Origin of the sequence: Pseudomonas sp. QC2 (genome assembly GCF_002859085.1) — a bacterium.
Taxonomy (GTDB): Bacteria; Pseudomonadota; Gammaproteobacteria; order Pseudomonadales; family Pseudomonadaceae; genus Aquipseudomonas; species Aquipseudomonas petroselini.
On record NZ_PKKS01000028.1, the window covers coordinates 1 to 55,492 of the forward strand.

The window sequence follows — 55,492 nt, forward strand, 5'->3', positions numbered from 1 at the left end:
ACGACCATAGAGCATTGGAACCACCTGATCCCATCCCGAACTCAGAAGTGAAACGATGCATCGCCGATGGTAGTGTGGGGTTTCCCCATGTGAGAGTAGGTCATCGTCAAGATTAAATTCCGAAACCCCATTTGCGAAAGCAGATGGGGTTTTGTTTTGGGCGGTCGAAAATGTCTAACACATGCCAATTCCGCCAATAACTGCCCACAGTGCTAAAGTCGCACCTTCGATTTTTGCTTTTCCCAAGGAAGCCGTTATGCCGGACGCGACGTCCCTCAGTGCTGGATTCATGGTGGTTCACGGCAACCGCCTGGACGAACTGCGCAGCCTGGTGGTCAGTTGGATGCGCCGCTACCCACTGGCTCCCCTGGAAAACGAAATCGCCTTGGTGCAAAGCAACGGCATCGCCCAGTGGCTCAAGCTGGCTTTGGCTGAAGATCCTGAAGATGATGATATGGGCGGTTGTGGAATCGCCGCAGCAATCGACGTGCAACTGCCCGGCAGCTTCATGTGGCAGCTGTACCGCATGGTCCTGGGCCGTGACGAAATCCCCCCCAAGTCCCTGCTCGATAAAGCCCCACTGACCTGGCGCCTGATGCGCCTGCTCCCGGAGCTTATCGATCAGCCGCACTTCGAACCGCTACAGCGTTTCCTCACCCACGACACTGATTTGCGAAAACGCTATCAACTCGCCGAGCGCCTGGCTGATTTGTTCGACCAATACCAAGTTTACCGTGCCGATTGGCTGGAAGACTGGGCTGCTGGCCGTCACCAACTGCGCAATGGCCGAGGCGAGTCCAAACCCCTCAACCTCGCTAACTGCTGGCAAGCCGAGCTGTGGCGTGCGCTGCTGTTGGATGTAGGTGAAGAAGGCATGGCCGAAAGTCGTGCAGGCGTTCACCAGCGCTTTATTGAGCGCATAAACACGCTCAAGCACGCGCCCCCAGGCCTTCCATCCCGAGTCATCGTTTTTGGCATCTCCTCGTTACCTGCGCAGGCACTCGAAGCCCTCGCCGGTCTCGCACGATTCAGCCAAGTTTTACTCTGCGTGCACAACCCCTGTCGCCACCATTGGTCAGACATCGTCGCCGACAAAGACCTGCTGCGTAACGAATACAAACGCCAAGCGCGTAAGAGTGGCATGCCGGTCACCATCGACCCACAAACCCTGCACCAGCATGCCCACCCGCTGCTGGCTGCCTGGGGCAAACAGGGCCGCGACTACATCAGCCTGCTGGACAGCTACGACGACCCCAACAGCTACCGCGCTGCCTTCCGCGATGGTCGTATCGACCTGTTCAGCGACAGCGAGCCCACCACACTGCTCAACCAGCTCCAGGACGACATCCTCGAACTGCGCCCACTCAACGAAACCCGCGAGCTTTGGCCTGCCGTCGACCTGGACCGCGACACCTCAATCCGCTTCCACATCGCCCACAGCGCCCAACGCGAAGTGGAAATCCTCCACGATCAACTGCTCCAACGCTTCAGTGCGGACCCCGCGCTGCGCCCCCGGGACATCATCGTCATGGTTCCCGACGTCGATAGTTACGCGCCGCACATCCGCGCCGTGTTCGGCCAGCTCGAGCGCAATGACCCGCGCTTCATCCCGTTCACCCTGACCGACCAGGGCCAACGTGGCCGCGACCCACTGCTCATCGCCGTCGAACACCTGCTGAAACTCCCCGACAGCCGCTTCCCCGTCAGCGAGATTCTCGACCTGCTTGATGTTCCGGCCCTACGCGAACGCTTTGCCATCAAGGAACGCGACCTGCCCACATTGCACCGCTGGATAGAAGGTGCCGGCATCCGCTGGGGGCTTAACGCCGAACAACGTGCCGGCCTAGGCCTGCCAACGGAGCTGGAGCAAAACAGCTGGCGTTTCGGCCTGCGCCGTATGCTGCTCGGTTACGCCGTAGGCACCGGCGCCGCGTGTGACGGCATCGAGCCCTACGACGAAATAGGTGGTCTGGACGCCGCGCTGATCGGCCCATTGGTCGCCTTGCTCGACGCACTCAACGACGCCCACCAAGCCCTGTCCCAACCCGCACCTCCGAGGGTGTGGGGTGAGCGTCTGCAACGCCTGATGCAACTGTTCTTCCTGCCCAGCAGCGAACACGACGATTACCTGCTGGGCCAACTCGAACAACTCAGAGAAACCTGGCTGGAAACCTGCGAGTCCGTAGGTCTGCAGGACGAGTTACCCCTCACTGTAGTCCGTGAAGCCTGGCTGGCCGGCCTCGACCAAGGCCGCCTGTCCCAGCGCTTCCTCGCCGGAGCTGTCAATTTCTGTACCCTGATGCCCATGCGTGCGATCCCCTTCAAGCTCGTCTGCCTGCTCGGCATGAACGACGGTGATTACCCACGTGCGCAACCACCGCTGGACTTCGACCTGATGGGCAGTGACTACCGCCCCGGCGACCGCTCACGCCGTGAAGACGACCGCTACCTGCTGCTCGAAGCCCTGCTTTCAGCCCGGGACCAGCTGTACATCAGTTGGGTCGGCCGTAGCATCCGTGACAACAGTGATCGCCCTGCCTCGGTACTGATCGGTCAACTGCGTGACCATCTCGCCAGTGGCTGGCACCACGCAAACAGCGACGAGCCACTGATCGATGCCATGACACAAGAGCATCCGCTGCAACCGTTCAGCGCCCGCTATTTCCATGAGGGCGATGCGCTGTTCAGCTACGCGCGCGAATGGCAGTTGCTCCACGAAACGTCCGATGCCCTCCCAACCGAACACGACCTGGCTCCTCACCAACAGGAAGAGCCCCTGAGCCTCGGCCAGCTCCAAGACTTCCTGCGTAACCCGGTCAAACACTTCTTCAGCCAACGCCTGAAAGTATTCTTCGAGGCCGCCGAAGTCCCGCTGGCCGACGAAGAGCCCTTCGTTCTCGACGCACTGCAACGCTACAGCCTGAGCGACAGCCTGCTCAGCGCTGCACTCACCCAACCCGATCACCTCGACCAGGCGCTGAATGCCCAAGCCCTGCGTCTGCAAGGCAGTGGCCTGTTGCCGATGGTCGGTTTTGGCGAATGCCTGCGTAACGAACTGATCGAGCCCTTGCCCGACCTGCTGCGCCGCTACCAGCAATTACTGGCCCTTTGGCCCACCCCGCACCCCGGCGCCGAACCCGTCAGTTTTGAGCATCATGGCGTTCAGTTGGAAGGCTGGATCAGCGGATTGCATCGCCGCAGTGATGGCGGGCTGCTCAGCGTCACCACCATTCCCAACAGCATCGGCTCGATCAAGACCCGCAAGTGGCATCGCCTGATTCGCCCCTGGGTCAATCACGTGGTTGCCTGCGCCTGCGGCTTGCCGTTAAGCACTGGCTTGGTGGCCAGCGACGACACCCTGCTCCTGCCACCACTGGATACATCCAATGCCCGGGAAATCCTCTGCAACCTGCTGCTGGCCGGGCATACCGGAATGAGCAAACCGCTACCCGTTGCCGTGAAAACCGCCTTCGCGTGGCTCAGCCAAACCGACCCAGTCAAGGCCGAAGCCGCCGCCAGTAAAACCTACGAAGGCGATGGCCTGACCAACGATGGCGAGCGTCGCGAAACCCCGGCGCTCACCCGGCAATTCCCCGACTACGCCACACTGATCGCCAGCGAAGAGTTCGAAGGTTGGTGCGAAACCCTGTATCGCCCCTTGCTCAACGCACCATGGCGATCACTCTCCGGCGAGGACGGCGCATGACCCGTAAACCCTTGGCCCTGGCCTTCCCGCTCAAAGGCAGCCAGCTGATCGAAGCCAGCGCGGGTACCGGCAAGACGTTCACTATCTCCGCCCTCTACCTGCGCCTGGTCCTCGGCCACGGTGGCGACGAAGCAGGCTTCGGCCGTGAATTGCTGCCGCCGCAAATCCTAGTGGTGACCTTCACCGACGCCGCCACCAAGGAGCTGCGCGAACGCATCCGCATTCGCCTGGCCGAAGCCGCACGCTTTTTTCGCGAAGAAATCGAACAGCCCGATGCCCTGATCGCCGATCTGCGCGCCGAGTACCCACCCGAACAATGGCCTGCCTGCGCCAACCGACTGGACATTGCCGCCCAGTGGATGGATGAAGCCGCCGTCTCGACGATCCACAGTTGGTGCCAGCGCATGCTGCGCGAACATGCCTTCGACAGCGGCAGCCTGTTCACCCAGACCCTGGAAACCGACCACAGCGACCTGCTCGGCGAAGTGTTGCGCGATTACTGGCGGCTGTTCTGCTACCCGATGCACGACGACGCTCTCAACTGGGTGCGCAGCAACTGGGGCGGCCCCGCCGCGTTAATGCCGCGAGTACGTGCGCTATTTGGCAGCGAACGGCCGACGGGTGAAACCCGCGAGCCCGCCGAGCTGATCAACGCGTGCCTGCAGGAACGCCGCGAAGCACTGCAAACGCTCAAGGCCCCCTGGCAACAATGGGCCGCCGAACTGCGCGATATCTGCCTGCAAGCCGTGGCCGCAAAAACCGTCGACGGCCGCAAGATGCAAGCCCGTTACTTCGAGCCCTGGTTCGAAAAGATCAGCGCCTGGGCCGCTGACGAAACCCTTGAGCAACTGGACATCGGTACCGGTTTCACCCGCCTCACGCCCGACGGTATGGCCGAAGCCTGGAAGGGCGAGCCGCCGCAGCATCCCGGTATCGACGCCATGGCCGGCCTCAAGGCCGCCCTTGATGCGCTGCCGACCCCCGACGCCGCCGTGTTGCAACACGCCGCCGGCTGGGTGGGCAAACGCTTCGAGGACGAAAAACGTCGCCGCGCCGAGATGGGTTTCGACGACATGCTCATCCGCCTCAACGCCGCCCTGCAAGCCGACGGCGGTGAACGCTTGGCCAGTGTGATCCGCGAGCAGTTTCCGGTGGCCTTGATCGATGAATTCCAGGACACCGACCCGGTGCAATACAGCATCTTCGACAGCATCTACCGCATCGAAGAAAACCACCTCGACAGCGGGCTGTTCCTGATCGGCGATCCCAAGCAAGCGATCTACGCCTTCCGTGGCGCCGACATCTACACCTACCTGCGCGCCCGACAATCCACTACCGGTCGCCACCACACATTGGGCACCAACTTCCGCTCCAGCCATGCGATGGTCGAGGCGGTAAATCACGTATTCCAGCGTGCAGAGACAGGTCGCGGTGCGTTCCTGTTCCGCGAGCCCAACGGTGAAAACCCGGTGCCTTTCCACTCGGTGCTGTCCCAGGGTCGCAAGGAACAATTGCAGGTTAATGGGCAAACGCTGCCGGCCATGAACCTCTGGCACTTACCTACCGACCAGCCAGTGTCCAATGCGGTTTATCGTCAGCAATTGGCGGCCGCCTGTGCCACGCACATTGTTGAATTGCTCAACGGCGGGCAGCAAGGTACCGCCGGTTTCCTACGGCCGGACGTGAGCTTCACCGGTGTGCTTCCGTCAGACATCGCCATTCTCGTTCGCGACGGTAAGGAAGCCCAAGCCGTGCGCACCGAACTGGCAGCCCGTGGCGTACGCAGCGTCTACCTCTCCGATAAGGACTCAGTCTTCGCCGCCCAGGAAGCCCACGACCTGCTCGCCTGGCTCAAGGCCTGCGCCGAGCCGGATGTCGAGCGCCCGCTGCGCGCCGCCTTGGCCTGCGTCACGCTGAACCTGTCGTTGCCGGAACTGGAGCGTCTGAACCAGGATGAGCTTGCGTGGGAAAGCCGTGTCATGCAGTTCCGTGGCTACCGCGCGATCTGGCGGACCCAAGGCGTGCTGCCGATGCTGCGCCGCCTGCTGCACGACTTCAAACTGCCGCAAACCCTGATTGCACGCAGTGATGGCGAACGGGTGCTGACCAACCTGCTGCACCTCAGCGAATTGCTGCAACAGGCAGCCTCGGAACTGGACGGCGAACAGGCACTGATCCGACACCTGGCGGAACACCTGGCACTCTCCGGCCAGGCGGGTGAAGAACAAATCCTGCGCCTGGAAAGTGATGAGCAACTGGTCAAGGTGGTGACGATCCACAAGTCGAAAGGCCTGGAGTACGACCTGGTTTTCCTGCCTTTCATCTGCTCGGCCAAACCGGTCGACGGCAGCCGCTTGCCGCTGCACTACCACGATGAACACGGCAAATCCCACGTCAGCCTGCGCCCTACGCCCGAGTTGATCGCCCAGGCCGACAATGAGCGCCTGGCCGAAGACCTGCGCTTGTTGTATGTCGCCCTGACCCGCGCCAAGCATGCATGCTGGCTGGGCATCGCTGACCTCAAGCGTGGCAACAGCAATAGCTCCGTGTTGCACCTGTCGGCGTTGGGCTATCTGCTCGGCGCTGGTGCTTCGCTGGGGGAGTCTGCCGGTCTGGCGCGCTGGCTGTTGGACCTGCAAGCAGGTTGCCCTGCCATCGACTATGCCCAGGTGCCCGAAGCGCAACCCATCGTCTTCCACCCACCCCGCAACGAAGCCACACTGCGGGCGCCCTTGTTGCCCAAGCGCAAGGCCTCGGAAAACTGGTGGATTGCCTCCTACAGCGCCTTGCGTATCGGCGACAGCATGAGTGCCGCCACGCTCGAAGCGCCGGAAAGCCCCCAGGCCCAGAAGCTGTTCGATGACGAGCGCCTCGACCCCGATGCCCCCCGCGAAGTGGCGGCGTCCGGCGGCGACATCCACCGTTTCCCTCGCGGTCCTAACCCAGGGACTTTCCTTCACGGTCTGCTGGAGTGGGCAGGGGAGGAGGGCTTCAACGTCACACCCGAGGCCATCGAAAAGGCCGTGGGCGCCCGCTGCAATCGTCGTAACTGGGAAGGCTGGATCATCACCCTCAGCGGTTGGCTCGGCCACCTGTTGCAAACGCCATTGCCGGTGGATAACGGTCACGTTTCCCTCAACGGTTTGCAGCAGTACCAGATCGAAATGGAGTTCTGGTTCGCCAGCCACAAAGTCGACGTACTCGCCCTCGACAAACTGGTGTGCCAGTACACCCACAGCGGCGTGTCCCGCGTTGCCGCCGAACCCGTGCTGCTCAACGGTATGTTCAAGGGCTTTATCGACTTGACCTTTGAACATGACGGCCGCTATTACGTAGCGGATTACAAATCCAACTGGCTCGGCCCCGACGATTCGGCCTACACCCAGGACGCCATGGAACAGTCGATCCTCGAACATCGGTACGACCTGCAATACGTGCTTTACCTGCTGGCCCTGCACCGCCAACTCAAGGCGCGCCTGCCGGACTACGACTACGACCGCCATGTCGGCGGTGCGCTGTATCTGTTCCTGCGCGGGACCCGGTCCGCGAGCCAGGGTGCGTATTTCACCCGACCGCCACGGGACCTGATCGAAGGCCTGGACCTGCTGTTCCAGGGCAAGACCCTCCCGCCCAAGGTTGAGCCCGCCTGGGAACAAGGAGTGCTGTTATGAGCCTGTCGCCGTTACCGCTGGAGGCGTTGATGCCGCTCAGTCGCGCCGCCGACCTGGTGCAACTGCTGGAGCGTTGGGTCGATCGCGGTTGGTTGCGCGCCCTGGACAAAGCCTTCGTCGGCTTCCTGCACGAGCTTGACCCGCACGCTGACCCGCTGGTATTGCTGGCCGCCGCGCTGACCAGCCATCAATTGGGCCATGGGCACGTCTGCCTCGACCTGTTCGAAACCCTCAAGGCACCGGACTTTGCCCTGTCTTTGCCGCCTGAAGGCGACCTGCAAACCGGTGCCATGCTGCTGCCGTCGCAGTTGCTGGAAGGCCTGGACGGCGCCCACTGGTGCCATGCGCTGGCTGCCAGCCACTTGGTCGCGTTGGCAGTCGATGGCAGCGAATCCGCCCAAAGTCGCCCCTTGGTGCTGTCTGGCAAACGCCTGTACCTGCGCCGCTACTGGACCTACGAGCGGCGCATCGACACCGCCTTGCGCCTGCGGCTCGCCACCCAGGAACGTGTCGCCGCCGATTTGCCGCAGCGCCTGGACAGCCTGTTCGACCAACCGCCGCCCGACGGCGTGATCGACTGGCAAAAGCTCGCCTGCGCCCTGGCCACTCGCGGTGCATTCAGCATCGTCACCGGTGGCCCCGGCACCGGCAAGACCACCACCGTGGTGCGCCTGCTCGCGCTGTTACAGGCGCCGGCTGTCGAAAGCGGCAGCCCGTTGCGCATTCGCCTGGCCGCGCCCACCGGCAAGGCTGCCGCACGCCTCACCGAGTCCATCAGCCAGCAAGTGCTGTCGCTGAAAGTGCCGGACAACGTGAAGGAAAAAATCCCGACCCAGGTCACCACCGTCCACCGGCTACTGGGCAGTCGCCCAGGCACGCGGCATTTCCGTCATCACATCGGTAACCCGTTGCCCCTGGATGTGTTGGTCGTGGATGAAGCCTCGATGATCGACCTGGAAATGATGGCCAACCTGCTCGACGCCTTGCCACCCCATGCTCGCCTGGTATTACTGGGCGACAAGGATCAACTGGCGTCGGTAGAAGCGGGCGCCGTACTCGGTGATTTGTGCCGTGATGCCGAAGCCGGCTTCTACAGCGCCGAGACCCGCCAATGGTTGCAAGCCGTCAGTGGCGAAGACCTCAGTGCCAGTGGCTTGCAGGAAGACCTCGACGGTACCCATCCCCTGGCCCAGCAAGTGGTGATGCTGCGTTACTCACGCCGTTTCGGCGAAGGCAGTGGCATCGGCCAACTGGCGCGCTGGGTCAACCAGCAAAACGCTGAAGAAGCTCGCAAGCTGCTGGCGGCGCGTAGTCACGATGATCTGTTTTGCGTCAGCCTCAAAGGCGAACACGATTACGCCCTGGAGCGTCTGGTACTGGACGGACAGGGTGACGGTGCCGAGGGCTATCGCTATTACCTCAATCTGTTGCAAAGCGCCCGGCCATCCGCCGACACCCCGCGCGAAGACACCGCCTGGACCCACTGGGCGCAACAACTGCTGCAAGCCTTCGATGCTTTCCAACTGCTCTGCGCGGTACGCAAGGGCCCTTGGGGCGTTGAAGGCCTCAACCTGCGCATCACCGCCGCCCTGCGCAAGGTGCGCCTGATCGAAGGCGACGAGCAATGGTACGAAGGGCGCCCGGTGCTGATGACCCGCAACGATTACGGCCTGGGCTTGATGAACGGTGACATCGGCATCGCGCTGAAACTGCCCGAAAGCGACGGCGGCCCCCCAGTGCTGCGCGTAGCGTTCCCACGTAACGATGGCCAGGGCGGCGTGCGTTTTGTGCTGCCCAGCCGTCTGAATGATGTGGAAACCGTGTACGCCATGACCGTGCACAAATCCCAGGGCTCGGAGTTCACCCACACGGCGCTGATCCTGCCGGATGCGCTGAACCCGGTGCTCACCAAAGAGTTGATCTACACCGGCATCACCCGTGCCAAACGCTGGTTCAGCTTGATCGAACCCCGGGGCGGCGTGTTTGAAGAGGCCGTGCGGCGCAAGGTCAAGCGCTTGAGTGGGTTGATGCTGGAGTTGGGTCAGGAGTCAGAAATATCCGACGCTGTGCTATCGTTGCGGCATCACCCCGAAAACACCTGAGAGTATCGCTGCATGAACGTGGCCGTCTCGCCCACAGAGCGAAGTTTGAGCTGGAGACGCCTGCTGCTGGCAATCCTGTGTGTGCTCGCGCCGCACGCCTTCGCCCAGGCGCCCGATCCCGCAGACCTTGCAGACCAGCGCGCCCAGGCGGTCACCCAAGTGGTGCTTGGCATCCTCAGTTATGCCCGCTGGCCAGTCGAGCCGGCGCAATTGCGCCTGTGTATCGTCGGCCCGACCCAGTACACCGACGACCTGATCAAAGGCACTACCCAGGCCACCGGCCGTCCGGTCGTGGTGCAGCGCCTGCTGGCCAACCATCCCGATATCGTCACCGCGTGCGATGCGGTGTACATCGGCAAACTCACCGCGGATGAGCGCAGCCAACTGTTCGCCGCATTAATCGGCCACCCAGTGCTCAGCATCAGCGAAGGCGGCGACCAGTGCACCGTGGGCAGCCTGTTCTGCTTGCGGGTGGGGGATCAACAGGTGTCCTTCGAAGTTAACCTGGACTCCGTGGCCCGCAGTGGCGTGCGCATTCACCCCAGCGTCTTGCAACTGTCCCGTCGCCGGGCGCCCGCGCAATGAGCGGCGCCAAGGTGCGACCGACGCTGCGCTCGGTCATCGGCCGAGGGCATCTGATCCTCGCGCTGTTGGCCGTGACCCTGGCCAGCGTGTCCCTGACCCTGCTGGGTGTGTTGGCGCTGCGGGTGTATGCCGAACACAACCTGCACCTGATCGCGCGCTCCATCAACTACACCGTGGAAGCGGCGGTGGTGTTCAACGACAGCGCCGCAGCCACCGAAGCCCTCAGCCTGATTGCCTCCACCGAAGAGGTGGCCCAGGCCGAAGTCCTCGATGCCAATGGCAAGTTGCTGGCGCAGTGGATACGCCCGGATACCGGCCTGCTCTCGCGTGTGGAACTGGAGCTGGCGCATACGCTGCTCGAACAACCCATCAGCCAGCCGATCCTTCACCAAGGGCGAACCATCGGCAGCATCCATCTCATCGGCCACGGCGGTAGCCTGCTGCGCTTCCTGCTCAGCGGCCTGGCCGGGATCTTCATCTGCACCGCCCTCAGCGCGTGGATCGCCCTGCACCTGGCGCGACGCTTGTTGCGCGGCATCACCGGCCCGCTGCAAAGCCTCGCCGCCGTGGCCCACGCCGCCCGCAGCGAACGCGACTTCGACCGCCGCGTACCGCCGGCAAAAATCGCCGAACTCGACAGCCTGGGCAGTGACTTCAACGCCCTGCTCGGCGAGATGGAAGCCTGGCAAAGCCACTTGCAAAGCGAAAACGAATCCCTCGCCCACCAGGCCAACCACGACAGCCTCACCGGTCTGCCCAACCGCGCCTTCTTCGAAGGCCGTTTGATCCGCGCCCTGCGCAGCGCAGCCAAGGCCAAGGAACAAGTGGCAGTGCTGTACCTCGACAGCGACCGCTTCAAAGAGATCAATGACAGCTTTGGCCACGCCGCCGGTGATGCCGTCCTCGTGGCCGTCGCCGAGCGTGTGCGCGCGCAATTGCGCGAAGACGACCTGGTGGCGCGCCTGGGCGGCGACGAGTTCGCCATACTGCTGGCGCCGTTGCACAAGGTCGAAGACGCCGAGCGCATCGCCGACAAGATCATCGCCAGCATGGACCTGCCGATCTCCGTGCCCGGCAACACCCAGGTATTGACCTCTCTCAGTATCGGCATCGCCATCTACCCCGATCATGGCGCCACCCCTGGCACCTTACTCAGTGCTGCCGACGCAGCGATGTACCAGGCCAAGCGTTTGTCCTCGGGCGGCCAGCAAACGGCGGAGTCGGAGAACCCCGTCGTCAACGTTAAACACAGGAGTTGATCCCTTGTTCTCGACCGCGCGTTTCATGTTTATCACCCTGCTCGTGTCATTGCTCGCCCTCGGCGGTTGCCAGACGGCCCCACCCAAAGGCCTGACCCCGGCGCAAGTCGCCGTGCTCAAGCAGCAAGGCTTTGAACTGACCGACGACGGCTGGGCATTCGGCTTGTCCGGCAAAGTGCTGTTTGGCAGCGATGTCGAGGCGCTCAACCAACCCAGCACCGACATCGTCCAGCGCATCGGCAAGGCCCTGTTGGGCGTGGGGATTGAACGCGTACGCGTCGACGGTCACACCGACGCATCGGGCAAGGAAACCTACAACCAGCAACTGTCCCTGCGCCGCGCTAAAAGTGTGGCGACGGTGTTGATGAGTGTGGGCATGAAGGAAGAAAACATCCAACTGCGCGGCTTGGGCAGCAGCGAGCCGGTGGCGTCCAATGACACCGCGGCGGGGCGCACGGAGAATCGACGGGTGTCGATAGTGGTGATGTCGGACTGAGCGGCGTCACCCGTTTCAATCTGAAATACGATCAAAAGGTGGGAGGGGGCTTGTTCCCGATAGCAGTGGGTCAGTGATCGATAAGCTGACTGTCACACCGCCATCGGGAGCAAGCCCCCTCCCACCTTTTGATTGGTGTTGGCTTAACGGTTCGGTGTCAAGTCATCAACCGCCGCCTTGCTCATCTCACGCAGATAATGCGCAGCCAATGGGTATTGCTCGCGTCGTAGTGCTTGGCCCTTTAATCCGCGAACCGCATCTCCCGCGTTTCCCCCATCAACAATCCCTGGTTCTGCTCAGTGACCTCGCGGATGTAATCCCACAACAACGTAATCCGCTTCAACTTCCGCAAATCCTCCCTGCAATACATCCAGAACTGCCGTGTAATCGCAATCTGCTCCCCCAGCACTGGCAGCAACCGTGGATCCTGTGCCGCCAAAAAACACGGCAATATCGCCATCGACCGCCCCTGCTGCGCCGCCACGTACTGCGCGATCACGCTGGTACTGCGCAGGCTGGCGCTGGCGCCGGGCACCACGTTCGCCAGGTACAGCAGCTCTGAACTGAACGCCAAATCATCCACGTAGCTGATAAACGGATGCTCGGCCAAATCCGTGGGTTTGCGGATCGGCGGGTGTTGGTCCAGGTATTCCTGGGTCGCGTACAGCTGCAGTTTGTAGTCGCACAATTTGCAGCACACATAGGGTCCATGTTCCGGCCGTTCCAGGGCGATGACGATGTCGGCTTCGCGCTTGGACAGGCTGATGAAGTGGGGCAGGGGCAGGATGTCCACCGAGATGGCCGGGTAGGTATCGACGAAGTGGCTCAATTGCGGGGTGACGAAGAAGCTGCCGAACCCTTCGGTGCAGCCCATGCGCACGTGGCCGGACAGCGCCACGCCGGAGCCGGAGACTTGTTCGCAGGCCATGTGCAGGGTGCTTTCGATGGACTCGGCGTAGCCCAGCAAACGCTGGCCTTCAGGAGTGAGGACGAAACCGTTGGTCCGGGATTTTTCGAACAGCAGGGTGCCGAGGGACACTTCCAGTGAACTGATGCGCCGCGACACGGTGGTGTAGTCCACCGCCAGGCGCTTGGCGGCCACGCTGGCCTTGCGGGTGCGGGCCACTTCGAGGAAAAACTTCAGGTCATCCCAGTTCAGGGAGCCCAGCGACGTGATGTTTTTTTGCATATTGGTCCGGCTTTTATGTGCGTTCTTATTAGAGATTTGCACATCTATACTCCAAAAACAGTCCGAACGCCTCATTTCCCAAGGCGGTTACGCGCCTTGTCTCTGTATAAATATAAGATTGGAGACCACATGAACGCATCTGCCGATATTTCCGTGCAACAGGTCAAGTTGCTGATCAACGGCGAGTGGGTCGAGTCCAAGACCACCGAGTGGCAAGACATCGTCAACCCGGCTACCCAAGAGGTGCTGGCCAAAGTCCCGTTCGCCACCGCCGATGAAGTCAACGCCGCCATCGACGCCGCCCACCGCGCCTTCCAAACCTGGAAGCTGACGCCAATCGGCGCGCGCATGCGCATCATGCTTAAGCTGCAAGCCTTGATCCGTGAACATTCCAAGCGCATCGCCGTGGTGCTCAGCAACGAGCAAGGCAAGACCATTGCCGATGCCGAGGGCGATATTTTCCGTGGCCTGGAAGTGGTGGAGCACGCTTGTTCCATCGGCACCCTGCAAATGGGCGAATTCGCTGAAAACGTTGCCGGTGGCGTCGATACCTACACGCTGCGCCAACCCATCGGCGTGTGCGCCGGTATCACCCCGTTCAACTTCCCGGCGATGATTCCGCTGTGGATGTTCCCGATGGCGATTGCCTGCGGTAACACCTTCGTACTCAAACCGTCCGAACAGGACCCGCTGTCGACCATGCTGTTGGTGGAGCTGGCGCTGGAAGCCGGTGTACCGGCCGGTGTGCTCAACGTGGTACACGGCGGCAAGGACGTGGTGGATGCGCTGTGCACCCACAAAGACATCAAGGCCGTGTCCTTCGTCGGCTCGACCGCCGTGGGCACCCACGTCTATGACCTGGCCGGCAAACACGGCAAGCGCGTGCAATCGATGATGGGCGCCAAGAACCACGCGGTGGTGCTGCCGGATGCCAACCGCGAACACACCCTCAATGCCCTGGTCGGCGCCGGTTTCGGCGCGGCGGGCCAACGTTGCATGGCCACCTCGGTGGTGGTGCTGGTGGGCGCGTCCAAGCAATGGCTGCCAGACCTCAAGGCCCTGGCGCAAAAGCTCAAGGTCAACGCGGGCAGCGAAGCGGGCACGGATGTGGGCCCGGTGATTTCCAAGCGCGCCAAGGCACGTATCCTGGAACTGATCGAAAGCGGCGTGAAAGAAGGCGCCAAGCTGGAGCTGGACGGCCGCGACATCAAGGTGCCGGGCTTCGAGCAAGGCAACTTTGTCGGCCCGACCCTGTTTTCGGGCGTGACCCCCTCCATGCAGATCTACACCCAGGAAATCTTCGGCCCAGTGCTGGTGGTGCTGGAAGTGGCGACGCTCGATGAGGCCATCGCGCTGGTCAACGCCAACCCGTTCGGCAACGGCACTGGCCTGTTCACCCAGAGCGGTGCGGCGGCGCGTAAGTTCCAGAGCGAAATCGATGTCGGCCAGGTCGGCATCAATATCCCGATCCCGGTGCCGGTGCCGTTCTTCAGTTTCACCGGTTCCCGTGGTTCCAAGCTCGGCGACCTCGGCCCGTACGGCAAGCAAGTGGTGCAGTTCTACACCCAGACCAAAACCGTCACCAGCCGCTGGTTCGATGACGACACGGTCAATGATGGCGTCAACACCACCATCAACCTGCGCTGATTCGGGAGACGACCATGAAGATTGCATTTATCGGCTTGGGCAACATGGGCGCGCCCATGGCCCGCAACCTGATCAAGGCCGGCCACGCGCTGAACCTGTTCGACTTGAACCAGACGGTGCTCAAGGAACTGGCCGAGCTGGGCGGCACCATCAGCGCTTCACCACGCGATGCGGCGAAAGACGCTGAGCTGGTGATTACCATGCTGCCGGCGGCGGCGCATGTGCGCAGCGTATGGCTGAATGACGACGGGGTTTTGGCTGGCATCGGCAAAGGTGTACCGGCGGTGGATTGCAGCACCATCGACCCGCAAACCATCCGTGACGTAGCGGCTGCGGCGGCCAAGCAAGGTGTCGTCGTAGCCGACGCCCCGGTCTCCGGTGGCACCGGCGGCGCCGCCGCAGGGACGCTGACCTTCATGGTCGGCGCCACCCCGGAACTGTTCGCCACCCTGCAACCGGTGCTGGCGCAGATGGGCCGTAACATCGTGCATTGCGGCGACGTGGGCACCGGGCAAATCGCCAAGATCTGCAACAACCTGTTGTTGGGCATCAGCATGGTCGGCGTCAGCGAGGCCATGGCGCTGGGTGATGCATTGGGCATCGACACGCAAGTGCTGGCGGGGATCATCAACAGCTCCACTGGACGCTGCTGGAGTTCCGATACCTACAACCCATGGCCTGGCGTGATCGAAAGTGCACCGTCGTCCCGTGGCTACACCGGCGGTTTTGGCGCCGACCTGATGCTCAAGGACCTGGGCCTGGCCACCGAAGCCGCGCGCCAGGTGCACCAGCCGGTGATCCTCGGCGCCGTGGCCCAGCAGCTGTATCAGGCGATGAGCCAGCGCGGGGAGGGGGGCAAGGACTTTTCAGCGATTATCAACAGCTACCTTAAAACCAATTAAGGGGAGGGGGGCCGGCGTAAGGCTGGCTCCCGGCTTTTACACCCGTGTTTAAGGGGGCCAATTTGGCAACGATTGAAATCCCCGAAGGGTAATAGCCGAGTGCCCTGCCCGCGGCTTTTTTAAGCCTGTTGTTCAACGCGGAAAAGTTTTTTTGGTTCTCGCCGGTTGCGGGATCCATATAGCTGCCGTCTGCCCGCTGTACCACCCAGTGCAATCCGATCGGCAAGCCGACACACGACACCGCCATGGCCTCTAGTTTTACCTCGTTGCTGTCAAGTGCTGGACCCGGCAGGTCAATAGGGCAGCCAATGCCTCTGAGCTTGTTTTCGATCGTCGGATAAAGCCAGTTCAACCCGGCGACAAGCATGCCCGGGTTCTTTTCCACCTTCATGTCCAAGCCCAAAAGCCTTCCCGCGATGACAATACTGTCCGGCATCGAATAACCGGCTTGTTCCAGGTCGGTCTGCCCGTGCCTGACGGTTGTGCAGCCGCTGGTGATCCTGTACAGGTCGCTTTCACAACGATTGTCCAACTCCAGTGTGTCGACGCCTAAATGCTCAGACATTGATCCGGTAAGAACCGGGATTTTATCGACCCCCAGTTCTTTGGCCGCGCACAGCAGGGCAGCCGCGCCGCAGGAGTTGGGAAACACCTGCTTTTTGGCAATTTGGCTGACCGAGTCTGGCGGTTGGTGGATGACTGAGGGCCAGGCAGTTGGGGGCGCGGTACGGATCATGATTACCCTCTGGCGACTGTTCAATTCGCTTGATGAAGTCAGTCCAGATCTTGTCGATCAGCCCACGGAAGGCCTGTAGGAAAGCACTTAATACGCCATGAGTTTGGGCCTTGAAGAGCGCACTGTGCCGAATCCGTGTTCAGTGCGCCAAGGCATAGCGGGTCAAGCAAACACAAAATACTTACGCACCGTCTCGACCACTTCCCACGTCCCCTTCATCCCCGGTTCCACCACGAAGATATCCCCAGCCCGCAGGTGAATCGGCTCCATGCCTTCTGGCGTGATGATGCAGTAGCCTTCCTGGAAGTGGCAGTACTCCCACTTCACGTAGTCCACGTACCACTTGCCCGGTGTGCAGATCCAAGTGCCCATGATCTTGCTGCCGTCTTCGCTGGTGTAGGCGTTGAGGTTGACGGTGTGCGGGTCGCCTTCGAGTTTTTCCCATTTGCACGCGTCCAGGACCGGCAGTGGGTGGGTGTCGCGCAGTACGGTGATGGGCTTGGACATGATGACTCCGAGGCAGGGAATGGAAAGATCCACCCTAAGGCCTTGGGCGTTGCACCAGTGGTCTGAACTCGACATCGGGATGCCCAGAAGCGCAGCGGTATTTATTTGATATAACCCATCACCAATCCGCTATTTCCTCGCAGTAAGTGCGAAAGATTTCCTGCTTCACGCCAGAATTCGCAAGAAAATTCGCAGCTGGCCCTCGTATCATTCACACCAGTAACCGCCGAGAGCCTGTAAATGAACCCAATAAAAACGTGGTGGGATATCAGCCCGCCCTTGAGTACGGCGACCCCGACCTGGCCGGGAGACACGCCGTTCCAGGAAGAGCGCGTGTGGCAGTTCGGCCCGGAGTGCCCGGTGAATGTCGGGCGCATCACCTTGTCGCCGCACACCGGCGCCCATGTGGATGCGCCGCTGCATTACAGCGCCGACGGTGCACCGATCGGTGAAGTGTCGCTGGACGTGTACATGGGGCCGTGTCGGGTGCTGCATTGCCTGGACAGCGGCGCGTTGGTGCAGCCGCATCAGTTGGAAGGACGTGTGGATAACATGCCCGAGCGTGTGTTGCTGCGCACTTATCCACAAGCGCCGCTGACCGAATGGGATGCGGACTTCACTGCCATTGCCCCGCAAACCATCGAGCTGCTGGCCAGCCTGGGGGTGCGCCTGATCGGTATCGATACACCCTCGCTGGACCCGCAGCAGTCCAAGACCATGGATTCCCACAACGCCGTGGCCCGCCATGGCATGGCGATTCTCGAAGGCATCGTGCTCGATGACGTACCGGAAGGCGACTATGAACTGATCGCGCTGCCGCTGCGTTTTGCCCACCTGGACGCGAGCCCGGTCCGCGCCATTCTCCGTCCGCTCAAGGAGCCCACGCGATGAGCCAATGTCCTTTCTCTGCTGATTACCAGCCGCCCGAAGAATGGCATAACGCCGAACTGAATTTTTCCGAGTCCATGAGCTACGGCGATTACCTGGACCTGGGCAAAGTCCTCAGCGCCCAGCACCCGCTGTCGCCGGACCACAACGAAATGCTCTTCATCATCCAGCACCAGACTTCCGAGTTGTGGATGAAACTGATGCTCCACGAACTCAAGGCTGCCCGCGAGCACGTACGACTGGGCGAGTTGCCGCCGGCGTTCAAGATGCTGGCGCGGGTGTCGCGGATCTTCGATCAACTGGTGCACGCCTGGGCAGTGCTGGCGACGATGACGCCGTCGGAGTACAAGGCCATCCGCCCGTTCCTGGGGCAGTCGTCGGGGTTCCAGTCGTTCCAGTACCGCGAGATCGAATTTATCCTCGGCAATAAAAGTGCGGCGCTGTTGCGGCCTCACGCCCACCGGCCGGAGCTGTTGAACGAGCTGAAAGTGGCGATTGCCACGCCGTCGCTGTATGACGAGGCGATCAACCTGATGATCAAGGCGGGCCTGGCGATTGATCCCAAGCGTGCCGAGCGTGACCCGACGGCGGCGACGGTTCACGATGAATCCGTGGAGGCGGCGTGGCGGGAGGTGTATCGCGACCCGAACCGTTACTGGGATTTGTATCAGTTGGCCGAGAAGTTTATCGACTTGGAGGATTCGTTCCGCCAGTGGCGCTTTCGCCATGTGACCACGGTGGAGCGGATCATTGGCTTCCAGCCTGGTACCGGTGGTACCGAAGGCGTGGGGTATTTGCGCAAGATGCTCGATACCGTGCTCTTCCCCGAGCTATGGCGAGTACGCTCCACGCTCTAAACAAAAAGCCCCGGATTACCGGGGCTTTTCATTATGAAATGCAATCAACTGTGGGAGCTGGCTTGCCTGCGATCGCATCACCTCGGTCTCACTGGAAACCGAGTCGCCTGCATCGCGGGCAAGCCCGGCTCCCACAGGGATCACTGTGTGTTGACTACCGCGTTACTCCTGCGAACCCGCAACCGATAGGCCACATAGATAATCCCCACCCACACCGGCATCGCATACACCGACTCACGAATCCCCGGGATCGCCAGCATCACGCTGATGATCATCAGCATGAACGCCAGGCACAGGTAGTTGCTGAACGGGAACCAGAAGGTCTTGAACGACGGCGTCACGCCTTGCTCGCCCATGGCTTTGCGGAACTTGATGTGGGTGATGCTGATCAGCGCCCAGTTGATCATCAGCGAGGCAACCACCAGCGCAAACAGCAACTCCAGGGCACTTTGTGGCGCGACGTAGTTGACCACCACGCACAGCATCGTCACCAGTGCCGAAATCGCCAGCGCCCGCAGCGGCACGCCTTGCTTGTTGAGTTTCATCAACGCCTTTGGCGCATCGCCTTGCTCGGCCAGGCCGAACAGCATGCGACTGTTGCAGTACACGCCGCTGTTGTACACCGACAGCGCCGCGGTCAGCACCACGAAGTTGAGGATGTGCGCGGCGGTGTCGTTACCGATCAGCGAGAAGATCTGCACGAACGGGCTACCACTGTAGGCATCGCCCGACGCGCCGAGGGTTTGCAGCAGTTGGTCCCACGGGTACAGCGACAGCAGCACGGTGAGCGCGCCGACGTAGAAGATCAGGATCCGGTACACCACCTGGTTGATCGCTTTCGGGATCACTTTGCGCGGCTCGCTGGCCTCGGCAGCGGTGATGCCTACCAGCTCCAGGCCACCGAACGAGAACATGATGAACGCCATGGACATCAACAGCCCCATGCCGCCATTCGGGAAGAACCCGCCGTGGCTCCACAGGTTGCTGACCGAGGCTTGTGGGCCGCCGGTGCCGCTGAACAGCAAGTAGCAGCCGAGCGCGATCATGCCGACAATCGCCACCACCTTGATGATCGCAAACCAGAACTCGGCCTCACCGAAGAACTTCACGTTCAGGGTGTTGATCAGGTTCACCGCCACGAAGAACACCAGTGCGCTGACCCAGGTCGGGATTTCCGGCCACCAGAACTGGATGTACTTGCCCACCGCCGTCAGTTCGGCCATGCCCACCAGCACGTAAAGTACCCAGTAGTTCCAGCCCGCCAGGAAGCCTGCGTAGCCGCCCCAGTATTTGTGGGCGAAGTGGCTGAAGGAACCGGCTACCGGCTCTTCGACGATCATCTCGCCAAGCTGGCGCATGATCAGGAACGCGATAAAACCAGCAATCGCGTAGCCCAGGATCATCGACGGCCCCGCCGACTTGAGTACCCCAGCCGAGCCGAGGAACAACCCCGTACCAATCGCCCCTCCCAAGGCGATCAGTTGAATGTGCCGGTTCTTCAGGCCACGCTTGAGGCCTACCGGGTTAACCATGTCATCCGCCATTAACATTCCCTTCTACTTGTTTTTCTCAGGGTTGAGTGCACGCCGCATCAGCCCCTCAGAAGTGCTGAGGGTCAGATATTACTCTGCGTGAACTTTTCGTAATACAACTGAACGCCATCAAGTGCCTGATCCGCCAGCCATTGTTGGACGGATTCGACCATTGGCGGGGGACCACACAGGTACATATCCGCCGATCTGTCCCGCAATTCGGCCAGGTCAAAATGCTCGGTCAGGTAGCCGCGCTTGCCGGGCCAATCCTCTGAGGGAGCACTGAGGACTTCGGTGTAGCGGAAGTCCGCGATGCTTGAGGCGTAGGCCTGGATGCGCGCCGCTTCGCACAAGTCCTCGGCACCGCGCACGCCATAGTAGAGGTGCACGGGTTGGTCGCAGCCATTGGCGGCCAGTTCGTCGAGCATGCCCAGCAAGGCCGATAACCCGGTTCCGCCTGCCACCAGCACCAAGGGTTTGGTGACGTGACGCAGGTAGAAGGCGCCGAGGGGCGCTTCCATCAACAGCTCATCGCCCACCTGGCAGCGCTCGCGCAAGTAGTTGCTCATCACCCCGTCGGGCAACATTCGCACCAAAAACTGCAACTGATTGCCCGCAAGGTTGGCGAAGGAATACGAGCGCCAACTGTCGGTGCCAGGTACCGACAGCCGTGCGTATTGGCCCGGTAGAAAATCCAGCGCCTGATCCAACTGTACCTGCAGGATCGCCGTACTGGTCGACACCTGCTGTACCGCGCTCACCGTGCCGCGTACCTGCACCGGTCCCGGCGCATTGCACAGGCTCGAATCAAAGTCGAAATAGAACGTCGCATCGGACTTCACACGCGTCTGGCAACTAAGCATTTTGCGTTGTTGCAGGTCGAGGCTGGAGAGGGCTTCCTCATCCACATAGTCCTGGCTGTAGTCGCCGGATTCGCAGCGACCCTGGCAGGTGCCGCACACCCCTTCGCGGCAATCCAAGGGGATTTTGATGCCGTTGCGCAGCGCTGCATCCAGCAGGATTTCATTCGCGCCCACTGGGAAAAACAGGGTCTTGCCGTCGGCAAAACTGAAGGCCACTTTGTGATTCATGTGTTGTTCTCTGCCTATTTATGACGTACGCACGGCCTGTTGTGGTGAGCGTGCTTTTTGTGGTGAGCGGGCTTGCCCCGCGCTGGGGCGCGTAGCGGCCCCAATAAAGTCACCGCATTTCTCCAGTCAAACCGTAGTGCCTGCACCAGGGGCCGCTGCGCGCCCCAGCGCGGGGCAAGCCCGCTCACCACAAAAAAGCACGCTCACCACCACAACAAGGGCGCTTTAGAGGTGATAGAAATCCAGCACCGAGTTGATGGTGTCGTTGAGCAGCAGCGCGTGCTTTCGGGTGATCAACCAACTGTCGCCATCAGGCTTGAGGGTGTAAGTGGCGTGGCCGTAAAACTGCTCCGACGTGGCCAGGCGATAGAACAGCGTGTGCCAGTTCAGTTTCACCTCCAGCGTGCCCTCCACCCGCTCGGCGATGCGCACGTTGTTGATCAGGTGCAACGTGCGCGGCATCGGCGTGGCCGACGCCGCCTTGCCGGTGCGCAGGCGGAATACGCGGTCTTCCAGGCCCGAACGGTTGGCGTAATAGATCAGCGACATCTCGCGCTTGGGGTCGCGGGTGTAGACGTGTTCCGAATCCCACTGCGGCAGGTGGAATTCACTCTGCGGGTCGAACAGCTGCACATAGGCGTCCCAGTCCTGCGCATCGCACAGCTCGGACTTGCGGTAGAAGAACTGCTCGATCTGGTACTGCAATTGCGCATTCATCATTCCACCTCCCGCAATTTCAGCGCTTGGTTATCGAGGCCCTTGAGCAGGAACTGCTGCCAGTTGCGATGCTGGTTCACATAGAGGCCTTCGTGGGTGAATTCGGTGCCGGTCATCGCCGGTTGGATACCGATGGCTTCGCTGTTCGGCGTGGGGCCGGTTTCCCAGCAGTGGCTGCCGCGTGAGATATCGCTCCAGCGTTCAAGCCGGCCCTGAAAACCCCGCTGGGCTTCGCGGAACTCCACCAAGTCATCCGGCGTGCCCATGCCGGACACGTTGAAGAAATCCTCGAACTGGCGAATGCGGTTTTCGCGGTCGGCGTCAGACTCGTTTTTCACCCCCAGGCACTGGCTGATGATCTCGGTCTTGTTCCACGCCACGGGGCGGATGATGCGCAGTTGCGAGCTGATCTGGTCGAGAAAGAACAGGCTCGGGTAGATATTCAAATTGCGCAGGCGGTGCATCATCCATTCGGCTTTTTGCTGGCCGTGTTCTTCAATCAGGCGCGGCATGATGGTGGCGTAGCCGGAGCGCACGCTGGGGTTGGGCATGTCGCTGAACAACAGGCTATGGCCGTTGTTGAAGGCGAACCAACCGTCATCGGTGTTGGCGTCGCCGGCGCCAAGCTTGCTGTAGTCCAGGGTGCTCCCTGCGCTAGCGCCATGCTCGGTGTTCACCTGTTGGCGATGCTGCACCGTGGCCACGTAGTTGTAGTGCACGGTGCTGACGTGATAACCGTCCAGGCCGTTTTCGTTCTGCAGTTTCCAGTTGCCGTCGTAGGTGTAGGAGGATTTGCCGGGCAGCACTTCCAGCTCACCGGTGGCGGACTGCGCGACCATCATGTCGAAGAACACGGTGGCATCGCCCAGGAAGTCTTCCAGGCTGTCGGTGCCCTTCACGTCCAGGCTGATGAACACAAAGCCTTTGTAGCTCTCGATACGCGCCTTTTTCAGGCCGCGTGTGGCTTTGTCGAAGCCCTCCGGGTATTCCCCCGGCGCCTTGACCTTCACCAGTCGGCCATCGCTTTTGTAGCACCAGGCATGGAACGGGCAGGTAAAGGTGGACTGGTTGCCTTTGCCGACCCGCGTCAGGGTGGTGCCACGGTGCTGGCAGGCGTTGATCAGCGCATTGAGCCGGCCTTCGCCATCGCGGGTGATGATCATCGGCTGGCGCCCGGCGCGCATCGTTACAAAGTCGTGGTTATGGGCCAGTTCGCTTTCGTGGCAGGCATAGATCCAGTTCTTTTCGAAGATCAGTTCCATCTCCAGATCGAACAGTTCCGGCTCGGTGAACATGTCGCGGGCGATACGGAATACTTCGTCTGCCGGGCGAAAGTCCAGGCAGCCTTCGATAAACGTTTTCCACTGCTCGACGCTTCTTGCACCACTCATGGGAGGCACCTTTTTGATAGGGGCTAATCGGTGGTTTATTAGAGGCAGCGGGGCACGGCGCGGGCTATCCGCTTAATGGGGGAACCTGGGCCGAAAAATGGGCAGCAAATACCCAACCCGGTGCAGCACGGTGACGGGATGCGCTACTGTCTGGCAGGGCAATTGTCGGAAAAGCCCGCTTCTTATCCACTTAATCGACCGTTGCTATCCACCCAGTGGCCATTGCGCTGGCGTGGCGCATTACTTGCTGTCCTACACCAACGACGCGCCGCCAGAGCGCGCAACAGCCTAACCGCCGTGGGTGCACCCTGATGAGCAGCCAAACGATTCAACGCTTCGACCTGGAAGGCGCCCGCAGCTGGATGTCCGGCATTTGCGGGCCCCATCGCCTGGTCACCGCCACGCCTGAGCGCCTGCGTTTTCACCACAGTGCCAACGTGTTCAAGTCCCGCGCCACCACCCTGGGCGTGATCGAGTACGGCACGGACGTGACCATCGACATCGAAGACGCCGAGCACTTCAGCAGCTACAGCCTGAGCCTGCCCCTGGTGGGTGAGCAGGAGCTGAGCAAGAACGGTGAACGCCTGAGTTCCAACCGCGACCAGGGCGTGATCATCTCGCCCAACGAGCATCAGGTGCTGGCGATCTCCGGCGACTGCCGCAAGTTGCAGGTGGTGATCACGCGCGCGGCCATGAGTGAGTCGCTGGAAGGTTTGCTGCAACGGCCGATTGACGCGCCGTTGCGCTTTGAGTCGGTGATGGACGCGGTAGAGGGCGCCTCGGCGTCGTGGTGGCGCATGGCGCGTTACTTCATCGCCGAGCTGGAGCACGGCAGCGAGCTGTATGAGCAGGCTGCCTTTACCCGTGACCTGGAAAGCTCGCTGATCAAGGGCCTGATCCTGGCCCAGCCGAACAACTACTCCGAAGAACTGCGCGATGTCCTCGGCGTGAAGCTGCCGCATTACCTGATCCGCGCCCGCCAGTACATCCACGACAACGCCCGCGAAGCCGTGCACCTGGAAGACCTGGAAGCCGCTGCGGGGGTGTCGCGTTTCAAGCTGTTCGATGCCTTTCGCAAATACTTCGCCCTGTCGCCCATGGCCTATTTGAAGAAGTACCGGCTGAGTGCGGTTCGCCAGGAAATCCTTGAGCACGGCTCCACCCGCACCATCTCCGAGATCGCCCTGGGCTGGGGCTTTACCCACCTGGGACGGTTTTCGGCGGAGTACCGCAAGCTGTTTGATGAGTCGCCGAGCCAGACGTTGCAGCGCAATGATGCGCGCCGCCTGCGTGGCTAGATCAACTCTTCCACCAGTTGCAGGCAATGACTCAACCCCGGCGACTGATCATGCACCCGCCGGCTGAGAATGATCGGCGACGTCGCCGTGGCTTCCACAATCGGCGTATAGCCAATATCCGCGCGGTGCAGCACCTGCACCGAAGCGGGTACCAGCGTCACGCCCATGCCGGCGCCGACCAGGCCGATGGCGGTCTGCAACTCGTTGGTCCACTGCGCCACCTTGAGGCCCAAGCCATGGGCATCAAACAGCGCGATCACATGGTCGGCATAGCTGGGGCGCGGGTTGCCGGGGTAGAGCACAAACGGTTCGGCGGCCAGTTGAGCAAGCGTGGCCGGCGCGCCCAGCAGCGGGTGGCCAGCGGGCAGCACGGCGACCAGCCGGTCCTCGACCAGCACGCGCTGGACAATGGCCGGGTCGTCGATACGAATCCGCCCGAACCCCACATCGATCCGCCCAGCCTTGAGCGCTTCAACCTGTTGCAAGGTGGTCATTTCCGACAACCCCAACTCCAGTTCCAGCGCCTCATGGCTGCGCAGTCGCCGAATCAATTCCGGCAGCACGCCGTACAGGGTCGAAGGCGCAAAGCCGATGCCCAGCCAGGTCTTTTCACCCAGGCCAATACGTCGCGTGTTGTCGCAGACCTTGTTCAGCTGTTCCAGCAGCGCATTGGCGTGTTCATAGAAAAACCGCCCGGCTTCGGTCAGCCGCAACGGTCGGCTACGTTCGAGCAAAATGACGCCCAGCTCATCCTCCAATTGCTGGATCTGTCGGCTCAACGGCGGCTGCGCGATGTGCAGGCGTTCGGCGGCGCGGGTGAAATTCAGGGTTTCCCCCAGCACCTGGAAATAGCGCAGGTGACGCAGTTCCATAATGGCTCCTTTCATACCTTGCGGGTATTGCTTGAGACCCATTCTATATTGGAAGCCTTTAAAGTTAAGGGACAGAATCGGCTCAAACCTAAAAAGAACCCAGCGGGTATAGCCATGCCGATTTGCCCCATCGAGTCGATCGACACGATCATTGTCGACCTCCCGACCATTCGCCCGCACAAGCTGGCGATGCACACCCTGCAAAACCAGACCCTGGTGATTATCCGCCTGTGCTGCGCCGACAGCATCGAGGGCATCGGCGAAGCCACCACCATTGGCGGCCTGAGCTACGGCAATGAAAGCCCCGACAGCATCAAGGTCAACATCGACCGCCACTTCGCGCCGCTGCTGATCGGCCAGGACGCCAGCAATATCAACGCCGCCATGTTGCGCCTGGAGCGCAGCATCCGTGGCAACACGTTTGCCAAGTCCGGTATCGAAAGCGCCTTGCTCGATGCCCTTGGCAAGCGCCTGAACCTGCCGGTCAGCGAACTGCTCGGTGGCCGCGTGCGCGAGGCACTGCCGGTGGCCTGGACCCTGGCCAGCGGCAACACCGAAAAGGACATTGCCGAGGCGGAAAAGATGCTCGACCTGCGCCGCCATCGCATCTTCAAAGTGAAAATCGGTGCTGGCGAAGTCAGCCATGACCTAGCCCATGTGCTCGCGATCAAAAAGGCCTTGGGGGACCGCGCCAGTGTGCGCGTTGACGTCAACCAAGCCTGGGACGAAGCGGTGGCACTGCGGGCGTGCAAGGTGCTCGGCGACAACGGCATCGACCTGATCGAACAGCCCATCTCACGCAACAACCGTGGCGGCATGGCGCGGCTTAATCTGTCGAGCCCGGCGCCGATCATGGCGGATGAATCCATTGAGTGTGTCGAGGATGCGTTCAACCTGGCCCGCGAAGGCGCGGCGTCGGTGTTCGCCCTCAAGATCGCCAAGAACGGCGGCCCGCGCGCGGTGTTGCGCACCGCGGCGATTGCCGAGGCAGCGGGGATCGGCCTGTATGGCGGCACCATGCTCGAAGGTGGCATCGGCACCCTGGCGTCGGCGCATGCTTTCCTCACGCTGAACAAACTGGCGTGGGACACCGAACTGTTCGGCCCGCTGCTGCTCACCGAAGACATCCTCACCGAGCCACCGGTGTACCGCGATTTCCAACTGCATGTCTCCAACGCACCGGGCTTGGGCCTGGCCATCGATGAAGAGCGTTTGGCGTTCTTCCGTCGTGACAAACACTAAGAGGCGCCTGCCATGTTGTTCCACGTAAAAATGACCGTGAACCTGCCCGTCGATATGAACCCCGAGCGCGCTACCAGCCTCAAGGCTGACGAAAAAGCGCTGGCGCAGCGGCTGCAGGAGCAAGGTAAATGGCGCCACCTGTGGCGCATCGCCGGGCACTACGCCAACTACAGCGTGTTCGACGTCGACAGCGTGCAAGAGCTGCACGACCTGCTGATGCAACTGCCGCTTTACCCCTACATGGCCATCGAAGTGAACGCCCTGTGCCGGCACCCGTCGTCGATCCATGAGGACGACCGCTAGGCCGGTGATGCACCCAATAATGACAAGATGAGGAATGCACCATGTCCACCCGACTGTCCCAGACTGCCCATGCCCAACAGTTTCTCGAAGAAGCCAGCGGCAACCTTAACGACGCCGGCAACCCGCGCACCAAGGCGCTGATCTATAGGATCCTGCGCGACACCGTGAACATCATCGAAGACCTCGACGTGACCCCGGAAGAGTTCTGGAAGGCGGTCAATTACCTCAATGAGCTGGGCAAGCACCAGGAAGCCGGTCTGCTCGCCGCCGGGCTGGGCCTGGAGCATTACCTGGACTTGCTGATGGACGCCGCTGATGAAGAAGCCGGTAAATCCGGCGGCACCCCACGCACCATCGAAGGCCCGCTGTATGTGGCCGGTGCGCCGTTATCGAAGGTCGAGGCGCGGCTGGACGATGGCCAGGACGACGCGGTGCCGCTGTTCATGCGTGGGCAGGTGCGCGACACCGACGGCAAGCCGCTGGCGGGGGCGATTGTGGACGTGTGGCAGGCCAACACCGGCGGTACGTATTCGTGGTTTGATCCGACGCAATCTGAATTCAACCTGCGCCGACGCATCGAGACCGATGCCCAGGGCAACTACCGATTCCGCAGTATCGTGCCATCCGGCTACGGCTGCCCGCCGACCGGGCCGACTCAGCAGTTGCTCGATCAACTGGGGCGCCACGGGCAACGGCCGGCGCATATCCACTTCTTCATTTCGGCGCCGGGGCATCGGCACCTGACCACGCAGATCAATCTCTCGGACGACCCGTACCTGCATGATGATTTTGCCTACGCGACGCGGGATGAGTTGATCGCCGAGATTCGCTTCAGTGAGGATCCGCAGCTGGCGCGCGAATTTGGCGTGGAGGGGCGGTATGCGCAGATTGATTTTGACTTTGAGTTGCAGGTGGCGGATGCCCCGGTGGAGCAGAAGCGCATGCAACGCGTCCGTGCCCTGGAAGATTGATCAACGCGGTCAAAAAGTGTGGGAGGGGGCTTGCTCCCTCCCACATTTGACCCGTGGTGTTGCTGCTACTTACGCACGACCAAGTCGAGCACCTCATCCCGATCCTTGATCTTCTGCAACACAATCTCCGAGCGAATATCCATCACCCCCGCCGTGCGGTTCAGGTGGTTCACGATAAAGTCCGAAAAGTGCTTGAGATTGCGCGCCTGCACCCGCAGCACATAGTTGCTGGCACCGGTGATTACATACGCACTGGCGACTTCCTGCCAGCCCTGCACCTTCTTGATAAACGTCTCGTGCCAATCCTCCACATCCTGGCGCAGGGACAGGTGCACGATGGCCTCCAGCTCGATCCCCAATTGCTCGGCATTCAGCACCGCGCGGTAGCCGCAGATGATGCCTTCGCTCTCCAGCAGACGCAGACGGCGCAGGCACGCGGAGGGCGACAGCGCGACTTTTTCCGCCAGTTCCTGGTTGCTGATGCGGCCATCCTGTTGCAGGAAATGCAGGAGGCGCAGGTCGGTGGCGTCGAGAATCATGGTTAGAATAAATCCGCGTGTTTGGGGGTTAAATTCGAATTTCCTACAGCTTAATTAGCCTGTTGCCCGTCACTTTGCACGAAAATTCTCTAAAACTTCGTTCAAAATTTGGTCCATTCTTACTTATAAAAACCAGGACAGCCCATGACCACTCGAAGCCATTGCCAAGCCCTCGACGCGCAGGACTCGCTGGCGCCATTGCGCAGTCAGTTCGCCTTGCCCGAGGGGGTGATCTACCTCGATGGCAACTCCCTCGGTGCCCGTCCGGTGGCGGCGTTGGCGCGGGCGCAGGCGGTGATTGTCGAAGAGTGGGGCAATGGCCTGATTCGCAGCTGGAACAGCGCCGGTTGGGCGGACTTGTCCCAGCGCCTGGGCAACCGCCTGGCACCGCTGATCGGTGCGCGTGACGACGAAGTGGTGATCACCGATACCACCTCCATCAACCTGTTCAAGGTGCTCAGCGCCGCGTTGAGCGTGCAGCGTCAACGCCAGCCGAATCGCAAGGTGATCGTCAGCGAGGCGAGCAACTTTCCCACCGACCTGTACATCGCCGAGGGCCTGGCCGAACTGCTGCAACACGGCTATTCCTTGCGCCTGGTGAACAGCCCGGACGAATTGCCCCAGGCCATTGACCAGGACGTGGCGGTGGTGATGCTCACCCACGTCAACTACAAGACCGGCTACATGTACGACATGCAGGCGCTGACCGCCCTGAGCCATGAGTGTGGCGCATTGAGCCTCTGGGACCTGGCGCACTCGGCGGGCGCAGTGCCCATCGACCTGCATCAGGCCGGTGCCGATTACGCGATCGGCTGCACCTACAAGTACCTCAACGGTGGCCCGGGCTCCCAGGCATTTGTGTGGGTCAATCCGGCGTTGGTGGACCTGGTGCGTCAGCCGCTGTCGGGCTGGTTCGGGCACACCCGGCAGTTCGCCATGGAATCGACTTACGCACCGAGTGCCGGTATCGCACGCTACCTGTGCGGCACGCAGCCGATCACCTCGCTGGCGATGGTGGAGTGCGGCCTGGAGATTTTTGCCCAGACCGACATGGCCAGCTTGCGCAGCAAATCCCTGGCGTTGACCGACCTGTTTATTGCGCTGGTGGAAACGCGTTGCGCGGCCCATGAACTGGTGTTGATCACCCCGCGTGAGCACGCCCGGCGTGGTAGCCATGTGAGCTTCGAGCACCCTGAAGGCTACGCCGTGATCCAGGCCTTGATCGCCCGTGGCGTGATCGGTGACTACCGCGAGCCGCGCATCATGCGTTTCGGATTTACGCCGCTGTACACAAGCTTCACTGAGGTCTGGGACGCCGTGGAAATCCTCGGCGACATCCTCGACAACCACACCTGGAACCAGCCGCAATTCAAAGTCCGTAACAGCGTCACCTGACACAACGCCGATCAAACTGTGGGAGGGGGCTTGCCCCCTCCCACAGGGGTTCTGCGTGAATATCCAAACGGTGCAATCACAATAATAAAGGGGCACACCACGTGACCACGCCAGACAAGGGCTTTGCCGAGATCACCCACCGCGAACTGGGCCTGCGGCGCCAGCTCACTTCCGGCCAGATGAGCATGATCGCCATCGGTGGCGCCATCGGCACCGGGCTGTTCATGGGCAGCGCCTACGCCATCGGTTATGCCGGGCCCAGTGTGCTGGTGAGCTACGCTATCGGCGCGTTGATTACGTTGCTGCTGATGGGGTGCCTGGCGGAGATGACGGTGGCCCATTCCACCTCGGGCTCCTTCGGCGCCTACGCCGAGTTCTACATCAGCCCGCTGGCCGGTTTCCTGGTGCGCTACGCCTACTGGGCGGCGATTGTGCTGGCGGTGGGCGCCGAGGTCACGGCGGTGGCGATGTACATGAAGTACTGGTTCGCCAACGTGCCGGAATGGGTGTGGATCGTGTCGTTTTCCAGCGTGCTGATCCTGCTCAACGCCATCAGCGTGAAGACCTTCGGTAACTTCGAATACTGGTTCTCGACGATCAAGATCAGCGCCATCGTCGGCTTCATCCTCCTCGCCGTGTACGTGGTATTCGGTTCCGGCAACCCGGACTACGGCGTGCAGAACTACACGGCCCACGATGGTTTTTTCCCCCATGGCCTGAGCGGCATGTGGATCGCGGTGATCGTGTCGATCTTCAGCTACCTGAGTGTGGAGATGATCGCGGTGGCCGCCGGTGAAGCGGCGGACCCGGAACAGGCGGTGAAGAAAGCTTTCCGCGCCACCCTCGTGCGGCTGGTGGTGTTTTATCTGCTGACCCTGGCGCTGATGCTGGCCATCGTGCCGTGGAACCAGGCCGGGCAGACCCAAAGCCCGTTCGTCACAGTGATGCAGACCATCGGTATTCCCGGCGCCACCGGGGTGATGAATTTCGTGATCCTGATCGCGGCGCTGTCGGCGATGAACAGCCAGCTTTACATCACCACCCGCATGATGTTCAGCCTGTCCCGCGCCGGCTTTGCGCCCAAGTCCATGGGCGCCTTGAGCAAGAGCGGCATTCCGCTGAACGCGTTGCTGCTGTCCAGCTCGGGCATTGCCCTGGCGACCTTGCTGAACGTGGTGTACCCGGAAAGCTCGTTCACCCTGATGATGGCGATCTCGATGTTTGGCGCGATCTTTACCTGGTTCATGATCTTCCTCACGCACCTGTGCTTCCGCCGTTACCGCAGGCGCCATGGCGGGCCGAAGCTGTCGTTCCAACTGCGGCTGTTTCCCTACAGCACGCTGCTGGGCCTGGTGCTGATGGGCGCGGTGATGGTCACCACCTATTTCACCGAGGCGTTCAAGATGACGTTGGTGTTTGGCGTACCGTTCCTGCTGATTCTGTCGGCGGTGTACTACGGGTTTTTCCGCAAGGGCAGGGCCAAGGCGTCGAACAAGGCTTTGGCGTAACCGGGCAGATGCTCAAATGCGCGCGCGCAGAGCAGTAGCCGGCGACAGGCCCAGTCCTCCGTGAGCGGCTGGGCCTTGAAGCAGTGCTCTGAGCGCCAACGCTCCAGTGCCGCCTGGGGCACGACACCCAAGCCGGCGCCACGGGCGACCATGCGAATCACCCCATCAAACCCCTCGGCACGGATGCGTGTCTGCAAGCGGAAACCGGCGTGCAGCGCCTGTTCTTCCAGGTACACCGCCAGGGCGCTGTCAGCGGCCAGGCCGACGTAGTCGTGTTGAAGGCTGTCGATGAAGCTCACGTGTTGGGTGGTGAGCGGATGGTCCAGCGGCATGATCAATACCAGCGGGTCATCGCGAAACGGCAGGGTTTGCAGGCCGTGGGTGTCGACTGCGTCGGAAATGATCCCGAGGTCTGCCGTGCCCTGGCGCAAGGCCTGGGTGATGCGCAAGCTCGGCAGTTCCTGCAGGTCGATATCGAGGTTGGGATGCTCGCGCAAAAAGTCCGCCAGCAGTTCGGGCAGGTATTCGCTGAGGGCGGTGGTGTTGCACAACAGGCGCACCTGGCCTTTGACGCCGTTGGCGTATTCCGCCAGGTCCTGTTGCAGGTGCTCGGCCTGTTGCAGCAACAGCCGGGCGTGACGGGCGAGGGCTTTACCGGCGGGCGTGGGTGTGACGCCACGGCGGCCGCGTTGAAGAAACTCGATACCCAGCGACGCCTCCATTGCACGGATACGCGCACTGGCGGCGGCCAGGGACAAATGACTGCGGGCCGCCCCGGCGGTGATGTTGCCGGTGTCGACGATGTGCAGGTAAAGGCGCAGGTCTATCAGGTCAAAGTGCATGGGCACCAGCCTCAGGCAAAACAAGAGTCTGCCTCAGTATATGGCGCATTTTCCAACGTGCCTCAATGCTCGACAATCCGCCCATGAATACCTTCCTCGCGTTCTACCAACATATCGGCCCCGCCTTGACGCTGCTGGTGATCGGCACCTTCCTGCTGGCCGGTACTGTCAAAGGCGTGATCGGCCTCGGTCTGCCCACCGTCGCCATGGGCCTGCTCGGCCTGGCTATGCTCCCGGCGCAGGCAGCCGCATTGCTGATCATTCCCTCGACCGTCACCAACCTGTGGCAACTGGCATTCGGCGGTCACCTGAGCGCCTTGATCAAGCGCCTCTGGCCGATGCTGCTGCTGATCTTCCTCGGCACCGGGCTTGGCACGTTATGGCTGGGCATGGACGGGGGTGGCTGGGTCGTTCATGCGTTGGGCGGGGCGTTGCTGGTGTATGCACTGAGCGGCTTGTTCCTGCCCTCGTTCAAGGTAGCGCCGCACACCGAACGCTGGCTGGGCCCGCTGTGCGGGGGGATCACCGGCATCATCACCTCGGCGACCGGTGTGTTTGTGATTCCTGCCGTGCCGTATCTGCAAGCCCTCGGCTTGAGCCGTGATCAGTTGGTGCAAGCGCTGGGGCTGTCATTCACCGTGTCGACGCTGGCACTCGCTGCCGGTCTGGCCTGGCGCGGCACTTTGGGCGGTGGAGAGCTGAACGCGTCATTGCTGGCGCTGGTGCCGGCACTGTTGGGCATGTGGCTGGGCCAGGTGGTGCGCCAGCGCATCAGTGCGCTGTTGTTCAAGCGCGTGTTCTTCATCGGCATGGCATTGCTCGGCGGCCATCTGCTGATCAGTGGGACGTGATGAAGCGCCCGGCCATCGAGGCTCATGTGGTGCGCTACGAGCAGCATCTGGCGCAGGTGTTCAATTTCTCGGTGTAAGCTGCTGTGAACCGATAACGAGGCGCGCCCGTGAAAGCCCGATCCGATGAGCTACAGATCTTCGTCAGCGTGATTGAATGCGGTTCGATTTCCGCTGCCGCCGAGCAGGTCGGGCAGACGCCATCGGCGGTCAGCCGCACCTTGTCGCGCCTGGAGGCCAAGCTCGACACCACGCTGATCAACCGCACGACGCGGCGCATGGACCTGACCGAGGAGGGCAAGTACTTCTTCGAACAGGCCAAGGTGATCCTGGCGCAGATGGAGGCGCTGGAAGAGCGCCTGTCGTCGCGCCAGAAGACACCGGCGGGGCGCCTGCGCATCAATGCTGCCGTGCCGTTCATGCTGCATGGGATCGTGCCGTACATCGCCGAGTTTCGCAGCCTCTACCCGGAGATCCTGCTGGAGCTGAACAGCGATGACTTGATCATCGACCTGCTGGAACAGAGCACGGACATCGCCATTCGCATTGGCGCCCTGGCTGACTCCACCCTGCATGCGCGCGCGCTCGGTTCTACGCCGTTGCATATCCTCGCCAGCCCCGAGTACCTCAAGCAACACGGCACGCCAACCACGGTCGCCGAGTTGGCGGGCCACACGCTGCTGGGGTTCACCCAGACCGAAACCCTCAACCACTGGCCGCTGCGCCATGTGGAGGGCGACCGCTGGTTGATCCAGCCCCGCGTGGCGGCGTCCAGCGGCGAAACCGTGCGGCAATTGGCGCTGGAAGGGCAGGGCATCTGCTGCCTGTCGAACTTCATGACCGTCGACGATATTGACGCCGGTCGCCTGGTGCCGGTGCTGGAGGCGTTCAACAGCGGTTATCGCCAGCCGATCCACGCGGTGTTCTATCGCAACTCGCAGTTGGCGTTGCGCATCCAGTGTTTCCTGGATTTTATCCAGGCCAAACTGGCGCGGTATGCCTGCTGATTCGTGATCTGCACGCAAGAGTGAATTGGGCAGCAGGGGCTTATTCGTCAGGGATGAGCCCTTGATACTCAGCGCATCACTTACCCAGTCAGGAGCACTCTCCATGAACGTATTCGTTACCGGCGCCGCCGGTTTTATCGGTGGTTCCATCGCCACCGGCCTGGTCAAGGCTGGCCACACGGTAACCGGCCTGGTGCGCAGCGCTGAGCAAGCGGCTGAGATGACCGCCTTGGGCATCACCCCGGTGATCGGCACCCTTGACGACGACGCCGTGTTGACCGAACAAGCGCTGAAGGCCGACGCGGTGATCAATGCCGCGAGCAGCGACCATCGCGTCGCCGTGGAAACCCTGTTGGCGGCATTGCAGGGCTCGAACAAGCCGTTCCTGCACACCAGCGGTTCGAGCATTGTCGGTGATGCGTCGGGTGGCAAGTCCAGCGATGTCATCTACGTTGAAGACAATCTGCCGGAGCCGACCGTCGACAAGGCTGCCCGCGTGGCCATCGACAACCTGATCCTGGCGGCGGCCCAGGACGGCGTGAATTCAGCGGTGATTTGCAACACCCTGATCTACGGCCACAGCCTGGGCGTGAAGCGCGACAGCGTGCAATTGCCGCGTCTGCTCAAGCAGGCACGCAAAAGCGGCGTGGTGCGCCATGTGGGCAGCGGGCAGAACATCTGGTCCAACGTGCACATTGATGACGTGGTGGCGCTGTACCTGCTGGCACTGACCAAGAACGTGCCGGGCACCTTCTACTTCGTGGAAAGCGGCGAGGCGTCGTTTATCGACATGACCACCGCGATTGCCGAAGCCCTGACCCTGGGCAAACCGCAGGATTGGCCATTGGCCGACGCCGAGGCCGAGTGGGGCTATGAAATGGCCAACTATGGCTTGGGCTCCAACAGCCGGGTGCGTGGCAAGCATGCCCGTGAGTTGCTGGGCTGGGTGCCGAAGCGTACGTCGGTCGTGGAGTGGATTCGCCACGAAATGGTGTGATGTTCACCTGAGTCCGAGGTGTCGCCATCGGGGGCACGCCCCTCTCACATTTGTTGGCATTCCAAGCGTGGAACTCGGTCAACTGTGGGAGGGGGCTTGCCCCCGATGGGTTCGACTTGGTCTCCCTGACTAGCTCCCCTCGCCGCAATTCCGTACCATTCCCCGCCTTATCCCCCGCATTACCCTGGTACCTCATGAACCTCACCCGTCTGCGCGCCGATGCCCTGGCCGGCCTCACCACGTCTTTTGCGCTGCTGCCCGAATGCATCGCCTTTGCCCTGGTGGCTCACCTCAACCCGCTGATGGGGCTCTATGGCGCCTTTATCATCTGCACACTGACCGCGTTATTCGGCGGTCGCCCTGGCATGGTGTCCGGTGCGGCAGGCTCGATGGCGGTGGTGATCGTCGCGTTGGTGGTTCAGCACGGCGTGGAGTATCTGCTGGCTACGGTATTGCTGGGCGGGCTGATCATGGTCGCCTTCGGCCTGCTGCGCCTGGGCAAGCTGGTGCGCATGGTGCCGCATCCGGTGATGCTGGGCTTCGTCAACGGGCTGGCGATCATCATTGCCCTGGCGCAGTTGGAGCATTTCAAAAGCGGTGAACACTGGCTCACGGGCACGTCGCTGTACGTGATGACCGGCCTGGTGCTGGTGACCATGGCCATCGTCTACCTGCTGCCACGCATCACCCGCGCCGTGCCGCCCGCGCTGGTGGCGATCCTGGGCGTCGGCCTGGCGGTGTACCTGCTCGGCCTGCCGACCCGCACGTTGGGTGACATGGCCCACATCGCCGGCGGCCTCCCGACCTTCGCGCTACCGCAGATTCCGTGGAACCTGGAAACCCTGGGCATCATTGCCCCCTACGCGTTCCTGATGGCCATGGTCGGCCTGCTGGAAACCCTGCTGACCCTCAACCTCACCGATGAAATCACCGAGACCCGTGGCTACCCGGACCGTGAAAGCGTGGCGCTGGGCGCGGCTAACATGGTTTCGGGCGTATTCGGCGGCATGGGCGGTTGCGCGATGATCGGGCAAACCGTGATCAACCTCAGCTCCGGCGGGCGCGGGCGTTTCTCCGGGGTGTTTGCCGGGGTGATGATCCTGTTGTTCATTCTGTTCCTGTCGCCGTTGATCGAGCGCATCCCGCTGGCGGCGTTGGTGGGCGTGATGTTCGTGGTGTCCCAGCAGACCTTTGCCTGGGCGTCGCTGCGGGTGATCAACAAGGTGCCGCTCAATGACGTGCTGGTGATCATCGCGGTGACGGTGATCACCGTGTTCACCGACCTGGCCACGGCGGTGCTGTGCGGGATCGTGATTGCGGCGCTGAATTTCGCCTGGCAACAAGCGCGGGAGCTGTATGCGGATGAGCACCTGGAAGCCGATGGCAGCAAGCTCTATCGCCTGCATGGCACGTTGTTCTTTGCCTCGACCACGCCGTTTTTGAATCAATTCGACCCGGCCAACGACCCGGACCAGGTGACCCTGGATTGCCGTCACCTGAGTTTTGTCGACTATTCAGCGATTGCCGCCTTGATGACCCTGCGTGAGCGTTACACCAAGGCGGGCAAGCACTTGCGGGTGCTGCATTTGTCCGAGCGCTGCAAGAAGTTGCTCAAGCGTGCCAAGGTTCACCACGACTGATTGAGCCGCTCCCGCATTACCGGGCTGGTCTGCTGAGCGCAGCGCTGCGAAGGTTTTTGGGGCCGCTGCGCAGCCCAGCGGGAGCAAGCTCCCTCGCCACGGGAGGTCGGCTTGTGCAGTTATGGCCCGACCAGGTCTTCCAGCTTTTGGGCGCGGGTTTGGGTCATGTCGAGTACGCAGCCTGAGCCGTTGACCTGGTCGAGGGTGCCGCCGGTGGCGGAGCCTGCGAAACCGCAATTGGCGTCACGGTATTTTATCCACAGGCGCTGCACGTCTTGCAGTTGCTGTTTGCGCGCGCCTTCCTGGGCGGCGAGGGCGGTCTTGTAGGCCCTGTTCAGGCGCGCATCCTGCACCTTGGTTTCCTTGGCGTTGCAACTGACCATGTCTGCGGTCGTGTTGGCGCTGTCCATGCATTTTTTCAAGGCGGCGTTGTCGGCGGCCGAGGCGGTGCCGCAGAGGGCGAGAAGCAGGGCGCTGGCGGCAAGGGCGGTGCGAATCATGGTCGGTGTTCCTGGGCATGAGTGGAGGCGCATTCTATGACTCGATGGCGCACATTGAGTTTCCGGCATCGTCTGATCTTCATGTAAGAACACCCCTCGAATTTTCATACACGGTTGTCGGGCATATCCCAGCGCGACACCGCTTGTCCGTGGGCGAAAATTACTTTCATAAAAATTGAAAACACTCCTCGGTAATGATTTATGAGTTTCACAACCCATTCGACGTGACCCTTTCCGAGGAGTACCGCATGGCCGCATCACCGGGCTTCGGGCTATTGGCATACGCTGCCATCGCCATCATTGCTTTGATCGTGCTGATTGCACGTTACCGGCTCAATCCGTTTATCGTCATCACCCTGGTGTCCATCGGCCTGGCGCTGATGGCCGGGATGCCGGCGGACACCATTATGGGCTCTTACGAAGCGGGCGTCGGCAAGACCCTGGGGCATATCGCCCTGGTCGTGGCGCTGGGCACCATGCTTGGCAAGATGATGGCCGAGTCCGGCGGTGCCGACCAGGTGGCGCGTACCTTGATCAACCGGTTTGGCGAGCGCAATGCGCACTGGTCCATGGTGTGCATCGCCTTCCTGGTGGGATTGCCGCTGTTTTTCGAGGTGGGTTTTGTGCTGCTGGTTCCGATCGCCTTTACCGTGGCGCGGCGTGTGGGCGTGTCGATCCTGATGGTCGGTTTGCCGATGGTCGCCGGCCTGTCGGTGGTGCATGCGCTGGTGCCGCCGCACCCGGCCGCGATGATGGCGGTGCTGGCGTATAACGCATCGGTGGGGCAGACCGTGCTGTATGCGATCCTCATTGGTATCCCCACGGCAATCATCGCCGGCCCGCTCTACGCAAAATTCATTGTGCCGCGCATTCACCTGCCGGCGGAAAATCCGCTGGAACGCCAGTTCATCGACCGCGAACCGCGTACACGCTTGCCAAGCTTTACGCTGACCATGGGCACCATTCTGTTACCGGTGGTGCTGATGATGATCGGCGGCTGGGCCAACGTGATTTCCACGCCGGGCACCGGTTTCAACCAGTTCCTGCTGTTTATCGGCAACTCGGTGATTGCGTTGCTGGTGGCGACCTTGGTGAGCTTCTGGACCTTGGGTATTGCGCAGGGTTTCAACCGCGAGTCGATCCTCACGTTCACCAATGAATGCCTCGCGCCGACCGCGAGCATCACCTTGCTGGTGGGGGCGGGGGGCGGCTTGAACCGGATCCTGGTGGACGCCGGAGTGACTAACGAAATTCTTGGTCTGGCCCACGCGTTCCACTTGTCGCCGCTGGTGATGGGGTGGCTGTTTGCCGCGTTGATGCGGATCGCCACGGGCTCGGCCACCGTTGCCATGACCACCGCGTCCGGTGTTGTAGCACCGGTCGCCATGGGCCTGGGTTATCCACACCCTGAATTGCTGGTGTTGGCCACCGGTGCGGGCTCGGTGATCTTTTCCCACGTGAACGACGGCGGCTTCTGGCTGATCAAGGAATACTTCAATATGACGGTGATCCAGACCTTCAAGACCTGGACTGTGCTGGAGACGTTGATTTCTGTGGTGGCATTCGGTCTCACCTACGGCCTGTCTCTTGTTTTATGAGCCTCATTTTGTAACCCGGAGACCCCATGGACATCCTCTACCAGATCCGCGCCCGTCAGGATTCCTTCAGCGCCGGCGAAGGGCGTATCGCCAAGCTGATGCTCGATGATGTGGGCTTTGCCGCGTCGGCCAGCCTGGAGGCATTGTCCCAACGGGCCGAGGTCAGCACGGCCACCTTGTCGCGGTTCGCGCGCAGTGTGGGGTGTAGGGACTTGCGTGACTTGCGCCTGCAATTGGCGCAGGCCAGTGGGGTCGGCAGTCGCTTCCTCGACCCTGCGGGGTTACCGGAGCAATCGGCGTTTCATCGGCAGATCCTGGGGGATATCGAGGCGACGTTGCGGCAGCACTTGTCGGGGTTCAACCAGGCGAGCTTTGTTGATGCGGTCAACCTGCTGGGCAAGGCGCGGATGATCCATGCGTTCGGTATGGGCGGCCCGTCGAGCCTGTGCAGCGATGAGTTGCAGGTACGGCTGGTGCGTCTGGGCTATCCGATTGCCGCCTGTCATGACCCCGTGATGATGCGTGTCACGGCCGCGACCCTGGGGCCGGAGCATGCGCTGATCGTGTGCTCCTTGACCGGCCTCACCCCCGAACTGCTGGACGTGGTGGAACTGGCGCGCAACTACGACGCGCGCATCGTCGCCATCACCCTTGCGGATTCACCCTTGGCGCAACTGGCAGATGTGCTGCTGCCGCTGCAACCGGCCGAAACCAGCTTTATCTACAAACCCACGGCGGCGCGCTACGGCATGCTGCTGGCCATCGACCTGCTCGCTACCGAGCTGGCCTTGGCCCTGCCGGACGACAACCAGGAGCGCCTGCGCCGGATCAAGCTGGCCCTGGACGATTATCGCGGCGGCCCTGACAGCCTGCCGCTTGGAGACTGAAATGAAGTACGACACGTTGATACGCCAGGCGCTGATCATTGATGGCAGCAACACGCCCGGCTATGTCGCTGATGTGGGGCTGCGCGAAGGGCGCATCGAGACGATTGGCGATTTGTCGACGGCCATGGCCGAGCATGAAATTGATGCCGCCGGCCGCGTGTTGGCGCCGGGTTTCATTGACGTGCACACCCACGACGACACGGTGGTGATCCGCCACCCGCAGATGCTACCCAAGCTCAGCCAGGGCGTGACCACGGTGATTGTCGGCAACTGCGGCATCAGCGCATCGCCGGTGAGTTTGCGCAGCGATCCGCCGGACCCGATGAACCTGTTGGGCACGCGTGAGGCGTTTGTTTACCCGCGTTTTGCCGATTACCGGGCTGCAGTAGAAAGTGCACATCCTGCGGTGAACGTCGCGGCGTTGATCGGCCATACCGCGTTGCGCAGCAACCACATGGACGACCTGCACCGCACCGCCTCGGCGGATGAAACCGCCGCCATGCGCGTGCAGTTGCAAGAGAGCCTCGAAGCCGGCGCCCTCGGTTTATCCACAGGCCTGGCCTACGCCAGTGCATTCAATGCCGAGACCGACGAAGTGCTGCAACTGAGTGAGGCACTCACCGCGTTCGGTGCGGTGTACACCACCCATTTGCGCAGTGAATTCGAACCGGTGCTGGAGGCGATGGACGAGGCGTTTCTGATCGGCCGACATGCCAAGGTGCCGGTGATCATTTCCCACCTCAAATGTGCCGGTGCCGGAAATTGGGGGCGTAGTCCGCAGCTGTTGGCGTCGCTGGAGCGGGCGGCGAAAACCCATCCGGTGGGCTGTGACTGCTACCCCTATGCCGCGAGTTCTTCGACCCTGGACCTCAAGCAAGTGACGGACGCGTTTCGTATCACCATTACCTGGTCGACGCCGTGCCCGGCAATGGGCGGGCGCGATTTGCAGGAGATTGCCGCTGAGTGGGACGTTTCGTTGATGGACGCCGCACGCCGGCTACAACCGGCAGGGGCGGTGTATTACGGGATGGACGAGGCGGATGTGCGGCGGATCCTGGCGCATCCGTTATCGATGGTGGGGTCGGATGGTTTGCCTGAGGATCCGTTCCCGCATCCGCGTTTGTGGGGCGCGTTTCCACGGGTGCTGGGGCATTTCAGCCGCGATGTGGGGTTGTTCCCGTTGCACACCGCTGTGCACAAGATGACCGGCTTGTCCGCGGCGCGTTTTGGCCTGGCTGATCGGGGTGAAATCCGCGAGGGACACTGGGCTGACCTGGTGTTGTTCGACCCGTTGCGCGTGCGTGATGTGGCGGACTTCAAGGAACCGCAGCGCGCGGCCGAGGGCATCGATGGGGTATGGGTCAACGGCGTGTTGAGCTACAGCGACGGGCAGGCGAATGGCCAGCGGCCGGGTCGTTTCCTGGCACGCAGTGGGGATTTGCGTCGTGGGTTTTCGTCTCTATAGTGGGCGTTCTCATACACGGAGCGGTCACCATGCACTTAGGAAAAGTCACCCCCATTCTGCGAATTTTCGACGAGGCCAAGGCCTTGGAGTTCTACGTCGACTTCCTGGGGTTCAAAGTGGATTGGCAGCATCGTTTCGAGGCGAATTTCCCGCTGTATTTGCAGGTGTCGCTGGGCGAATGTGTGCTGCATTTGACTGAGCACCATGGCGATGCCTCGCCGGGTGCGGCGGTGCGGATTCAGGCGCAAGGCGTGGATGCCTATCAGCAGCAGTTGGCGGGCAAGGACTATCGGTATGCCAAGCCCGGGGTTGAGGAAACGCCTTGGGGATCGCGGGAGATGAGCATCAAGGATCCATTTGGAAATCGGGTGGTGTTTGTCGAGGAAGGCGAGGGCTGAAGGGCAAATCGCAGGCAATAAAAAACCGCCTGTGTAGGGCGGTTTTTTTGCAATCCCAGTGAGTGGCTGGGATTGTTTGCCTGTGGCGAGGGAGCTTGCTCCCTCGCCACAGGGATTGCGGTTTTATACCCGGAAGTGACTGACCATCTGCTGCAGTTGGCTACCCAACCGCGCCAGTTCCACACTCGACTTGGCCGTCTCATCGCTCGCCGTAGCAGTCTGCTCCGACACATCACGCACATTCACAATGCTGCGGCTGATCTCTTCCGCCACGGCGCTTTGCTGTTCTGCGGCGGCGGCGATCTGCTGGTTCATCGACTGGATGTTCGACACCGTACGGGTGATGTTCTCCAGCGACACACCGGCCTTGCGCGTCAGCTCAACGCTGCTGTCGGTGAGGCTGCGGCTGTTGTTCATCACGTTGGCTACTTGCTGGGTGCCGTTCTGCAAGCCGGCGACCAGGCCTTCGATTTCCTCGGTGGATTTTTGCGTGCGTTGGGCCAGGCCGCGCACTTCGTCAGCCACCACAGCAAACCCACGGCCGGCTTCACCGGCACGCGCCGCTTCAATCGCCGCGTTGAGGGCCAGCAGGTTGGTCTGTTCGGCCACAGCCTTGATCACGTCCATCACGCTGCCGATCTTGTTGCTCTCTTGTTGCAGGTGGGTCATGGCGTCGGTGGAACGGGCCACTTCCGCGGCCAGGCGCTCGATCTGAGCGATGGCTTCAGCGACCACTTTGTCGCCTGCGCGGGCTTGACCATCGGCATCTGCGGCGGCCAGGGACGCCTGTTCGGCGTTACGCGCGACTTCCTGCACAGTGGCCGTCATTTCGTGCATCGCGGTGGCGACCTGATCGGTCTCGATCTTCTGGCTGTTCACGCCGGCGCTGGTTTGCTCGGTCACCGCCGACAACTCTTCAGCGGCGCTGGCAATCTGCGTCACGCCGTCGCGAATACCGCTGATCAATTCGCGCAGGGTAGTGCCCATGCGCTGGATGCCTTGTTGCAGCACGCCCAGTTCATCACGGCGCGTGACTTGGATGTTGTGGCTCAAGTCGCCGGAGGCAATGCGTTCCACCACGGCCAGGGTTTCCTGGATCGGGCGTGTGATCTGGCGGGTGATGACCCATGCGGCGATGACGCCAACCAGCAGGGCCAGCAAGGTGCTGATCAATTGCAGGCTACGGGCCTGGGCGCTTTCGGCATCGCGGCGGTTCAGTTGAATTTCGTACAGCTTGTCGCTGATGGTGACGATGTCGGCACCCTGTGTGGTCATCTCGGCACGGGCGGTGACGATGTTGGCGTTGGCTGCCTTGTAGTTCTGCACGGCCGTGCGGTAGGCGCCAAGGGCGGTTTCAAGCGCAGTCAAAGCGCTTTGCTCGCTCGCACCGAATACGGCGCTGAGACCTTTCAAGCCACTGATGGCTTTTTCAATTTGTGCGGCGGCACGGGCTTCGGTGTCCGGGCTGACGTTGGCGATGTAGCCACGCACTTCATAGCGGGCCAACATGAACTCTTCTTTGGCTCGCGTCACGGCCTGGAATTGGCTGAAACGCTCCGGGCTTTCGGGCATCTGCTGCACTTTGGTGTCCAACGCTTCGATCTGTGCGTTGGCGATATCGGCCTTGTCGCCCATCACCTGGCGAGAGGCATTGCCGTTACGGTAGGCCTCACGCATTTTGTTCAGGGACTGTTGATAGGCGGTGATGACGCCTTTCTGCTCGTTGAGCAGCTTGAGGTTTTCCGGGCTCTTGAAGCTGTCCAGGAGTTTCTGTTGCTGGGCCGCGAAAGTATCCAGGCTGGTCTGTACATTCTGGGCCACGGCTTCGTCGCCGTTGGCGAGCATGTATTGCAGGCGCACGATTCGCAGTTTGGTCAACGATGCGTTGAGCTGGGTGATATCGCTCATCCAGTTACTGCGGTCGATCAGGCCGCCGAGGCTGGTCCAGCCGGTGAGGGCCAGGATCGAGGTGAGGACCAGCACCAGGCCGAAGCCCAGGCCGAGTTTGAGGTTGACGCTGATGTTGCCGAACCAGCTGTTCATTGAATGCTCCGCAAGAAAAATGGGGGTGTGCTGGACGGTTATTGATTTTGGAGCCAGCTGCTGTGTAGGGCTGTATCGGCGACAAGAGATGAATCTGAAATGCTATTTCGTCGCAGAGCGACGAAGGGGGGCCAGCGCGGTGGCTGACGGGGGAGGGGGCTGATCATGGGCGGGTCTTGTGTGCTAGTCTGCGGGCCCTTTTAGTTCTGGATGGCGCGGGAAACCGTGCTGTCCTACAGCGGAGCCTCTTCATGTCCGAAGTTAATCTGTCCACCGACGAAACCCGCGTCAGCTACGGTATCGGCCGTCAGTTGGGCGACCAACTGCGCGACAACCCACCACCGGGCGTCAGCCTGGACGCGATCCTGGCTGGCCTGACCGACGCATTCGCCGGCAAGCCAAGCCGTGTCGACCAGGAACAAATGGCCGCCAGCTTCAAGGTGATCCGCGAAATCATGCAAGCCGAAGCAGCCGCCAAGGCTGAAGCGGCGGCTGGCGCTGGCCTGGCATTCCTGGCTGAAAACGCCAAGCGTGATGGCATCACCACCCTGGCTTCCGGCCTGCAATTTGAAGTGCTGACGGCCGGTGACGGCGCCAAGCCGACCCGTGAAGACCAAGTGCGTACTCACTACCACGGCACGCTGATCGATGGCACTGTGTTCGACAGCTCCTACGATCGCGGCCAGCCTGCAGAATTCCCGGTGGGCGGCGTGATCGCCGGCTGGACCGAAGCCCTGCAACTGATGAATGCCGGCAGCAAATGGCGCCTGTACGTGCCGAGCGAACTGGCTTACGGCGCTCAAGGCGTTGGCAGCATCCCGCCGCACAGCGTTCTGGTGTTTGACGTCGAGCTGCTCGACGTTCTGTAAGACCTGCTGATTTCTGTGGGTGTTGGGCTTGTGTGGGAGCGGGTTTGTTGTGGCGAGGGCGCTTGCTCCCGCTCGGCTGCGCAGCAGTCGTCGGCAGTTAGGGGCGCTTCGCACCCCAGCGCAAGCAAGCGTGCTCGCCACAACAAGCCCGCTCCCACATAAGGCCCGTACTCACAGAATGTGCGTGGTGGTTCATGGATGGAACTTGCCATTCAGCTCCGTCGCCGGGCGCAACGCGCGGGCATAGCAGAACAGAAACAGATTACGCACCACCTCCTTCAGCACCCCAGGTTCACTCGAGCTCAGCCCGTTGACGTCCAGGTCGCCCTGGTCCTGCAGTTCATTCAGCGCTTCTTCTTCCAGTACCGCACAGACTTCACCGGTTTCCCGATGCAGGATCCGCAGGTAAGGGTGTGGGCGGTCCAGCCAGGCATCTATCAAATAAGTCATGGTCGTTCTCCTTGATGAGTTCAATGAGAATAATTCTTATTCGTAGAATAGCAAGTGCCTATTGGCGATTTGTGTTTTTTTCTGTGTGGATATTGCGTTCGATCAACGGGGAGGGCGAAACGCCATCCCGCGGCGGGCGCGGGATGGAAGCAACAGGTTCAGACTTTACGCACGAACTCGGACTTGAGCTTCATCGGGCCGATACCGTCGATCTTGCAATCGATATCGTGGTCGCCGTCGCACAGGCGGATGTTCTTGACCTTGGTGCCGACCTTGACCACCAGGGAGGTGCCCTTGACCTTGAGGTCCTTGATCACGGTGATGGTGTCGCCGTCCTGCAGGACATTGCCCACAGAGTCTTTTTTCACGGTTTCGTCGCTGGCCGTGTCGGCCTCGCCGCTGGCGGACCACTCATGGGCGCATTCCGGGCAGATCAGCTGGGCGCCGTCTTCGTAGGTGTATTCGGAATTGCATTTCGGGCAGGGTGGCAACGTGCTCACTACAGCTCCTTGAAAGTCAGGATGGCTAAAAGTCGCACATTATATAGGGAATTGAGCCAAGGCAGGGCGTGGTCTTGGATAGGTAATACAAACTAAATGCGGGAGGGGCTTGCCCCCTCCCACATTATTTTAGTGCGTACGCGCGACCGCAAACTCGCTCAGCTCAACCAGGGCGTCCCGGTATTCGCTGGCTGGAAGGGCTTCCAGGCACTTGATCGCACGGGCCACGTAATCGCGTGCCAGTTGCGCGGTGTACTCCAGGGAACCCGACGCTTCGACAGCGGCACGGATGGCCTCCAAGTCTTCGATCCCGCCTTTCTGGATCGCCTTGCGCACCAGGGCAGCCTGTTCCGGCGTACCTTCGCGCATGGTGTAGATCAGCGGCAAGGTCGGCTTGCCTTCGGCCAGGTCGTCACCGACGTTCTTGCCCAGGGTCTCGGCATCGCCACGGTAGTCGAGCAGGTCGTCCACGAGTTGGAAGGCCACGCCCAAGTGATCACCAAAGGTGCGCAGGGCTTCGGCCTGTTCGACCGTTGCGCCGCACAGCGCGGCGGCGCTGTGGGTGGAGGCTTCGAAGAGCATCGCGGTTTTGCCGCGAATCACTTCCATGTAGGTTTCTTCAGTAGTGCTGGCGTCGCGGACCTTTGACAGTTGCAGCACTTCGCCTTCGGCGATGATGCGTGTGGCCTGTGAAAGAATCTTCATCACCGGCATCGAGCCGAGTTCAACCATCATTTCGAACGAGCGCGAGTACAGGAAGTCGCCCACCAGCACGCTAGGGGCGTTGCCCCACATGGCATTGGCGGTCTCGCGGCCACGGCGCATGCCGGACATGTCGACCACGTCGTCATGCAGCAGGGTCGCGGTGTGCAGGAATTCGATAGTGGCCGCCAGCAGGCGCAGGTCATCGCCTTCGCGGCCCAGGGCCTTGCCACACAGCAACACTAATAAAGGACGCAGGCGTTTACCGCCCGCCGACGTAATATAGTCGCCAATTTTGGAGACCAGCGGCACTTTAGAAGTCAGCTGCTTCTTGATGATGCCGTCGACGGCGCTAAAATCGTCCGCGACCGCGCGGTAGAAAGCTTGGGGTTGCATCAGCGACAGTCGCTCCAGAAGGGTTGCGCGGCATGCTAGGACCCAGGCCCCGCAGTGTCAAGGCGCGATAGACGGCCACTTGCAAGCCTCTCATAGCTTGCGTACAATCGCGCACCCTGAACTTCCTGGGCAGCACCTGCCTTACGCAATTGCATTCGGGACGTCCATCCCATGCAGCCATGCCAGCCAATACCTCTTCTTATAAAGCGCTGGGTGAGCAGGATTATCGGAGAAATACCATGTCGTACGCAGTAATTGTTACTGGTGGCAAGCAATACAAAGTCGCCCCAGGTGAATACCTGAAGATCGAAAAACTGGAAGTCGCTACCGGCGAATCCGTTACTTTTGATCGCGTTCTGTTGGTCGCCAATGGCGATGACGTGAACATCGGCGCTCCAGTTGTTGCTGGCGCTACCGTTGTGGCTGAAGTGATCTCCCAAGGTCGTCACGATAAAGTCCGCATCATCAAGTTCCGTCGTCGTAAGCACCACATGAAGCGTATGGGCCACCGCCAGTGGTACACCGAGATCAAAATCACCGGTATTCAGGCTTAATTTCAGCCTAATTCCTCACTAGGAGAATTGACTCATGGCACACAAAAAAGCTGGTGGTAGTACCCGTAACGGTCGCGACTCAGAAGCCAAACGCCTTGGCGTGAAGATGTATGGCGGCCAGAAAATCATTCCGGGCAACATCATCGTGCGTCAGCGCGGCACCCAATTCCACGCCGGTTACGGTGTTGGCATGGGTAAAGATCACACCCTCTTCGCGAAAATCGAAGGCGTGATCAAGTTTGAAGTAAAAGGCGCTTTCAACCGCCGTTACGTGAGCGTTGTCGCAGCTTAATTGCGAGATCGCTGGAAAAGCCCTGTCTTGCGACGGGGCTTTTTCGTTTGTGGGGTGAGTCTCTTGCAAAGCTGTTTGTAATGGGCTCAAGCGCTGGATTTGCGGTCGTTGATTGAGGTCGCTGCGCTCATTTTTGCAAGAGTCTTATGTCTTGGTTTCTTAAGCTCGTCCGTGCGGCGAGAGGCGTTTTGTTATGAAGTTCGTTGATGAAGTTTCCATCCGAGTAAAAGCAGGCGACGGCGGTAACGGTTGCATGAGTTTCCGTCGCGAAAAATTCATCGAAAACGGTGGCCCAAACGGCGGTGATGGCGGTGACGGCGGTTCCATCTACATGATGGCCGACGAAAACCTCAACACCCTGGTCGACTACCGTTACACCCGGCACTTTGATGCCGAGCGTGGCTCCAACGGCGGCAGCACCGACTGCACCGGTAAAAAAGGCGAAGACCTGGTACTGCGCGTGCCGGTCGGCACCACGATCATCGACTCCGCTACCCAGGAAGTGATTGGCGACCTGACCAAGGCCGGCCAGAAACTGATGGTTGTGCAGGGCGGCTGGCACGGTCTGGGTAACACCCGATTCAAGTCCAGTACCAACCGTGCACCGCGCCAGACCACGCCAGGCAAGCCGGGCGAGCAGCGTGACCTCAAGCTGGAAATGAAAGTGCTCGCCGACGTGGGCCTGCTGGGCCTGCCGAACGCCGGCAAAAGTACCTTCATTCGCTCGGTCTCGGCTGCCAAGCCAAAGGTTGCCGACTACCCGTTCACCACCCTGGTACCCAACCTGGGCGTGGTCAGCGTCGACCGCTGGAAAAGCTTCGTGATCGCCGACATTCCCGGCCTGATCGAAGGTGCCTCCGATGGCGCCGGCCTGGGCATCCGCTTCCTCAAGCATTTGTCGCGCACCCGTTTGCTGCTGCACCTCGTGGACATGGCGCCGCTGGATGACACCAGCGCCCCGGACGCCGCCGAAGTGATCGTCAGCGAACTGACCAAGTTCAGCCCGGCCCTGGCCGAGCGTGATCGCTGGTTGGTGCTGAACAAGTGCGACCAGATCCTCGAAGAAGAACACGAGGAGCGCGTCAAGGAAATCGTCGATCGCCTGGAATGGACCGGCCCGGTCTACGTGATCTCGGCCATCGCCAAAGAAGGCACCGAGCGCCTGACCCGCGACATCATGCGCTACCTCGAAGACCGCGCCGACCGCCTGGCGGCCGACCCGGTATTCAAGGCCGAACTCGCCGAGCTTGACCAGCAGATCGAAGACGAAGCCCGTGCCCAGCTGCAAGCCCTGGACGACCAGCGTGCCCTGCGCCGCAGCGGCGTGAAGTCGGTCCACGACATCGGCGACGATGATTGGGACGAAGAAGACGTGGATGATGAAGACGGTCCGGAAATCATTTACGTGCGTGACTGATCCGTTGCGATAAACTTGAACGCCGCTCCTTAGAGAGCGGCGTTTTAGTATCCGGGTTTAACGTTATGGGCGGCGCTGGGTCGCGCAACCCTCAATCTAAGGTTGAAGATGATGCGGAGCAAAGTGACAGGTGCGCAGCGCTGGGTCGTAAAGATCGGCAGTGCGTTGCTGACGGCGGATGGCAAGGGGCTGGATCGCGCAGCCATGAGCGTCTGGGTCGAGCAGATGGTGGCCTTGCATGAGGCCGGTGTTGAGTTGGTGCTGGTGTCGTCCGGGGCGGTTGCCGCCGGGATGAGCCGCCTCGGCTGGACCGCGCGACCCAGCGCGATGCACGAACTGCAAGCTGCCGCCGCCATCGGCCAGATGGGCCTGGTGCAAGCCTGGGAATCCAGCTTTGCCGAGCACGGCCGCCACACGGCGCAGATCCTGCTGACCCACGACGACCTGTCCGACCGCAAGCGCTACCTCAATGCCCGCAGCACCTTGCGCGCGCTGGTGGAGCTGAAGGTGATCCCGGTGATCAACGAGAACGACACCGTGGTCACCGACGAAATCCGCTTCGGCGACAACGACACCCTGGCCGCCCTGGTTGCCAACTTGGTGGAAGCTGACCTGCTGGTGATCCTCACCGACCGCGACGGCATGTTCGACGCCGACCCGCGCAACAACCCCGACGCCCAGCTTATTTATGAAGCGCGCGCCGATGACCCAGCGCTGGATGCCGTGGCCGGCAGCGTTGGCGGCGCCCTGGGCCGTGGTGGCATGCAGACCAAGCTGCGCGCAGCGCGCCTGGCCGCACGCTCTGGTGCCCACACGATCATCGTCGGTGGGCGCCTGGAGCGCGTGCTGGATCGTCTCAAGGCCGGTGAGCGCATCGGCACGCTGCTGTCGCCGGAACGCGGCATGCTCGCCGCGCGCAAACAATGGCTGGCCGGTCATCTGCAAACCCGTGGCACCCTGGTGCTGGACGATGGCGCGGTATCGGCCTTGTCCCAGGGTAACAAGAGCTTGCTGCCGGTCGGCGTCAAGTTGGTGCAGGGCAGTTTCCGCCGTGGGGAAATGGTGGTGTGCGTGGCGCCGGACGGTCGTGAGATTGCTCGCGGCCTGGCCAACTACAGTGCCCTTGAAGCGCAGAAAATTATTGGACAATCGTCCGACGCGATTGTCGGACTATTAGGCTACATGGCGGAACCGGAACTGGTACACCGCGATAACCTGATCCTGGTCTAACCAAAGGAATACACAATGCGTGTCATGAAGGGATTGCTCGGCCTGCTGCTGGCCATGCCGCTGCTGGCCTCGGCCGAAGAAATTGGCCAAGTGTCCACGGTGTTCAAGTTTGTCGGCCCCAACGACCGCATTGTGGTCGAAGCCTTCGACGACCCCAAGGTCGACGGCGTGACGTGCTACCTGTCCCGCGCCAAGACCGGCGGTGTCAAAGGCGGCCTCGGCCTGGCCGAAGACCGCGCCGAAGCCTCGATTGCCTGCCGTCAGGTGGGCCCGATCCGCTTCAAGGGCGAGCTCAAGGACGGTGACGAAGTGTTCAAGGAGCGCACCTCGCTGGTGTTCAAGACCATGCAAGTGGTGCGCTTCCTCGACAAGAAGCGCAATACGCTGGTGTACCTGGTCTACAGTGACCGCCTGATCGAAGGCAGCCCGCAGAACGCCGTGACGGCCATTCCGATTTTGCCCTGGCCGACCGCTCAGTAACCCGCAGGCGAGTTTTGCAATCGGCGTCTATGATTGCAGGCTTGCGGGTTGTAATCTCGAAGGGCCGCAATGCGAAGAACATGGGATATCTGGAGTTCGTCATGAGTGCTTTCCACGACCTGAAACTCAAAGCTTTGGACGGACAAGAGCTGCCGCTGGCGCCCTTCAAGGGGCAAGTGGTGCTGGTGGTCAACGTAGCCTCCAAATGTGGTTTGACCCCGCAATACGCTGCGCTGGAAAACCTCTACCAGCAGTACAAGGCCCAGGGATTTACCGTGCTCGGCCTGCCGTGCAATCAATTTGCAGGCCAGGAGCCGGGTACCGAAGAAGAGATCCAGCAGTTTTGCAGCCTGAACTACGGGGTGACGTTCCCGCTGGGCAGCAAGCTTGAGGTCAACGGCCCCGATCGTCATCAGCTGTACCGCCTGCTGGCGGGCGAAGGCGCCGAGTTTCCTGGGGATATCACCTGGAACTTCGAAAAATTCCTGCTGGGCAAGGATGGGCGAGTGCTCGCACGCTTCTCCCCGCGCACCGCGCCGGATGACCCCACGGTCGTCCAAGCCATTGAGAAAGCCCTGGCCTGAACACGTCCGGGAGGCTTTTGTGGTGAGCGGGCTTGCCCCGCGCTGGGTGGCGAAGCCGCCCTAAAATCAGACGCCGCATTTCTAGACAGAATGCGGCGTTTTTACTGGGGCGGCTTCGCCACCCAGCGCGGGGCAAGCCCGCTCACTACAGGTCAGCGGCAACCGGGCTCTGCCGCTTTTACCCCTTAATCACTCAGATCAATAGTGCTACCCAGCGCTTTGCACTCCCCATATGATCCCCATCATAAACCCCGTCTCTCGTGGAGTGCTCCCATGCCCGTCCAGGCCTTGTTCAAACCCTTCCAGCTCGGTGCATTGCAACTGTCGACCCGCGTCGTCATGGCGCCCATGACGCGCTCGTTCTCCCCAGGCGGCGTGCCCAATTCCAAGGTGATCGAGTACTACCGCCGCCGCGCTGCCGCCGGTGTGGGCCTGATCATCACCGAAGGCACCGTGGTCGACCATCAGGCGTCCAACGGCTACCCCAATGTTCCACACTTCTACGGTGAGGCCGCCTTGGCCGGCTGGAAGAAAGTGGTCGACGCCGTGCACGCCGAAGGCGGCAAGATCGTTCCGCAGTTGTGGCACGTTGGCAGCGTACGGCGTATCGGCACTGAGCCTGACGCCAGCGTGCCAGCCTACGGCCCGATGGAAAAACTCAAAGATGGCAACGTGGTCGTGCACGGCATGACCCAGCAAGACATCAAGGCGGTGATCGACGCCTTCGCCCAAGCCGCCAAGGATGCCCAGAGTATCGGCATGGACGGCGTGGAGATCCACGGCGCCCACGGCTATCTGGTCGACCAGTTTTTCTGGGAAGGCAGCAACCAGCGGACCGACGGATACGGCGGCAGTTTGGCCAACCGCTCACGTTTTGCCATCGAGCTGATCCAGGCCACCCGCGCCGCCGTTGGCCCGGACTTCCCGATCATCCTGCGTTTCTCCCAGTGGAAACAGCAGGACTACACCGCGCGCCTGGTGCAAACCCCCGAGGCGCTGGGTGAGTTCCTCAAGCCACTGTCTGACGCGGGTGTGGACATTTTCCACTGCTCCACCCGCCGCTTCTGGGAGCCTGAATTCGACGGTTCCGACCTCAACCTGGCCGGCTGGACCCGCCAGCTTACCGGCAAGCCGACCATCACCGTGGGCAGCGTCGGCCTGGATGGCGAGTTCCTGCAGTTCATGGTCAACACCGACAAGGTCGCGCAACCGGCCAGCCTGGAGAAGTTGCTGGAGCGCTTGAACAACGACGAATTCGACCTGGTCGCCGTGGGCCGAGCCCTGCTGGTGGATCCGGATTGGGCCGTGAAGGTGCGCGAAGGCCGCGAAGGCGACATCCTGCCCTTCAGTCGTGAGGCGTTGACGAGCCTGGTGTAAGCGGCGACAGGGCGGGCACCGGGTGCCCGTCCTTGCAGACCCCGCGCAGTTGGCGCTCGAACTGCTCGATAATCGCCGGCCAGCCCTGGCGGCTTGCATGCTGGCGTGCATTCAGGCGCATGCGGCGCAGGCTTTCGGCGTCCTCCAGCAGCCAGTTGGCGGCATCGCAGAATGCATCCTCGTCCCCCGGCATCGCCAGCACGCCGTTGTAGCCATGGCGTATATGCTGGGTCGCTGCGGCCTGGTCATAGGCCACCACGCCCAATCCCGACGCCATCGCTTCGAGTACCACGTTGCCGAAGGTTTCGGTCAGGCTGGGGAATAGAAACACATCGCCTGACGCGTAATGACGTGCCAGTTCTTCACCGCGCAAGGTGCCGCAGAAGATCGCCTCCGGCAGTTCCTTTTCCATCATCGCGCGTTGTGGCCCATCGCCGACGACGACCAGTCTCATCTGACGCAGCGGGTAGCTGTCCTGCAAGGTCTCGAAGCAGCGCTTGAGCAGTCCCAGGTTCTTTTCCTGCGCCAGCCTGCCGACATAGAGCACGGCGGTTTGCTCACTGTTCAACCCCCAACTCTCCCGCAGTGCATTGTCGCGCTTGGCGGGATGAAACAGTTGGCTGTCTACCCCGCGCGCCAACATCCCCAGACGCTCGAAATGCCGGCGTTCCAGTTCCAGGCGCTGGCTGGCGCTGGGGACCAGGGTCAGGGTCGAACGGTTATGAAACCAGCGAAGGTAGTGGGTGACCATCCGGCTCAGCAGGCTCAGGCCGTATTGGTTCGAGTACTGCTGGAAGTTGGTGTGAAAGCCGCTGACCACACTGATCCCCAGACGCCGCGCGGCGCGCAAGGCGGATAGGCCCAATGGCCCCTCCGTGGCGATGTACAGCACGTCCGGGCGCTGGCGTGTCCAGCGCCGCAGCAACTTGTGCATCGACGACTGCCCCCATTGCAGGCCCGGATAACCCGGTAGCGGCCAGCCGCGACACAGCAGCAATTCGTCATCGCTGGGACGGCTCTGATCGACGCCTTGGCGCGGGCGCACCAGTTCGACTTGATGGCCACGTGAACGCAAACCCTCGCACAGGCGGCCAAGGGTATTGGCCACCCCGTTGATCTCTGGCGGGAAGGTTTCGGTAATGAGGGTGATGTGAAGCGAGGCTGTCGTCATGACCCACAGTGTCACCGTGGGCCATGTCGTCATTGTGTCATCGAGATGATGGATTTATGACCGGGTCACTTTTTGCTGCGGCGCCATCGCTTCGGCACCTTGTTCGCGCACCCAGAACAGCGTGGCCCCGGCCACCGCCGCCGGCATCATCAGCAGGTTGACCACCGGCACCAGCAGCACCAGGTAGACGATGCCGCCGAAGCTCATGCTCTGCCAGCGCTTCTGGCGCAGCCAGGCGAGCATTTCGTTCCAGCCCAGCTTATGGTTATCGGCCGGGTAGTCGATGTATTGGATCGCCATCATCCACACACCAAACAGCAGCCACAGCGGCGCAGCGATCAGGTTGACCACCGGAATGAACGACAGGATAAACAGGCCGATGGCCCGTGGCAGGAAGTAGCCCAGTTTGCGCATTTCCCGTGCCAGCGTGCGCGGCACCATGGCGATCAACTCCCCCCAGCTGAAGGCCGGGAAGTCATCGGTACCGCGCACCACCACTTCCACTTTTTCCGAAAGAAAACCGTTGAACGGCGCCGCGATAATATTGGCCAGCATGGTGAAGGTGAAAAACACCATCAGCACCACCAGCACCACAAACAGTGGCCATAGCAGGTAATTCAGAAAGCTCAGCCAGCTCGGCAGCGTCGGCATCAAGTGGTCGACCCACAGGCTGAACTGATGGCCGGCGAAATAGATCAAGCCGACGAACAGCACCAGGTTGATCGCCAGCGGCAGCAGCACAAACAGGCGCAGGCCGGGGCTCAACACCAGTTTGAGGCCTTCACGCAGGTATTGTGGGCCGGAAAGAGCAGGGGCGGGCATGGAGAACTCCGAGCAAGGGGGACGAACGCGCCGACCTTACCGGCTTTAAACCTTGGGTGAAAGCGGCGACATCATAAGTAACATCTAGGCAAGAATCCTGTCGATCAACCTGGTCGACTGCATAGAGACCACCTATGAGCTGGATTGTTATTCCGTATTTCCTTAATCTTGCCCCCCTCGATACGCTGCACCCATTATTTTTCAGGGCCTGCGAGTTCAAGCCTTCCCCAAGTGCTTCGTAGTCCCTTTTTTATTCCAGCCGCCTTGTAGTCCGGGCGGTCGATAGGAGTGAGTCATGTCTGATACCCGTCATTCGCGAGTGATTATTCTCGGTTCCGGCCCTGCCGGTTACAGCGCTGCGGTCTACGCTGCCCGGGCCAACCTCAAGCCGCTGCTGATCACCGGCATGCAGGCGGGCGGTCAATTGACCACCACCACCGAAGTCGACAACTGGCCGGGCGACGTCCACGGCCTGACCGGCCCGGTGCTGATGGAACGCATGAAAGAGCACGCCGAGCGCTTTGAAACCGAGATCGTGTTTGATCACATCAACAAGGTCGACTTCTCCAAGAAGCCTTACAGCCTGACCGGCGACAGCGGTGTGTACACCTGTGACGCGCTGATCATCGCCACCGGCGCCAGCGCCCGTTACCTGGGCCTGCCATCGGAAGAAGCGTTCATGGGCAAGGGCGTTTCCGCCTGTGCGACCTGCGACGGTTTCTTCTACCGCAACAAGCCGGTCGCCGTGGTCGGTGGTGGTAACACGGCCGTGGAAGAGGCACTGTACCTGGCCAACATCGCCAGCACTGTGACCCTGGTTCACCGCCGCGAGACCTTCCGTGCCGAGAAGATCCTGATCGACAAGCTGCACGCCCGTGTCGCTGAAGGCAAGATCATCCTCAAGCTCAACGCCACCCTGGATGAAGTCCTGGGCGACAACATGGGTGTGACCGGTGCGCGCCTGAAGAACAACGACGGCAGCTTCGACGAGCTGAAAGTCGACGGCGTATTCATCGCCA

Annotated in this window: 51 protein-coding genes, 1 rRNA gene and 2 pseudogenes (1 of these 54 cut by a window edge); 35 read left to right on the forward strand and 19 right to left on the reverse strand. The window is 61.4% G+C overall.

The features are described from left to right. The 7 genes from rrf to QCBJ_RS29235 form a co-directional block, all read left to right on the forward strand. Positions 1-112: ribosomal RNA gene (gene rrf / locus QCBJ_RS29205) — 5S ribosomal RNA — on the forward strand; the annotation flags it as partial. Positions 113-256: 144 nt separating this feature from the next. Beyond that, on the forward strand, positions 257-3,706 hold the full coding sequence (recC, locus tag QCBJ_RS29210; protein WP_102062133.1) for an exodeoxyribonuclease V subunit gamma: 3,450 nt from the start codon (positions 257-259) through the stop codon (positions 3,704-3,706). After that, complete coding sequence (gene recB, locus QCBJ_RS29215) at positions 3,703-7,377, forward strand: exodeoxyribonuclease V subunit beta (protein ID WP_102062134.1); 3,675 nt, start codon at positions 3,703-3,705, stop codon at positions 7,375-7,377. The genes recC and recB overlap by 4 nt, the downstream gene beginning before the upstream one ends. After that, a complete protein-coding gene (gene recD / locus QCBJ_RS29220) occupies positions 7,374-9,479 on the forward strand; it encodes an exodeoxyribonuclease V subunit alpha (protein ID WP_102062135.1) in 2,106 nt (701 codons plus the stop codon). The genes recB and recD overlap by 4 nt, the downstream gene beginning before the upstream one ends. A 12-nt stretch (positions 9,480-9,491) precedes the next feature. Beyond that, positions 9,492-10,064: a YfiR family protein gene (locus QCBJ_RS29225; RefSeq protein WP_093543411.1), complete on the forward strand. Its 573-nt coding sequence runs from the start codon at positions 9,492-9,494 to the stop codon at positions 10,062-10,064. Continuing rightward, positions 10,061-11,323: a diguanylate cyclase domain-containing protein gene (locus QCBJ_RS29230; protein WP_102062136.1), complete on the forward strand. Its 1,263-nt coding sequence runs from the start codon at positions 10,061-10,063 to the stop codon at positions 11,321-11,323. Before QCBJ_RS29225 ends, QCBJ_RS29230 begins: the two co-directional genes overlap by 4 nt. Before the next feature lie 4 nt (positions 11,324-11,327). After that, a complete protein-coding gene (locus QCBJ_RS29235) occupies positions 11,328-11,819 on the forward strand; it encodes an OmpA family protein (RefSeq protein ID WP_175538074.1) in 492 nt (163 codons plus the stop codon). A gap of 143 nt (positions 11,820-11,962) precedes the next feature. Here QCBJ_RS29235 and QCBJ_RS30895 read toward each other — a convergent pair whose 3' ends face one another. Together QCBJ_RS30895 and QCBJ_RS29245 are read right to left on the reverse strand one after the other, a co-directional pair. Continuing rightward, a complete protein-coding gene (locus QCBJ_RS30895; RefSeq protein WP_102062192.1) occupies positions 11,963-12,103 on the reverse strand; it encodes a DUF3077 domain-containing protein in 141 nt (46 codons plus the stop codon). Then, positions 12,061-13,008 (reverse strand): LysR family transcriptional regulator, encoded by a 948-nt coding sequence (locus QCBJ_RS29245; RefSeq protein WP_064055211.1) that lies wholly within the window; start codon positions 13,006-13,008, stop codon positions 12,061-12,063. The genes QCBJ_RS30895 and QCBJ_RS29245 overlap by 43 nt, the downstream gene beginning before the upstream one ends. A 129-nt stretch (positions 13,009-13,137) precedes the next feature. Here QCBJ_RS29245 and QCBJ_RS29250 point away from each other — a divergent pair, with 129 nt between their 5' ends. Beyond that, on the forward strand, positions 13,138-14,655 hold the full coding sequence (locus QCBJ_RS29250) for a CoA-acylating methylmalonate-semialdehyde dehydrogenase (protein WP_015885874.1): 1,518 nt from the start codon (positions 13,138-13,140) through the stop codon (positions 14,653-14,655). Between the two features lie 14 nt (positions 14,656-14,669). After that, positions 14,670-15,557, forward strand: coding sequence for a 3-hydroxyisobutyrate dehydrogenase (gene mmsB / locus QCBJ_RS29255; RefSeq protein ID WP_046035177.1), 888 nt, complete (start codon positions 14,670-14,672; stop codon positions 15,555-15,557). On the opposite strand, the gene QCBJ_RS29260 is transcribed toward mmsB, so the two are convergent. Together QCBJ_RS29260 and QCBJ_RS29265 are read right to left on the reverse strand one after the other, a co-directional pair. Beyond that, positions 15,544-16,293 carry a hypothetical protein gene (locus QCBJ_RS29260; protein ID WP_102062137.1) on the reverse strand — a complete coding sequence of 250 codons (750 nt, stop codon included), beginning with the start codon at positions 16,291-16,293 and terminating at the stop codon, positions 15,544-15,546. The genes mmsB and QCBJ_RS29260 overlap by 14 nt on opposite strands. A 162-nt stretch (positions 16,294-16,455) precedes the next feature. Further along, positions 16,456-16,800: a cupin domain-containing protein gene (locus tag QCBJ_RS29265; protein WP_015885872.1), complete on the reverse strand. Its 345-nt coding sequence runs from the start codon at positions 16,798-16,800 to the stop codon at positions 16,456-16,458. A gap of 240 nt (positions 16,801-17,040) precedes the next feature. On the opposite strand from QCBJ_RS29265, the gene kynB reads away from it, so the two are divergent. Together kynB and kynA are read left to right on the forward strand one after the other, a co-directional pair. Further along, entirely contained in the window at positions 17,041-17,691 is a 651-nt protein-coding gene (gene kynB, locus QCBJ_RS29270) for an arylformamidase (protein ID WP_102062138.1), read from the forward strand. Beyond that, the gene (gene kynA / locus QCBJ_RS29275; RefSeq protein ID WP_015885870.1) at positions 17,688-18,545 is read left to right on the forward strand and encodes a tryptophan 2,3-dioxygenase; all 858 of its coding nucleotides are present in this window, start codon (positions 17,688-17,690) and stop codon (positions 18,543-18,545) included. Before kynB ends, kynA begins: the two co-directional genes overlap by 4 nt. Positions 18,546-18,685: 140 nt before the next feature. Here kynA and QCBJ_RS29280 read toward each other — a convergent pair whose 3' ends face one another. From QCBJ_RS29280 to antA, 4 genes are all read right to left on the reverse strand, one after another. Then, a complete protein-coding gene (locus tag QCBJ_RS29280) occupies positions 18,686-20,089 on the reverse strand; it encodes an amino acid permease (protein ID WP_043205891.1) in 1,404 nt (467 codons plus the stop codon). A 71-nt stretch (positions 20,090-20,160) separates the two neighbouring features. Continuing rightward, positions 20,161-21,168 (reverse strand): anthranilate 1,2-dioxygenase electron transfer component AntC, encoded by a 1,008-nt coding sequence (gene antC / locus QCBJ_RS29285; RefSeq protein WP_102062139.1) that lies wholly within the window; start codon positions 21,166-21,168, stop codon positions 20,161-20,163. A 225-nt stretch (positions 21,169-21,393) separates the two neighbouring features. Continuing rightward, a complete protein-coding gene (antB, locus tag QCBJ_RS29290) occupies positions 21,394-21,885 on the reverse strand; it encodes an anthranilate 1,2-dioxygenase small subunit (RefSeq protein WP_102062140.1) in 492 nt (163 codons plus the stop codon). After that, a complete protein-coding gene (gene antA / locus QCBJ_RS29295; RefSeq protein WP_102062141.1) occupies positions 21,885-23,276 on the reverse strand; it encodes an anthranilate 1,2-dioxygenase large subunit in 1,392 nt (463 codons plus the stop codon). The genes antB and antA overlap by 1 nt, the downstream gene beginning before the upstream one ends. A 311-nt stretch (positions 23,277-23,587) precedes the next feature. Here antA and QCBJ_RS29300 point away from each other — a divergent pair, with 311 nt between their 5' ends. Continuing rightward, on the forward strand, positions 23,588-24,574 hold the full coding sequence (locus tag QCBJ_RS29300) for a helix-turn-helix domain-containing protein (protein WP_102062142.1): 987 nt from the start codon (positions 23,588-23,590) through the stop codon (positions 24,572-24,574). On the opposite strand, the gene QCBJ_RS29305 is transcribed toward QCBJ_RS29300, so the two are convergent. Next, positions 24,571-25,446, reverse strand: coding sequence for a LysR family transcriptional regulator (locus QCBJ_RS29305; protein WP_015885864.1), 876 nt, complete (start codon positions 25,444-25,446; stop codon positions 24,571-24,573). The two genes, QCBJ_RS29300 and QCBJ_RS29305, sit on opposite strands and share 4 nt — an antisense overlap. Positions 25,447-25,560: 114 nt before the next feature. On the opposite strand from QCBJ_RS29305, the gene QCBJ_RS29310 reads away from it, so the two are divergent. The 3 genes from QCBJ_RS29310 to catA are packed head-to-tail and all read left to right on the forward strand — an operon-like array spanning position 25,561 to position 27,962. Continuing rightward, positions 25,561-26,688 carry a muconate cycloisomerase family protein gene (locus tag QCBJ_RS29310; protein ID WP_102062143.1) on the forward strand — a complete coding sequence of 376 codons (1,128 nt, stop codon included), beginning with the start codon at positions 25,561-25,563 and terminating at the stop codon, positions 26,686-26,688. 12 nt (positions 26,689-26,700) lie between these two features. Further along, positions 26,701-26,991 (forward strand): muconolactone Delta-isomerase, encoded by a 291-nt coding sequence (catC, locus tag QCBJ_RS29315; protein ID WP_102062144.1) that lies wholly within the window; start codon positions 26,701-26,703, stop codon positions 26,989-26,991. A gap of 41 nt (positions 26,992-27,032) precedes the next feature. Continuing rightward, positions 27,033-27,962: a catechol 1,2-dioxygenase gene (gene catA, locus QCBJ_RS29320; protein ID WP_102062145.1), complete on the forward strand. Its 930-nt coding sequence runs from the start codon at positions 27,033-27,035 to the stop codon at positions 27,960-27,962. Positions 27,963-28,027: 65 nt separating this feature from the next. On the opposite strand, the gene QCBJ_RS29325 is transcribed toward catA, so the two are convergent. Continuing rightward, entirely contained in the window at positions 28,028-28,501 is a 474-nt protein-coding gene (locus QCBJ_RS29325; RefSeq protein WP_102062146.1) for an Lrp/AsnC family transcriptional regulator, read from the reverse strand. A 144-nt stretch (positions 28,502-28,645) separates the two neighbouring features. Between QCBJ_RS29325 and kynU the strand changes: the two genes are divergently transcribed. Next, the gene (kynU, locus tag QCBJ_RS29330; protein ID WP_102062147.1) at positions 28,646-29,896 is read left to right on the forward strand and encodes a kynureninase; all 1,251 of its coding nucleotides are present in this window, start codon (positions 28,646-28,648) and stop codon (positions 29,894-29,896) included. A gap of 101 nt (positions 29,897-29,997) precedes the next feature. Continuing rightward, positions 29,998-31,404, forward strand: coding sequence for an amino acid permease (locus tag QCBJ_RS29335; RefSeq protein WP_102062148.1), 1,407 nt, complete (start codon positions 29,998-30,000; stop codon positions 31,402-31,404). On the opposite strand, the gene QCBJ_RS29340 is transcribed toward QCBJ_RS29335, so the two are convergent. Beyond that, a complete protein-coding gene (locus QCBJ_RS29340; RefSeq protein ID WP_102062149.1) occupies positions 31,350-32,246 on the reverse strand; it encodes a LysR substrate-binding domain-containing protein in 897 nt (298 codons plus the stop codon). The two genes, QCBJ_RS29335 and QCBJ_RS29340, sit on opposite strands and share 55 nt — an antisense overlap. A gap of 83 nt (positions 32,247-32,329) precedes the next feature. On the opposite strand from QCBJ_RS29340, the gene QCBJ_RS29345 reads away from it, so the two are divergent. The 5 genes and pseudogenes from QCBJ_RS29345 (at position 32,330) to QCBJ_RS29365 (ending at position 36,738) form a co-directional block, all read left to right on the forward strand. Continuing rightward, positions 32,330-33,097, forward strand: a complete 768-nt coding sequence (locus QCBJ_RS29345) for a sulfite exporter TauE/SafE family protein (RefSeq protein WP_064055222.1) — start codon at positions 32,330-32,332, stop codon at positions 33,095-33,097. Then, positions 33,091-33,174 (forward strand): annotated as a pseudogene (locus QCBJ_RS30535) (NADPH quinone reductase MdaB); the annotation flags it as partial. The gene QCBJ_RS29345 and the pseudogene QCBJ_RS30535, both read left to right, overlap by 7 nt. Before the next feature lie 30 nt (positions 33,175-33,204). Next, positions 33,205-34,101, forward strand: a complete 897-nt coding sequence (locus tag QCBJ_RS29355; RefSeq protein ID WP_046035186.1) for a LysR family transcriptional regulator — start codon at positions 33,205-33,207, stop codon at positions 34,099-34,101. A gap of 103 nt (positions 34,102-34,204) precedes the next feature. After that, the gene (locus QCBJ_RS29360; protein WP_102062150.1) at positions 34,205-35,098 is read left to right on the forward strand and encodes an NAD-dependent epimerase/dehydratase family protein; all 894 of its coding nucleotides are present in this window, start codon (positions 34,205-34,207) and stop codon (positions 35,096-35,098) included. Positions 35,099-35,292: 194 nt separating this feature from the next. Continuing rightward, the gene (locus QCBJ_RS29365; RefSeq protein ID WP_015885853.1) at positions 35,293-36,738 is read left to right on the forward strand and encodes a SulP family inorganic anion transporter; all 1,446 of its coding nucleotides are present in this window, start codon (positions 35,293-35,295) and stop codon (positions 36,736-36,738) included. A gap of 119 nt (positions 36,739-36,857) precedes the next feature. Here QCBJ_RS29365 and QCBJ_RS29370 read toward each other — a convergent pair whose 3' ends face one another. Beyond that, a complete protein-coding gene (locus QCBJ_RS29370) occupies positions 36,858-37,238 on the reverse strand; it encodes a lysozyme inhibitor LprI family protein (protein ID WP_102062151.1) in 381 nt (126 codons plus the stop codon). Positions 37,239-37,486: 248 nt separating this feature from the next. Here QCBJ_RS29370 and QCBJ_RS29375 point away from each other — a divergent pair, with 248 nt between their 5' ends. From QCBJ_RS29375 to QCBJ_RS29390, 4 genes are read left to right on the forward strand one after another with little or no spacing between them, the layout of a single operon-like run. Beyond that, entirely contained in the window at positions 37,487-38,836 is a 1,350-nt protein-coding gene (locus QCBJ_RS29375; RefSeq protein WP_102062193.1) for a gluconate:H+ symporter, read from the forward strand. Positions 38,837-38,862: 26 nt separating this feature from the next. After that, a complete protein-coding gene (locus tag QCBJ_RS29380; protein WP_064055190.1) occupies positions 38,863-39,723 on the forward strand; it encodes a MurR/RpiR family transcriptional regulator in 861 nt (286 codons plus the stop codon). Position 39,724: 1 nt separating this feature from the next. Next, complete coding sequence (locus tag QCBJ_RS29385; protein ID WP_102062152.1) at positions 39,725-41,188, forward strand: amidohydrolase family protein; 1,464 nt, start codon at positions 39,725-39,727, stop codon at positions 41,186-41,188. A 29-nt stretch (positions 41,189-41,217) separates the two neighbouring features. Next, on the forward strand, positions 41,218-41,586 hold the full coding sequence (locus tag QCBJ_RS29390) for a glyoxalase superfamily protein (RefSeq protein WP_010206499.1): 369 nt from the start codon (positions 41,218-41,220) through the stop codon (positions 41,584-41,586). A 123-nt stretch (positions 41,587-41,709) separates the two neighbouring features. Here the strand turns inward: QCBJ_RS29390 and QCBJ_RS30900 are convergent, their stop codons facing one another. Together QCBJ_RS30900 and QCBJ_RS30905 are read right to left on the reverse strand one after the other, a co-directional pair. Then, on the reverse strand, positions 41,710-42,573 hold the full coding sequence (locus QCBJ_RS30900; RefSeq protein ID WP_370636473.1) for a methyl-accepting chemotaxis protein: 864 nt from the start codon (positions 42,571-42,573) through the stop codon (positions 41,710-41,712). 39 nt (positions 42,574-42,612) lie between these two features. Then, positions 42,613-43,629: pseudogene (locus tag QCBJ_RS30905) on the reverse strand (methyl-accepting chemotaxis protein); the annotation flags it as partial. 251 nt (positions 43,630-43,880) lie between these two features. Here QCBJ_RS30905 and QCBJ_RS29400 point away from each other — a divergent pair. Further along, complete coding sequence (locus tag QCBJ_RS29400) at positions 43,881-44,498, forward strand: FKBP-type peptidyl-prolyl cis-trans isomerase (RefSeq protein ID WP_015885846.1); 618 nt, start codon at positions 43,881-43,883, stop codon at positions 44,496-44,498. 192 nt (positions 44,499-44,690) lie between these two features. Here the strand turns inward: QCBJ_RS29400 and QCBJ_RS29405 are convergent, their stop codons facing one another. The 3 genes from QCBJ_RS29405 to QCBJ_RS29415 form a co-directional block, all read right to left on the reverse strand. Next, entirely contained in the window at positions 44,691-44,948 is a 258-nt protein-coding gene (locus QCBJ_RS29405) for a hypothetical protein (protein WP_003194088.1), read from the reverse strand. A gap of 158 nt (positions 44,949-45,106) precedes the next feature. Continuing rightward, entirely contained in the window at positions 45,107-45,448 is a 342-nt protein-coding gene (locus QCBJ_RS29410) for a zinc ribbon domain-containing protein YjdM (protein WP_015885845.1), read from the reverse strand. A 129-nt stretch (positions 45,449-45,577) separates the two neighbouring features. Next, positions 45,578-46,546, reverse strand: a complete 969-nt coding sequence (locus QCBJ_RS29415; RefSeq protein WP_015885844.1) for a polyprenyl synthetase family protein — start codon at positions 46,544-46,546, stop codon at positions 45,578-45,580. A 239-nt stretch (positions 46,547-46,785) separates the two neighbouring features. On the opposite strand from QCBJ_RS29415, the gene rplU reads away from it, so the two are divergent. The 7 genes from rplU (at position 46,786) to QCBJ_RS29450 (ending at position 52,480) form a co-directional block, all read left to right on the forward strand. After that, entirely contained in the window at positions 46,786-47,100 is a 315-nt protein-coding gene (gene rplU / locus QCBJ_RS29420; RefSeq protein ID WP_007950961.1) for a 50S ribosomal protein L21, read from the forward strand. 34 nt (positions 47,101-47,134) lie between these two features. Then, positions 47,135-47,392, forward strand: a complete 258-nt coding sequence (rpmA, locus tag QCBJ_RS29425) for a 50S ribosomal protein L27 (RefSeq protein ID WP_003176049.1) — start codon at positions 47,135-47,137, stop codon at positions 47,390-47,392. 193 nt (positions 47,393-47,585) lie between these two features. Then, positions 47,586-48,809: an Obg family GTPase CgtA gene (cgtA, locus tag QCBJ_RS29430; protein WP_015885843.1), complete on the forward strand. Its 1,224-nt coding sequence runs from the start codon at positions 47,586-47,588 to the stop codon at positions 48,807-48,809. Positions 48,810-48,920: 111 nt separating this feature from the next. Continuing rightward, positions 48,921-50,039 (forward strand): glutamate 5-kinase, encoded by a 1,119-nt coding sequence (gene proB, locus QCBJ_RS29435; protein ID WP_026013771.1) that lies wholly within the window; start codon positions 48,921-48,923, stop codon positions 50,037-50,039. A gap of 15 nt (positions 50,040-50,054) precedes the next feature. Then, positions 50,055-50,519 (forward strand): CreA family protein, encoded by a 465-nt coding sequence (locus QCBJ_RS29440; RefSeq protein WP_015885841.1) that lies wholly within the window; start codon positions 50,055-50,057, stop codon positions 50,517-50,519. A gap of 101 nt (positions 50,520-50,620) precedes the next feature. Next, positions 50,621-51,103, forward strand: coding sequence for a glutathione peroxidase (locus QCBJ_RS29445; RefSeq protein WP_043205883.1), 483 nt, complete (start codon positions 50,621-50,623; stop codon positions 51,101-51,103). 273 nt (positions 51,104-51,376) lie between these two features. Then, positions 51,377-52,480 carry an NADH:flavin oxidoreductase gene (locus QCBJ_RS29450; RefSeq protein WP_102062154.1) on the forward strand — a complete coding sequence of 368 codons (1,104 nt, stop codon included), beginning with the start codon at positions 51,377-51,379 and terminating at the stop codon, positions 52,478-52,480. On the opposite strand, the gene QCBJ_RS29455 is transcribed toward QCBJ_RS29450, so the two are convergent. Beyond that, the gene (locus QCBJ_RS29455; protein ID WP_015885838.1) at positions 52,449-53,651 is read right to left on the reverse strand and encodes a glycosyltransferase family 1 protein; all 1,203 of its coding nucleotides are present in this window, start codon (positions 53,649-53,651) and stop codon (positions 52,449-52,451) included. The two genes, QCBJ_RS29450 and QCBJ_RS29455, sit on opposite strands and share 32 nt — an antisense overlap. A 54-nt stretch (positions 53,652-53,705) precedes the next feature. Further along, entirely contained in the window at positions 53,706-54,473 is a 768-nt protein-coding gene (cysZ, locus tag QCBJ_RS29460) for a sulfate transporter CysZ (RefSeq protein ID WP_015885837.1), read from the reverse strand. A 295-nt stretch (positions 54,474-54,768) separates the two neighbouring features. On the opposite strand from cysZ, the gene trxB reads away from it, so the two are divergent. Next, a protein-coding gene (trxB, locus tag QCBJ_RS29465; protein ID WP_102062155.1) for a thioredoxin-disulfide reductase crosses the window boundary here: on the forward strand, positions 54,769-55,492 show its 5' portion. 239 nt of this gene lie beyond the right edge of the window; the window shows 724 of its 963 coding nt (coding positions 1-724); it begins with the start codon at positions 54,769-54,771; its stop codon lies off the right edge, out of view.

What these genes read in the sequence shown, in the direction of transcription:
- kynA (WP_015885870.1), top strand. Translation starts at nt 17,688, where the DNA reads ATGAGCCAATGTCCTTTCTCTGCTGATTACCAGCCGCCCGAAGAATGG.
- QCBJ_RS29340 (WP_102062149.1), bottom strand. Translation starts at nt 32,246, where the DNA reads ATGCACTTTGACCTGATAGACCTGCGCCTTTACCTGCACATCGTCGAC.
- cysZ (WP_015885837.1), bottom strand. Translation starts at nt 54,473, where the DNA reads ATGCCCGCCCCTGCTCTTTCCGGCCCACAATACCTGCGTGAAGGCCTC.
- antC (WP_102062139.1), bottom strand. Translation starts at nt 21,168, where the DNA reads ATGAATCACAAAGTGGCCTTCAGTTTTGCCGACGGCAAGACCCTGTTT.
- QCBJ_RS29370 (WP_102062151.1), bottom strand. Translation starts at nt 37,238, where the DNA reads ATGATTCGCACCGCCCTTGCCGCCAGCGCCCTGCTTCTCGCCCTCTGC.
- QCBJ_RS29230 (WP_102062136.1), top strand. Translation starts at nt 10,061, where the DNA reads ATGAGCGGCGCCAAGGTGCGACCGACGCTGCGCTCGGTCATCGGCCGA.
- QCBJ_RS29325 (WP_102062146.1), bottom strand. Translation starts at nt 28,501, where the DNA reads ATGATTCTCGACGCCACCGACCTGCGCCTCCTGCATTTCCTGCAACAG.
- mmsB (WP_046035177.1), top strand. Translation starts at nt 14,670, where the DNA reads ATGAAGATTGCATTTATCGGCTTGGGCAACATGGGCGCGCCCATGGCC.
- QCBJ_RS29415 (WP_015885844.1), bottom strand. Translation starts at nt 46,546, where the DNA reads ATGCAACCCCAAGCTTTCTACCGCGCGGTCGCGGACGATTTTAGCGCC.
- QCBJ_RS29445 (WP_043205883.1), top strand. Translation starts at nt 50,621, where the DNA reads ATGAGTGCTTTCCACGACCTGAAACTCAAAGCTTTGGACGGACAAGAG.
- recC (WP_102062133.1), top strand. Translation starts at nt 257, where the DNA reads ATGCCGGACGCGACGTCCCTCAGTGCTGGATTCATGGTGGTTCACGGC.
- recD (WP_102062135.1), top strand. Translation starts at nt 7,374, where the DNA reads ATGAGCCTGTCGCCGTTACCGCTGGAGGCGTTGATGCCGCTCAGTCGC.
- QCBJ_RS29375 (WP_102062193.1), top strand. Translation starts at nt 37,487, where the DNA reads ATGGCCGCATCACCGGGCTTCGGGCTATTGGCATACGCTGCCATCGCC.
- proB (WP_026013771.1), top strand. Translation starts at nt 48,921, where the DNA reads ATGCGGAGCAAAGTGACAGGTGCGCAGCGCTGGGTCGTAAAGATCGGC.
- QCBJ_RS29400 (WP_015885846.1), top strand. Translation starts at nt 43,881, where the DNA reads ATGTCCGAAGTTAATCTGTCCACCGACGAAACCCGCGTCAGCTACGGT.
- rpmA (WP_003176049.1), top strand. Translation starts at nt 47,135, where the DNA reads ATGGCACACAAAAAAGCTGGTGGTAGTACCCGTAACGGTCGCGACTCA.
- QCBJ_RS29310 (WP_102062143.1), top strand. Translation starts at nt 25,561, where the DNA reads ATGCCGATTTGCCCCATCGAGTCGATCGACACGATCATTGTCGACCTC.
- QCBJ_RS29250 (WP_015885874.1), top strand. Translation starts at nt 13,138, where the DNA reads ATGAACGCATCTGCCGATATTTCCGTGCAACAGGTCAAGTTGCTGATC.
- QCBJ_RS29345 (WP_064055222.1), top strand. Translation starts at nt 32,330, where the DNA reads ATGAATACCTTCCTCGCGTTCTACCAACATATCGGCCCCGCCTTGACG.
- QCBJ_RS29440 (WP_015885841.1), top strand. Translation starts at nt 50,055, where the DNA reads ATGCGTGTCATGAAGGGATTGCTCGGCCTGCTGCTGGCCATGCCGCTG.
- antB (WP_102062140.1), bottom strand. Translation starts at nt 21,885, where the DNA reads ATGAATGCGCAATTGCAGTACCAGATCGAGCAGTTCTTCTACCGCAAG.
- QCBJ_RS29280 (WP_043205891.1), bottom strand. Translation starts at nt 20,089, where the DNA reads ATGGCGGATGACATGGTTAACCCGGTAGGCCTCAAGCGTGGCCTGAAG.
- QCBJ_RS29260 (WP_102062137.1), bottom strand. Translation starts at nt 16,293, where the DNA reads ATGATCCGTACCGCGCCCCCAACTGCCTGGCCCTCAGTCATCCACCAA.
- kynB (WP_102062138.1), top strand. Translation starts at nt 17,041, where the DNA reads ATGAACCCAATAAAAACGTGGTGGGATATCAGCCCGCCCTTGAGTACG.
- QCBJ_RS29380 (WP_064055190.1), top strand. Translation starts at nt 38,863, where the DNA reads ATGGACATCCTCTACCAGATCCGCGCCCGTCAGGATTCCTTCAGCGCC.
- kynU (WP_102062147.1), top strand. Translation starts at nt 28,646, where the DNA reads ATGACCACTCGAAGCCATTGCCAAGCCCTCGACGCGCAGGACTCGCTG.
- antA (WP_102062141.1), bottom strand. Translation starts at nt 23,276, where the DNA reads ATGAGTGGTGCAAGAAGCGTCGAGCAGTGGAAAACGTTTATCGAAGGC.
- QCBJ_RS29365 (WP_015885853.1), top strand. Translation starts at nt 35,293, where the DNA reads ATGAACCTCACCCGTCTGCGCGCCGATGCCCTGGCCGGCCTCACCACG.
- cgtA (WP_015885843.1), top strand. Translation starts at nt 47,586, where the DNA reads ATGAAGTTCGTTGATGAAGTTTCCATCCGAGTAAAAGCAGGCGACGGC.
- QCBJ_RS29450 (WP_102062154.1), top strand. Translation starts at nt 51,377, where the DNA reads ATGCCCGTCCAGGCCTTGTTCAAACCCTTCCAGCTCGGTGCATTGCAA.
- QCBJ_RS29305 (WP_015885864.1), bottom strand. Translation starts at nt 25,446, where the DNA reads ATGGAACTGCGTCACCTGCGCTATTTCCAGGTGCTGGGGGAAACCCTG.
- QCBJ_RS29265 (WP_015885872.1), bottom strand. Translation starts at nt 16,800, where the DNA reads ATGTCCAAGCCCATCACCGTACTGCGCGACACCCACCCACTGCCGGTC.
- catA (WP_102062145.1), top strand. Translation starts at nt 27,033, where the DNA reads ATGTCCACCCGACTGTCCCAGACTGCCCATGCCCAACAGTTTCTCGAA.
- QCBJ_RS29225 (WP_093543411.1), top strand. Translation starts at nt 9,492, where the DNA reads ATGAACGTGGCCGTCTCGCCCACAGAGCGAAGTTTGAGCTGGAGACGC.
- QCBJ_RS29360 (WP_102062150.1), top strand. Translation starts at nt 34,205, where the DNA reads ATGAACGTATTCGTTACCGGCGCCGCCGGTTTTATCGGTGGTTCCATC.
- QCBJ_RS29405 (WP_003194088.1), bottom strand. Translation starts at nt 44,948, where the DNA reads ATGACTTATTTGATAGATGCCTGGCTGGACCGCCCACACCCTTACCTG.
- QCBJ_RS29300 (WP_102062142.1), top strand. Translation starts at nt 23,588, where the DNA reads ATGAGCAGCCAAACGATTCAACGCTTCGACCTGGAAGGCGCCCGCAGC.
- QCBJ_RS30900 (WP_370636473.1), bottom strand. Translation starts at nt 42,573, where the DNA reads ATGGGCACTACCCTGCGCGAATTGATCAGCGGTATTCGCGACGGCGTG.
- recB (WP_102062134.1), top strand. Translation starts at nt 3,703, where the DNA reads ATGACCCGTAAACCCTTGGCCCTGGCCTTCCCGCTCAAAGGCAGCCAG.
- QCBJ_RS29385 (WP_102062152.1), top strand. Translation starts at nt 39,725, where the DNA reads ATGAAGTACGACACGTTGATACGCCAGGCGCTGATCATTGATGGCAGC.
- QCBJ_RS29455 (WP_015885838.1), bottom strand. Translation starts at nt 53,651, where the DNA reads ATGACGACAGCCTCGCTTCACATCACCCTCATTACCGAAACCTTCCCG.
- QCBJ_RS29245 (WP_064055211.1), bottom strand. Translation starts at nt 13,008, where the DNA reads ATGCAAAAAAACATCACGTCGCTGGGCTCCCTGAACTGGGATGACCTG.
- QCBJ_RS29390 (WP_010206499.1), top strand. Translation starts at nt 41,218, where the DNA reads ATGCACTTAGGAAAAGTCACCCCCATTCTGCGAATTTTCGACGAGGCC.
- catC (WP_102062144.1), top strand. Translation starts at nt 26,701, where the DNA reads ATGTTGTTCCACGTAAAAATGACCGTGAACCTGCCCGTCGATATGAAC.
- rplU (WP_007950961.1), top strand. Translation starts at nt 46,786, where the DNA reads ATGTCGTACGCAGTAATTGTTACTGGTGGCAAGCAATACAAAGTCGCC.